Annotated in this window: 51 protein-coding genes and 1 tRNA gene (1 of these 52 running past the window's edge); 26 read left to right on the top strand and 26 right to left on the bottom strand. The window is 64.6% G+C overall.

The annotated features are described in order from the left end of the window. Positions 1–302 carry the 3' portion of an endonuclease domain-containing protein gene (locus VH326_RS14100; RefSeq protein WP_329632472.1) on the top strand. It extends 88 nt beyond the left edge of the window, so 302 of the gene's 390 nt are visible here — the last part of the coding sequence; its start codon lies beyond the left edge, outside the window; its stop codon occupies positions 300–302. Continuing rightward, complete coding sequence (locus tag VH326_RS14095) at positions 303–1409, top strand: ATP phosphoribosyltransferase regulatory subunit (RefSeq protein WP_329632471.1); 1107 nt, start codon at positions 303–305, stop codon at positions 1407–1409. It abuts the gene before it with no gap. On the opposite strand, the gene VH326_RS14090 is transcribed toward VH326_RS14095, so the two are convergent. Next, positions 1406–2059, bottom strand: coding sequence for a hypothetical protein (locus VH326_RS14090; RefSeq protein ID WP_329632470.1), 654 nt, complete (start codon positions 2057–2059; stop codon positions 1406–1408). The two genes, VH326_RS14095 and VH326_RS14090, sit on opposite strands and share 4 nt — an antisense overlap. A gap of 95 nt (positions 2060–2154) precedes the next feature. On the opposite strand from VH326_RS14090, the gene VH326_RS14085 reads away from it, so the two are divergent. Both VH326_RS14085 and VH326_RS14080 read left to right on the top strand, forming a co-directional pair. After that, the gene (locus tag VH326_RS14085) at positions 2155–3456 is read left to right on the top strand and encodes an adenylosuccinate synthase (protein WP_329632469.1); all 1302 of its coding nucleotides are present in this window, start codon (positions 2155–2157) and stop codon (positions 3454–3456) included. A gap of 14 nt (positions 3457–3470) precedes the next feature. After that, positions 3471–4070 carry a hypothetical protein gene (locus VH326_RS14080; RefSeq protein WP_329632468.1) on the top strand — a complete coding sequence of 200 codons (600 nt, stop codon included), beginning with the start codon at positions 3471–3473 and terminating at the stop codon, positions 4068–4070. A 47-nt stretch (positions 4071–4117) separates the two neighbouring features. Here the strand turns inward: VH326_RS14080 and aroC are convergent, their stop codons facing one another. The 9 genes from aroC to VH326_RS14035 form a co-directional block, all read right to left on the bottom strand. Continuing rightward, positions 4118–5185: a chorismate synthase gene (gene aroC, locus VH326_RS14075; protein ID WP_329632467.1), complete on the bottom strand. Its 1068-nt coding sequence runs from the start codon at positions 5183–5185 to the stop codon at positions 4118–4120. Beyond that, the gene (locus tag VH326_RS14070) at positions 5182–5586 is read right to left on the bottom strand and encodes an endonuclease domain-containing protein (protein WP_329632466.1); all 405 of its coding nucleotides are present in this window, start codon (positions 5584–5586) and stop codon (positions 5182–5184) included. Before VH326_RS14070 ends, aroC begins: the two co-directional genes overlap by 4 nt. 61 nt (positions 5587–5647) lie before the next feature. Next, a complete protein-coding gene (fabI, locus tag VH326_RS14065; RefSeq protein WP_329632465.1) occupies positions 5648–6475 on the bottom strand; it encodes an enoyl-ACP reductase FabI in 828 nt (275 codons plus the stop codon). Further along, the gene (locus tag VH326_RS14060; RefSeq protein WP_329632464.1) at positions 6472–7413 is read right to left on the bottom strand and encodes a YihY/virulence factor BrkB family protein; all 942 of its coding nucleotides are present in this window, start codon (positions 7411–7413) and stop codon (positions 6472–6474) included. The genes fabI and VH326_RS14060 overlap by 4 nt, the downstream gene beginning before the upstream one ends. A gap of 337 nt (positions 7414–7750) precedes the next feature. After that, a complete protein-coding gene (locus VH326_RS14055) occupies positions 7751–8695 on the bottom strand; it encodes a DnaJ C-terminal domain-containing protein (protein ID WP_329632463.1) in 945 nt (314 codons plus the stop codon). 44 nt (positions 8696–8739) lie between these two features. Next, positions 8740–9630: a transglutaminase family protein gene (locus tag VH326_RS14050; protein ID WP_329632462.1), complete on the bottom strand. Its 891-nt coding sequence runs from the start codon at positions 9628–9630 to the stop codon at positions 8740–8742. A 10-nt stretch (positions 9631–9640) separates the two neighbouring features. After that, positions 9641–12118 (bottom strand): circularly permuted type 2 ATP-grasp protein, encoded by a 2478-nt coding sequence (locus VH326_RS14045; protein ID WP_329632461.1) that lies wholly within the window; start codon positions 12116–12118, stop codon positions 9641–9643. Between the two features lie 195 nt (positions 12119–12313). Then, on the bottom strand, positions 12314–14821 hold the full coding sequence (gene ligD / locus VH326_RS14040) for a DNA ligase D (protein ID WP_329632460.1): 2508 nt from the start codon (positions 14819–14821) through the stop codon (positions 12314–12316). Between the two features lie 3 nt (positions 14822–14824). Further along, complete coding sequence (locus tag VH326_RS14035) at positions 14825–15715, bottom strand: Ku protein (RefSeq protein ID WP_329632459.1); 891 nt, start codon at positions 15713–15715, stop codon at positions 14825–14827. Positions 15716–15801: 86 nt separating this feature from the next. Between VH326_RS14035 and pdxH the strand changes: the two genes are divergently transcribed. From pdxH to VH326_RS14015, 4 genes are all read left to right on the top strand, one after another. Further along, the gene (gene pdxH / locus VH326_RS14030) at positions 15802–16383 is read left to right on the top strand and encodes a pyridoxamine 5'-phosphate oxidase (protein ID WP_329632458.1); all 582 of its coding nucleotides are present in this window, start codon (positions 15802–15804) and stop codon (positions 16381–16383) included. Next, entirely contained in the window at positions 16380–17327 is a 948-nt protein-coding gene (locus tag VH326_RS14025) for a cation diffusion facilitator family transporter (RefSeq protein ID WP_329632457.1), read from the top strand. The genes pdxH and VH326_RS14025 overlap by 4 nt, the downstream gene beginning before the upstream one ends. Continuing rightward, a complete protein-coding gene (locus VH326_RS14020; RefSeq protein WP_329632456.1) occupies positions 17324–18121 on the top strand; it encodes a PhzF family phenazine biosynthesis protein in 798 nt (265 codons plus the stop codon). The genes VH326_RS14025 and VH326_RS14020 overlap by 4 nt, the downstream gene beginning before the upstream one ends. A 90-nt stretch (positions 18122–18211) precedes the next feature. Then, on the top strand, positions 18212–18628 hold the full coding sequence (locus tag VH326_RS14015; protein WP_329632455.1) for a thioesterase family protein: 417 nt from the start codon (positions 18212–18214) through the stop codon (positions 18626–18628). A gap of 22 nt (positions 18629–18650) precedes the next feature. On the opposite strand, the gene mnmA is transcribed toward VH326_RS14015, so the two are convergent. Then, entirely contained in the window at positions 18651–19763 is a 1113-nt protein-coding gene (mnmA, locus tag VH326_RS14010) for a tRNA 2-thiouridine(34) synthase MnmA (protein WP_329632454.1), read from the bottom strand. A gap of 102 nt (positions 19764–19865) precedes the next feature. Between mnmA and VH326_RS14005 the strand changes: the two genes are divergently transcribed. The 3 genes from VH326_RS14005 to VH326_RS13995 all read left to right on the top strand — a co-directional run bounded on the left by VH326_RS14005 (position 19866) and on the right by VH326_RS13995 (position 20866). Further along, positions 19866–20123: a hypothetical protein gene (locus VH326_RS14005; RefSeq protein WP_329632453.1), complete on the top strand. Its 258-nt coding sequence runs from the start codon at positions 19866–19868 to the stop codon at positions 20121–20123. An 87-nt stretch (positions 20124–20210) separates the two neighbouring features. Continuing rightward, positions 20211–20510 carry a DUF1153 domain-containing protein gene (locus VH326_RS14000; protein ID WP_294047847.1) on the top strand — a complete coding sequence of 100 codons (300 nt, stop codon included), beginning with the start codon at positions 20211–20213 and terminating at the stop codon, positions 20508–20510. A 101-nt stretch (positions 20511–20611) separates the two neighbouring features. Beyond that, entirely contained in the window at positions 20612–20866 is a 255-nt protein-coding gene (locus VH326_RS13995; protein ID WP_329632452.1) for a GlsB/YeaQ/YmgE family stress response membrane protein, read from the top strand. 61 nt (positions 20867–20927) lie between these two features. Here the strand turns inward: VH326_RS13995 and VH326_RS13990 are convergent, their stop codons facing one another. Beyond that, the gene (locus VH326_RS13990) at positions 20928–21650 is read right to left on the bottom strand and encodes an SIMPL domain-containing protein (RefSeq protein ID WP_329632451.1); all 723 of its coding nucleotides are present in this window, start codon (positions 21648–21650) and stop codon (positions 20928–20930) included. A 261-nt stretch (positions 21651–21911) separates the two neighbouring features. Here VH326_RS13990 and VH326_RS13985 point away from each other — a divergent pair, with 261 nt between their 5' ends. The 3 genes from VH326_RS13985 (at position 21912) to VH326_RS13975 (ending at position 27592) form a co-directional block, all read left to right on the top strand. Further along, a complete protein-coding gene (locus VH326_RS13985) occupies positions 21912–23093 on the top strand; it encodes an efflux RND transporter periplasmic adaptor subunit (protein WP_329632544.1) in 1182 nt (393 codons plus the stop codon). 11 nt (positions 23094–23104) lie between these two features. Beyond that, the gene (locus VH326_RS13980) at positions 23105–26245 is read left to right on the top strand and encodes an efflux RND transporter permease subunit (protein ID WP_329632450.1); all 3141 of its coding nucleotides are present in this window, start codon (positions 23105–23107) and stop codon (positions 26243–26245) included. Between the two features lie 78 nt (positions 26246–26323). After that, a complete protein-coding gene (locus VH326_RS13975) occupies positions 26324–27592 on the top strand; it encodes a DUF445 domain-containing protein (protein ID WP_329632449.1) in 1269 nt (422 codons plus the stop codon). Here VH326_RS13975 and VH326_RS13970 read toward each other — a convergent pair. Further along, positions 27589–28305, bottom strand: coding sequence for an HAD-IB family hydrolase (locus VH326_RS13970; protein WP_329632448.1), 717 nt, complete (start codon positions 28303–28305; stop codon positions 27589–27591). The two genes, VH326_RS13975 and VH326_RS13970, sit on opposite strands and share 4 nt — an antisense overlap. A 12-nt stretch (positions 28306–28317) precedes the next feature. Here VH326_RS13970 and VH326_RS13965 point away from each other — a divergent pair, with 12 nt between their 5' ends. The 4 genes from VH326_RS13965 to VH326_RS13950 are packed head-to-tail and all read left to right on the top strand — an operon-like array spanning position 28318 to position 31810. Then, positions 28318–29418 (top strand): ABC transporter permease, encoded by a 1101-nt coding sequence (locus tag VH326_RS13965; protein ID WP_329632447.1) that lies wholly within the window; start codon positions 28318–28320, stop codon positions 29416–29418. Next, entirely contained in the window at positions 29415–30266 is an 852-nt protein-coding gene (locus VH326_RS13960; RefSeq protein ID WP_329632446.1) for an ABC transporter ATP-binding protein, read from the top strand. The genes VH326_RS13965 and VH326_RS13960 overlap by 4 nt, the downstream gene beginning before the upstream one ends. After that, a complete protein-coding gene (locus VH326_RS13955) occupies positions 30266–31216 on the top strand; it encodes an MlaD family protein (protein ID WP_329632445.1) in 951 nt (316 codons plus the stop codon). Before VH326_RS13960 ends, VH326_RS13955 begins: the two co-directional genes overlap by 1 nt. Next, positions 31217–31810 carry an ABC-type transport auxiliary lipoprotein family protein gene (locus tag VH326_RS13950; protein WP_329632444.1) on the top strand — a complete coding sequence of 198 codons (594 nt, stop codon included), beginning with the start codon at positions 31217–31219 and terminating at the stop codon, positions 31808–31810. Between the two features lie 2 nt (positions 31811–31812). Here VH326_RS13950 and VH326_RS13945 read toward each other — a convergent pair whose 3' ends face one another. Next, complete coding sequence (locus VH326_RS13945; RefSeq protein ID WP_329632443.1) at positions 31813–32703, bottom strand: peptidylprolyl isomerase; 891 nt, start codon at positions 32701–32703, stop codon at positions 31813–31815. A gap of 87 nt (positions 32704–32790) precedes the next feature. Between VH326_RS13945 and VH326_RS13940 the strand changes: the two genes are divergently transcribed. Next, positions 32791–32881 (top strand) — tRNA-Ser (locus VH326_RS13940). A gap of 440 nt (positions 32882–33321) precedes the next feature. Here VH326_RS13940 and VH326_RS13935 read toward each other — a convergent pair. Genes VH326_RS13935 through VH326_RS13900 form a run of 8 tightly spaced genes read right to left on the bottom strand, consistent with a single transcriptional unit; the run spans position 33322 to position 41872 of the window. Then, positions 33322–34665 carry a GH1 family beta-glucosidase gene (locus VH326_RS13935; protein ID WP_329632442.1) on the bottom strand — a complete coding sequence of 448 codons (1344 nt, stop codon included), beginning with the start codon at positions 34663–34665 and terminating at the stop codon, positions 33322–33324. After that, on the bottom strand, positions 34662–35435 hold the full coding sequence (locus VH326_RS13930) for a prolyl oligopeptidase family serine peptidase (protein WP_329632441.1): 774 nt from the start codon (positions 35433–35435) through the stop codon (positions 34662–34664). The genes VH326_RS13935 and VH326_RS13930 overlap by 4 nt, the downstream gene beginning before the upstream one ends. 11 nt (positions 35436–35446) lie before the next feature. Continuing rightward, on the bottom strand, positions 35447–36262 hold the full coding sequence (locus tag VH326_RS13925) for a carbohydrate ABC transporter permease (RefSeq protein ID WP_329632440.1): 816 nt from the start codon (positions 36260–36262) through the stop codon (positions 35447–35449). Then, a complete protein-coding gene (locus VH326_RS13920; protein WP_329632439.1) occupies positions 36259–37134 on the bottom strand; it encodes a sugar ABC transporter permease in 876 nt (291 codons plus the stop codon). Before VH326_RS13920 ends, VH326_RS13925 begins: the two co-directional genes overlap by 4 nt. Next, positions 37131–38381: a sugar ABC transporter substrate-binding protein gene (locus tag VH326_RS13915; protein WP_329632438.1), complete on the bottom strand. Its 1251-nt coding sequence runs from the start codon at positions 38379–38381 to the stop codon at positions 37131–37133. Before VH326_RS13915 ends, VH326_RS13920 begins: the two co-directional genes overlap by 4 nt. Further along, the gene (locus VH326_RS13910; RefSeq protein WP_329632437.1) at positions 38378–39772 is read right to left on the bottom strand and encodes a glucoamylase family protein; all 1395 of its coding nucleotides are present in this window, start codon (positions 39770–39772) and stop codon (positions 38378–38380) included. Before VH326_RS13910 ends, VH326_RS13915 begins: the two co-directional genes overlap by 4 nt. Continuing rightward, complete coding sequence (locus VH326_RS13905; RefSeq protein ID WP_329632436.1) at positions 39765–40769, bottom strand: LacI family DNA-binding transcriptional regulator; 1005 nt, start codon at positions 40767–40769, stop codon at positions 39765–39767. The genes VH326_RS13910 and VH326_RS13905 overlap by 8 nt, the downstream gene beginning before the upstream one ends. Continuing rightward, positions 40769–41872, bottom strand: coding sequence for a sn-glycerol-3-phosphate ABC transporter ATP-binding protein UgpC (locus tag VH326_RS13900; protein ID WP_329632435.1), 1104 nt, complete (start codon positions 41870–41872; stop codon positions 40769–40771). The genes VH326_RS13905 and VH326_RS13900 overlap by 1 nt, the downstream gene beginning before the upstream one ends. A gap of 128 nt (positions 41873–42000) precedes the next feature. On the opposite strand from VH326_RS13900, the gene VH326_RS13895 reads away from it, so the two are divergent. Then, entirely contained in the window at positions 42001–43524 is a 1524-nt protein-coding gene (locus tag VH326_RS13895) for a tryptophan halogenase family protein (RefSeq protein WP_329632434.1), read from the top strand. Positions 43525–43562: 38 nt separating this feature from the next. Here the strand turns inward: VH326_RS13895 and VH326_RS13890 are convergent, their stop codons facing one another. Next, positions 43563–46535, bottom strand: coding sequence for a TonB-dependent receptor (locus VH326_RS13890; protein WP_414714286.1), 2973 nt, complete (start codon positions 46533–46535; stop codon positions 43563–43565). A 516-nt stretch (positions 46536–47051) separates the two neighbouring features. Here VH326_RS13890 and VH326_RS13885 point away from each other — a divergent pair. The 5 genes from VH326_RS13885 to VH326_RS13865 all read left to right on the top strand — a co-directional run bounded on the left by VH326_RS13885 (position 47052) and on the right by VH326_RS13865 (position 54137). Then, on the top strand, positions 47052–49268 hold the full coding sequence (locus VH326_RS13885; RefSeq protein ID WP_329632433.1) for a glycoside hydrolase family 3 N-terminal domain-containing protein: 2217 nt from the start codon (positions 47052–47054) through the stop codon (positions 49266–49268). Between the two features lie 2 nt (positions 49269–49270). After that, positions 49271–51667 (top strand): glycoside hydrolase family 31 protein, encoded by a 2397-nt coding sequence (locus VH326_RS13880; RefSeq protein ID WP_329632432.1) that lies wholly within the window; start codon positions 49271–49273, stop codon positions 51665–51667. After that, on the top strand, positions 51664–52386 hold the full coding sequence (locus VH326_RS13875) for a DUF6445 family protein (RefSeq protein WP_329632431.1): 723 nt from the start codon (positions 51664–51666) through the stop codon (positions 52384–52386). Before VH326_RS13880 ends, VH326_RS13875 begins: the two co-directional genes overlap by 4 nt. 893 nt (positions 52387–53279) lie before the next feature. Further along, a complete protein-coding gene (locus VH326_RS13870) occupies positions 53280–53501 on the top strand; it encodes a hypothetical protein (RefSeq protein ID WP_329632430.1) in 222 nt (73 codons plus the stop codon). A gap of 129 nt (positions 53502–53630) precedes the next feature. Further along, complete coding sequence (locus tag VH326_RS13865; RefSeq protein ID WP_329632429.1) at positions 53631–54137, top strand: hypothetical protein; 507 nt, start codon at positions 53631–53633, stop codon at positions 54135–54137. A 490-nt stretch (positions 54138–54627) separates the two neighbouring features. Here VH326_RS13865 and VH326_RS13860 read toward each other — a convergent pair whose 3' ends face one another. The 3 genes from VH326_RS13860 to VH326_RS13850 form a co-directional block, all read right to left on the bottom strand. Next, on the bottom strand, positions 54628–55179 hold the full coding sequence (locus VH326_RS13860) for a hypothetical protein (protein ID WP_329632428.1): 552 nt from the start codon (positions 55177–55179) through the stop codon (positions 54628–54630). A 159-nt stretch (positions 55180–55338) separates the two neighbouring features. Beyond that, positions 55339–56253, bottom strand: a complete 915-nt coding sequence (locus tag VH326_RS13855; protein WP_329632427.1) for an IS1595 family transposase — start codon at positions 56251–56253, stop codon at positions 55339–55341. Between the two features lie 51 nt (positions 56254–56304). After that, entirely contained in the window at positions 56305–57474 is a 1170-nt protein-coding gene (locus tag VH326_RS13850; protein WP_329632426.1) for a hypothetical protein, read from the bottom strand. Here VH326_RS13850 and VH326_RS13845 point away from each other — a divergent pair. Continuing rightward, positions 57458–57671 (top strand): hypothetical protein (locus VH326_RS13845; protein ID WP_329632425.1); only part of this gene is annotated, 214 nt, incomplete at its 3' end. The genes VH326_RS13850 and VH326_RS13845 overlap by 17 nt on opposite strands.

The following is a 57671-nucleotide window of genomic DNA, read 5'->3' as shown; positions in this document are numbered from 1 at the left end:
TTCGGGCTAAACGGTTCGAGGGCGTCAAGTTTACGCAACAGGTTCTGATCGGCCCGTGCATCGTCGATTTCGCAGCGCGCGACCGTAAATTGGCAATCGAGCTCGACGGGGATAGTCACGGCCCACAAGAAAGCTATGACGCGCGGCGAACGGCTCTGATCGAACGCGAAGGATTCCGAGTGATCCGTTTCACCAACGCCGACGTGATGACGAACTTGGAGGGCGTGTTGCAGACGATCGCCGATACGCTCGCGGCACTGCCCCTCTCCCAACCCTCTCCCCGGAGGGGAGAGGGCTTTTAGATGACTCACGCCCTCCTCCCGTCCGGCTTCCACGACCGACTCCCGCCCGACGCCGATGCGGCGGCGCGGCTTGAGCGGCGAGTGCTCGATGAGGCGCATGGCCATGGCTATGAGCGAGTCGACCCGCCGCTCGCCGAGTTCGAGGACGCGCTGGCGCATCGGCTCAAATCGGCGCGCGCGCAGGATTCGGTGCGCTTCGTCGATCCGATCAGTCAGCGCAGCCTCGCGATCCGCCCCGACATCACCGCGCAGGTCGGGCGGATCGCGGCGACCCGGATGGGCCACCACCCGCGCCCGGTCCGGCTGTCCTATGCCGGGTCGGTGCTGCGGCTGCGCGCGAGCGAGTTGGAGCCCGAGCGCGAGCGGCGCCAGGCGGGATGCGAGCTGATCGGGCTCGATACGGTCGCGGCGGCGCAGGAGATCGTGACGGTCGCGGTCGAGGCGCTCGAAGCGGCGGGGGTGACCGGGATTTCGATCGACTTCACGCTGCCCGACCTCCTCGCTACGCTTGCCGCCGGGCCGTTGCCGCTCGAGGGCGCGTCGCTCGATGAGCTTGCCGGCCGGCTCGACGCCAAGGATGCCGGCGCGGTCACCGCGCTGGCGCCCGGCTATCTCCCGATGATCGAAGCGGCGGGGCCGTTCGATTCGGCGTACGACCGGTTGCGCCGGTTCGACGCCGGCGGCGCGCTGGCCAGCCGGCTCGATGGGCTGTCGAAGGTCGCCGAATGCGTGCGTGGCCGCGCACAGCTGACGCTCGACCCCACCGAGCGGCACGGCTTCGAATATCAGACATGGTTCGGTTTTTCGCTGTTCGCCGAAGAGTCACGCGGTGAGATCGGGCGCGGCGGCAGCTACACGATCGTCCATGAAGACGGCGCGGAAGAGGCCGCGATCGGCTTCACGCTCTATGTTGACGCGATCGTTGCAGCAGGTTCCGGCGCGAACGAGCGTCGACGCCTGTTCGTCCCGCTCGGGACCGACCCAGCGCTCACCGCGGAGCTACGCGGCCAAGGTTGGGTCACCGTCGCTGCGCTCGAGCCGGGCGACACGCCCGAAGCGCAATTGTGCACGCATATGCTGGCCGAGGGCAAACCGCGACCGCTTTAGTCGCTGTCTTTGTCCTTTGGCACGTCCGCCACCAAGGTCAGCGTGCCCAGCGGCGGGAGTTTAACCATGCGGCGCGCAAGCGCCAGCAAATCGTCGCGCGAATTGATCGCACAATATTTTGTGATGAGGATGTCGAGGTTCGGCGGATCGCGACGCATCGATTTGGGGCAGTCGCGTTGTAGCACGTCGAATTGCTTGATGATCCCCTTGGTCGGCGTGCGCGACAGCAGGACATAATCGCTGCCCGGCCGCGCACCGATTTGGGTCACCCACAATTCCTTGGTCCCTGCCTTACCGATCATGACGAAGAAGCCCGGCTGGGTTGGTGCCTTGGGCAGGTCGTCTCGCTGCTCACTCGACGAAAACATTGCCCAGCAATGAAACACGCCATAGTTGCGGACGAGTCGCCAGCCACTGTCATACTCGTCGTTGTCGGTGTCTCGATACCGCCAGATCCCGAACGCGACACGGCTCGTGCAGCCGATATCGCCGTTGCTGCTGTCGATATGCTGGGGCCACATCTCTTTGGTGCCGGAACCGAACAGCGGTAGATCGGCGTGGATCAGACTATCGGCGGGCTGGTCCGGCGCATCCTGGGCCACAACCGGCGACGGCAATCCGATCAGCAATGCCAGCACCCACAACCTCATCGGCTTGGCTCCAATCGAAACTCGGGGCAAAGCGTGGACGCCCCGGTCCGCCAAGTCTAGAGCGGCGGCGCTCGACAAGACTGGGACGCAAAATTTTGGCAAATGTAGCGGTGATCGGTGCCCAATGGGGTGACGAGGGCAAGGGCAAGATCGTCGATTGGCTTGCCGAGCGCGCCGATGTCGTGGTCCGGTTCCAGGGCGGGCACAATGCCGGGCATACGCTGGTCGTCGACGGTAAGACCTACAAGCTCGCTTTGCTGCCGTCTGGCGTGGTGCGCGGCACGCTGTCGGTCATCGGCAACGGCGTGGTGTTCGATCCCTGGCATTTCCGCGACGAGGTGACTCGGATCGCCGAGCAGGGCGTGCGGGTGACGCCGGAGGTGCTCCACGTCGCCGAGACCGCGCCGCTGATCCTGCCGCTCCACCGCGACCTCGATGCGTTGCGCGAGGATGCGCTGGAGGAGGGCAATTCGGGGCAGAAGATCGGCACCACGCGGCGCGGGATCGGCCCGGCGTATGAGGACAAGGTCGGGCGCCGCGCGATCCGGATCTGTGACCTGGCGCACCTCGACAGCCTCGCTCCGCAGATCGACCGGCTATGCGCGCATCACGACGCACTGCTCGCCGGGTTCGGCAAACCGCCAGTCGATCGCGAGGCGCTGATGGGCGAACTCAAGGACATCGCCGATTTCGTGCTGCCCTATGCGAAGCCGGTCTGGGTAACGCTCAACGCCGCGCGCGAAGCCGGCAAGCGGATCCTTTTCGAAGGCGCGCAGGGGGTGCTGCTCGACGTCGACCATGGCACCTATCCGTTCGTCACATCGTCGAACACGGTGGCGGGAACGGCGTCGGCGGGATCGGGATTGGGGCCGGGCCGCGTCGGGTTCGTGCTGGGGATCGCCAAGGCGTACACGACGCGAGTCGGATCGGGGCCGTTCCCGACCGAGCAGGACAACGAGGTCGGCGAGTATCTCGGCACGCGCGGGCGCGAGTTCGGCGTCAATACCGGGCGCAAGCGGCGCTGCGGCTGGTTCGACGCGGTGCTGGTGCGGCAATCGGCGGCGGTGAGCGGGATCACCGGGATCGCGCTGACCAAGCTCGATATTCTCGACGGGCTCGACGAGATCAAGATCTGCACCGGCTATCGGCTCGGCGACCAAAGCTACGATTACCTGCCCCCGCATCCGCAGGACCAAGCTGCGGTCGAGCCGGTCTACGAGACGGTGCCGGGCTGGTCCGAATCGACCGCAGGCGCGCGCAGCTGGGCCGAGCTCCCCGCGGCGGCGATCAAATACATTCGCCGCATCGAAGAGCTGATCCGCTGCCCCGTCGCGCTGGTGTCGACCAGTCCGGAACGGGCCGACACCATCCTGGTGCGCGACCCGTTCGCGGACTGATCCCTTAAGGGGTCGTGGTCGAGCCCGTCGAGCCCGCCGTTCCGGTGCCGCCGCTGGTGCCGGTCGTCGAACCATTCGTGGCCCCGGTACCGGTCGTGCTCCCCGTGCCGCTGGTGCCGGTACCGGTGGTGGTGGTCGTGGTGCCCGTGCCGAGCGAACCCGACGTGCCCATCGAGCCGCTGGTGCCGGTCGAGCCGGTGCCCATCGATCCGGTGGTGCCCGTGCCGAGAGAACCGTTCACCCCAGTTCCCAAAGAGCCGCTGGTTCCGGTACTCATGGTGTCTGTCGTCGAGCCGGTCGTGCCGGTCGATCCGGAGGTCCAGCCCCCGGACGATCCGCGCGTCGTCATGCTGCTCGTGCCGACGCCGCGACTACGGCTGGCACCCGTGGCCGAGCGCCGCGGCGTCGGCCGGGTCGAGCGAGGCGTGCGATGCGTGCTGCTGCTGCCGGTCCGGCTCGTCGAGCTGGCGGAGGTGCCGGTCCGGCCGTTGCTGGTCGAGGTGCCGGCGGTGGATCCACTGGTCTGCGCAAATGCCGACGACGCCATCAGCATCGCGGCGATTCCCGTCAAAACTTTACCCATGTTAATTTCTCCCGTACTTTCCATGACTTAGGTGCCAAGAACGGGATCAGCAGCAGAGAAGTTCCACTGCCAAAGCAATTATCCGCACTGCGCGCGGTGGAGCAGTTTCTGGTCGGCGAGCACCAGCGCCACCATCGCTTCAACGACCGGGGCACCGCGAATCCCGACGCAGGGATCGTGCCGGCCCTTGGTCGAAATCTCGGTCGCCTCGCCTTCGCGCGTGATCGTTTCGACCGGCGTCAGGATCGAGCTGGTCGGCTTGAACGCCACGCGCAGCCGCAGCGGCTGCCCGGTCGAGATCCCGCCCGCAATCCCGCCGGCATGGTTGGCGAGGAACGCCGGGCCTTGCTCGCTCGGGCGCATCGCGTCGGCATTGTCCTCGCCGCGCAACGCGGCCGCAGCGAAGCCGTCGCCGATCTCGACGCCCTTGACCGCGTTGATCGACATGCACGCGCCAGCCAGTTCGGCATCGAGCTTGGCGTAGAGCGGCGCGCCCCAACCCGCGGGCACGCCGGTCGCCTCGCACGCAATCACCGCGCCGAGCGACGATCCCGCCTTGCGCGCGGTGTCGATCGCCGCTTCCCAGCGCTCCGCCGCCTTTGGGTCTGGGCAGAAGAACGGGTTGTTCGCGATTTCGCCCGCGTCGAACCGGGCATAGTCGATCGCATCACCGCCGATCGCCTCGACCCAGGCGGTGATCGTCAGTTTGGGGATCACCAACCGTGCGACCGCGCCCGCTGCGACTCGGCTCGCGGTCTCGCGCGCCGACGATCGCCCGCCGCCGCGATAGTCGCGCAGACCATATTTGGCGTCGTACGCATAATCGGCATGACCGGGGCGATACGCCTGCGCGACCGCCGAATAATCCTTCGAGCGCTGGTCAACATTATCGATCATCAGCGAAATCGGTGTACCCGTGGTCCGCCCCTCGAATACCCCGGACAGGATGCGCACCTGATCAGGCTCCTGCCGTTGCGTCGTGAAGCGCGACTGCCCCGGCCGCCGCGCGTCGAGGAACGGCTGGATGTCGCTTTCATTCAGGCTAAGTCCCGGCGGGCATCCATCGACCACCGCCCCGATCGCCGGCCCGTGGCTTTCCCCCCAGGTGGTGAAGCGAAAGACGTGGCCGAAGCTGTTGTGGCTCAAATCCCCTCTCCCTCTAGGGGAGAGGGAGGGGCCCACTCGGCGCGGCCGAGTGGGAGGGTGAGGGACTGTTGAACGGTGAAGACAACGCCTTCCAAGTTTCGCATCACGTCATCGTTAGAAAAACGGACCATGCGAAACCCTTCGCTGCTCAGCCACGCCGTGCGTTGCTCGTCATAGTCCTGCTGATGCGCGTGGCTGTCGCCGTCAACCTCGATCGCAAGCCCGGCCTCAGCGCAGAAGAAGTCGACTAGGTAGCGCCCCAGCCATACCTGCTTGCGAAACTTGGCGCCCGCGACCTGTCGGTTGCGCAGAGCCGACCAGAGTCTCTTTTCCGGCCCAGTGGGATTGTGGCGCATCCCGCGCTGAAATTTTAGCGGCTCTTCGCCGGGCGGTCGCTTCATCCCCTCACCCTCCCACCGCCTTCGGCGGCGGGCCCCTCCCTCTCCCCTCAGGGAGAGGGTTCTACGCCAGTGCGATATCCGGGGCGTCCTCGGCTTTCATGCCGATGACGTTGTAGCCGGCATCGACATGATGCACCTCGCCGGTCACGCCGCTCGCGAGATCGCTGAGCAAATACAGACCCGCGCCCCCGACATCCTCGATCGTGACGTTGCGCTTGAGCGGCGAATTCAGCTCGTTCCACTTCAGGATCAGGCGGAAATCGCCGATCCCGCTCGCCGCCAGCGTCTTGATCGGGCCCGCAGAAATCGCGTTCACCCGGATATTGTCGCGACCGAGATCGACCGCGAGATATTGCACGCTGGTCTCGAGCGCCGCCTTGGCCAGCCCCATCACGTTGTAATGCGGGATGACTTTTTCCGCGCCGTAATAGCTGAGCGTCAACAGCGACCCGCCGCCCTTGCCCGTTTCGGGATCGAATGGCGCCATCATCGCCGCGGCACGCTGCGCGACGGCGACGAACGAATAGACGCTGATGTTCATCGTCATCAGGAAATTGTCGAGACTGGTGTCCATGAAGCGGCCGCGCAGTTCGTTCTTGTCCGAAAAGCCGATCGCATGGACGACGAAGTCGAGCGTCGGCCAGTCCTTGGCGAGATCGGCGAAGGTCCGGTCGAGGCTGGCCATGTCCGACACGTCGCAATCGAACAGCCGCGCGACGCCGAGCTGTTCGGCGAGCGGGCGGACTCGCTTCTCCATCGTCTCGCCCTGATAGCTGAAAGCCAGTTCGGCCCCCGCTTCGCTCAACTTCTTGGCAATTCCCCAGGCCAGGCTCTTGTCGTTGGCGAGCCCCATGATCAGCCCGCGTTTGCCCTGCATCAATCCGGTCACGTCGCGACGGCCTCCGTACTGGTTCCGCTTTCCCTTACGTCGTCGAGGGGCGTTTCGGCTAGTGCCGCGTTCAGATGGGCGCCGATCGAGATGCCGAACCCGATGATCCAGAAAAACAACAGCGTCACGATCACTCCGGCGAGGCTGCCATAGGTAAGGTCGTAGCCGCCGAACAAACCAAGCGTTGCCGGCAACAGCAAGGTGGCGACGATCCACCACACGGTCGTGAACAGCGCCCCCGGCCAGCGCGGGCATCCTTTCCCGCGATACCGGCCCGGCGTCACCGACAGGAACAGCATGTAGAGCGCGCCGTACATGATCAGTCCGGGCACCAGCCGCGACAGCCCGATCCATCCCGCGACTTCCTCCGCCCAGGGCAGCCAGTGGTAGATGAACTGTTCGACGATGGTCAGCACGCCCTGGATCAGGAACGCGAGCAATGCGAGCACGACCGAACCGATGATCACAAGCATCGACCCCAGCCGATAGCGCCAGAACGGCTTGTCGAGCGTCACACCATAGGCACGCCGGAACACGTCGCGGATCGTTTCCACGAAGCTTCCCACCGTCCACAAAGCGACCACCGCGCCGAGGATCAGCAGCGACCCCGTGCGCGCGGCGAGCACGTCGGAGATCGGCTTGCGCAGCAGTTCGCCGGCACTCGGCGGCAGCGTGTAGAGGAACGAATTGACCGCGCACACCGTCTCGCTGCGCTGTCCGAACACCGACGCGATCGCCGCCGCCAGGATGAAGAACGGGAACACCGTCATCAAAGCGAGATAGGCCAGGTTGCCGGCGTACATGAAACCGTTGGCGAAGATGCCGACGAACACGCGCTTGGTAACGATCCAGGCGCGCTCCCAAACCGGCTTGCCTCTGCGTTCGTGATAGCCGCGCTCGGCGCGGGCTTCGGGTGACAGCGGCGAGATGTGCGACATGGTTAGGGTCGAAATCCAGCTGGAGCGACGTCGTGATCGGCCGGAGAAGGCCGCTGGCTAGGAGCGCAGCGCAGACGCGTAGCCGGCGCTACGCGCAAGCAAGCGACGATGAGCCGGTCGCCCTGTCCCCCGGACAGGGCTGAAACTGCCGGGGGCAGTTTCACCTGCTCATCCAGCGGCCTTCTCCGGCCGACCGCTGAGCGGCGGGCCAAATTTGCGGTCATGCGGCGTCGCGCGTCGATCACGATGGTATGTCCATCGCTCTCTCCTTGCTCCTTGCCTGACCGCAAATTTGGCTCCGTCACGATGCCGCTCCAGCTGGATTTCGACCCTGTGCTCAGACGCCCAGATTGCCGCGCGGGTTCCTGTCCTTGTCTTTCCACCCCTCGACGAATTCGACCAGCGCGTCGTCGTTCACCGGCAAGTCGACCATCAACGTGACGAGTTGGTCGCCGCGCCCGCCGCCTTTCTTGTTGAAACCCTTGCCCTTGAGCCGCAGCACCTTGCCCGAACTCGATCCCTTGGGGATCGTCAGCATCACCGCCTTGTCGACGGTCGGCACGCGCACGCTGGCGCCGAGCACGGCTTCGGACAGGCTGATCGGCAGGTCAAGCCGGATGTCGTCGCCATCGCGGATGAAGAAGCGGTGCGGCTGGATTTCGATCGTGATGATCGCATCGCCCGCGCCGCCCGGCCCGGGCTGGCCCTTGCCGGTCAGGCGCATCTGCGTGCCGCTTTCGACACCCGCGGGGAGCTTCAGGTCGATCGTCTTGCCGTCGGCGAGCGTGATCCGTTGCGGCGCGAGCGTCGCCGCATCGACGAACGGCACGGTGAGGCGATACGCCGCGTTGGCGCCCTTGGGGCTCTGGCGCCGCCCGAACCCGCTTGCGAAACCGCCATTGCCGCCACGCCCGCGCCCGCCGAACAGGCCACCGAGCAGATCCTCGAAATCGGCTCCGCCGCTACCGCCGCCGAACTCGAACCCGCCGCCCGGCCCGGCGCGGAAACCGCCCTGCTGCGGCCCGCCGCCGCCGCCGAACCCGAACGGCATCGCCGGGTTGCCGTCGGCATCGATCTCACCGCGATCGAACTTGGCGCGCTTGTCCTTGTCGGTGAGCAGGTCGTACGCTTGAGTCACCTGGCTGAATCGCTCCGACGCCTTGGGATTGTCCTTGTTGCGGTCGGGGTGAAGCTCCTTCGCGAGCTTGCGATAGGCCTTCTTGATATCGGCCTCGCTCGCCCCGCGCGCGACGCCAAGCGTGGTATAGGGATCGGCTGCCATCTTGCGGTGCTATTTGGGGGAAGCGGTCGGTTTGCGCAATTGCTTCACCGCGCCGGTTCTTCGAACGGCGCCACATCGACGCTGACCGTCATCTTCTGCGCGCCCGATCCGAGCACGATGCCGTCGATCGGCGCGATTTCGGCATAGTCGCGGCCGATCGCCATCACAATATGGTCGCCGGCCATCCAGATGCCGTTGGTCGGATCGAGCCCGATCCAGCCGCGTGTCGGGCCGCACCACAGCAACACCCAGGCATGAGTCGCGTCGGCGCCGACCAGCCGTTCCTGCCCCGGTGGCGGGATGGTGCGGATATAGCCCGAGACATACGCCGCGGGCAGTCCCGCGGCGCGCAGGCCGGTGATCATGATCTGGGTGAGGTCCTGGCACACACCGCGGCGTTTCAGGAACGCTTCGCGCGGCGCGGTATCGACCAGCGTCGCGGCGGAGTCGAAGACGAAATCGCGCTGGATCCGGCGCGCGAGCGCGATCCCGGCTTCGAGCGCGCCGCGACCGGGTGCGAGGTCTTCCGCGCACCACGCCGCAATGTCGGGATCGAGCGGGATCAGCGGCGATGGGTAGAGGTACGCCGCCGGTCCGGCCGGGCCAATCTCGCGATCGGCGCGCGCCAGCGCGGCGACCTCGGCCAGCGTCGGGTCGTCGGGCGACGGCATCGGCACCGGCCGGTCGACCGTCACGCGCGACACGCTCTCGATCGTCAGCTCGCGCACCCGCTCGCGCACCACCAGCCGCTTCACATTGGCGAGCCCCGCCGCGGCGAGCGCAGGCCGAGTCTCTCCCGCCGGGGTGACGGTCAGCGCATAATGCTCGATCTGCTGGCCCGACCAATGGATCGGCTCGAGCCGCAAATTGCACCGCGCGAACCCCGCAGGCCGGCCATAGTCGAACCGCGTGACGTGCCGAATGTCGTAGATCACGCCCCCAACCTCACGCTAACGTAAGTCCGCCCGCGCGCAACGGTTCCGCGCCTTGCAGGAAATACCGCCGCGCGATCGCGTCCGACAGCCTGACCAGCTGCCGCTCGGCCTCGCCGAGCTGGTCGGCATCGAGAGTCGCCGCGCTGGTCGCCGCCAGCATCGCCTTGAGCGCCAATGCCTCGGCCTGCTGGTCCTCCGGCAGCCCGTCGTCGTGGAGCACCGGGAGCTGGTCGAGGTGCGCGGCGATGCAATCGACCTGATAGGCGAGGCTTCGCGGATTGCCCGGATCGAGCGCGACGAGATCGACCACCGGCACGCGAGCGACCCCGGTCAAATACCGCTGACGATAGCCGATCTGGCTGTCGGCGAGGTCGAGCAGGGTCGACAGATCGTCGCTCGTCGCGCCTGCCATCCCGAACGTCCGCACCAGCCGAGCAACGACGATCCCGCGCTCGATACGGCGGCCGAGGTCGTGGAAGCGCCAGGTCGCGGTGCGTCCCATATGCTCGGCGGCGAGCCCCGACAAGGCGGCGTAGCGGCGCTGGAGCGAGCCGCAGCGATCGAGCATCGATCCCTTCGCCGGATGCGGCGCGTCGAGCAGCCGGATGACGTCGGCCGAAAGCCGGTCGCGCGACACCGCCGCGATATTGCGCGCGAGGCGATTGATCGCCGGGATGTTGTGCCACCCCTCCTGCGCGTCGAGCGCGGTGCGCGCGAGCTGGACGAGGTCGGGGCGCTTGAGCCGTTCGGGATGCGCCGCCGCGCCGCCCGCGACGACCATCCCCGCCATCCGCCCAACCGTGTCGCGGTCGAGCCCCGCCCCGGTATCGGCATCGATCGAATTGCCGAGCATCACGCGCACCAGCGTCAGCAGCGCCTCGCCGCGTTCGAGATAGCGGCCGAGCCAATAGAAATTGTCGGCGACCCGGCTCGGCAGCGTGCCGGGGTTGCGGCGGATCTGAGTCGCGTCGGTGGCCGGCACAAGCGATTCGAGCGCGACTGGCTCGGCGCCGATCACCGCGACATCGGCCGACCACAGTCCGTCGCCCATCGCGGCGGCGCGGGCGTCGGAATGCTCGCCGATCCGCGCGAACCCGCCGGGCAATACGGTCCAGCCGCCATCGAGCCCGCGCGCCGCGAACACGCGCAACGTAAACGGGCGCGCGACCAATTCGCTGTCGGCGACCACCGGCATCGTCGACAGCCGCACCACCTCCTGCCCGACATAATCCTCCGGCCGCTTCGCCAGATCGGCGAGCAGCGCGGCGCGCGCCTCGCGCGACAGGTCGGCGCCCTGCACCGCGCCGTCGGGCAAGCCGAGCGGGTTGGCATCGAATGCCGGGGCGATCCGCATTTCGTCGAGCCGCGCCTCGACGATCGCACGCGCGGCGTCGTCGCCGCACCACCAGGTCGCGATGTTGGGCAGCTTGAGCGGCTCGCCGGTCAGCCGTTCGGCGAGCGCCGGCAGGAAGGCCTGCATCGCCCGGGATTCGAGCACACCCGCGCCCGGCGAGTTCGCGACCAGGACGTTATGCGCGGCCAGCGCGTCGATCAGCCCGGGGACGCCGATCTGCGAGTGCGAATCGAACGCCAGCGGATCGAGCAGCCGCGGGTCCGCGCGTTGCCACAGCGCATCGACTCGCTTCAGTCCGGCGATGGTGCGGATGTAGAGCCGGTCGTCGGCAACGGTCAGGTCGGCGCCCTCTACCAGCAGGAAACCAAGATAACGCGCGAGGTGCGCTTGCTCGGCATAGCTTGCGTTCCATCGGCCTGGTGTCAGCAGCCCGATGCGCGGCTCGGCGCGCTTGCATGCGGCGGTGAGGCCCTCGCGAAACGCCGCGAAGAACGGCGCATGGCGTTGGACGTTGAGCCGCTCCTGCAGGCCACCGAGGGTGCGCGACGTGGCGAGCCGGTTCTCGAGCGCATAGCCCGCGCCCGACGGGCCGCGGACATGGTCGGCGAGCACGCGCCAGCCGCCGTCGGGCCCGCGCGCCAGGTCGAACGCGACGAACTGCAATTGGTGGCCTCCGGGCAGCGCCAGCCCGACCATCGGACGCAGGAAGAACGGGCTGCCGGTGACGATGGCGGCGGGCAACGCGCGATCCGCGACCAGCTTCGCCTCCCCGTAGACATCGGTCAGCACCGCTTCGAGCAATTCCGCGCGCTGAGTCACGCCCGACGCAATCCCGCGCCATTCGTCCTCGCCGATCAGCAGCGGCAGCGGCGAGACCGGCCACGGCCGCTCGTCGCCGTCGCCGGCGATGCGGAAGCCCATCCCGATATCCTCGGCATGGCGCTGCACCCGGCGGCGGGCATGGCCGAGATCGTCGCCCGCGGCGACGGCGAGCTCTTCGAACGCCGCATCCCAAGCGGCGGGATCGCCCTGCGCGACGACATCGTCCGTACTCGCGCGCCCGCGATAATCCGCCAGCCAGCGCGCGCCGTGCGAAGCGGCGTCGAATAGATCATCGGTGACGCGACTGGCCATGATTACCCCTGTTGCCACCCGACCATAATAGCATCGGGGAGGCAACCGCGATTGCGCGCCCTCTCCCTCAACGCCTCCCGGCGAAAGCCGGTCCATCGGGAAATCGGTAGTAACGACGCGCAGCGCCTGGTTACGCTCGTTCTCCGACTGGACCCCGGCCTTCCGCCGGGGAGGCGTGAGGGGAGATTCGCCGTCCTACAAATCCGGAAGCACCTGCCGCGCAACGCCCCATCCCGCCAAACCCTTGCTCGACGCGCGTTCGAGCAATTCGTCCTGATCGCCGACATGCCACTTCGCCGGGGTGTCGATGTCCTCGAGCTCGGCCCAAGTCACCGGCGCGGACACCGGTGCGCTGGCGCGCGCCCGCGCTGTGTACGGCATGACCGCAGTCGCCCCACGCTGATTGCGCAGCCAGTCGAGGAAGATCTTGCCGACGCGCTTGGCCTTCGACATCGTCGCGGTGAAGCGGTCCGGCTCGGCCTGCGCGAGCGCGCGGCAGAAGCGATCGGCGAAATCCTTGACCACCGGCCAATCGGCCTGCGGCGTCAGCGGGACGACGACGTGAACGCCCTTCCCGCCCGACAGCATGGCGAAGCTGACGAGGCCGATTTCGGCGAGGTGCCGCTTGAGGTCGAACGCGGCTTTCTTGACCGCCTCGAACCCGAGGCCCTCATCAGGGTCGAGGTCGAACACCAGCCGGTCGGGCTTCTCGATATCGGCGACCGACGAGCCCCAGCCGTGGAATTCGATCGTCCCCATCTGGACGCAGGTCAGCAGACCGTCGGCATCGTCGACGTAGAGATAGGGTTGCTCCGACCCGTCCTTCTCGCGAACCATCACATGCTTGACGTGATCGCCGAACGATCCGGCGTCGTGCTTCTGGAAAAAGCAATGCTTGCCGCGCCCCTGCGGGCACCGCACCAGGCTGATCGGGCGGTTGGCGATCCATTGCAGCGCGACCGGCGCCATCGCGTCGTAAAAGGCGGCGAGATCGCCCTTGGTAACGGTCGATTCGGGGAAGATCAGCCGGTCGGGATGCGTGACCTTGATGCTCGATGACGCCTGTCCTGGCGCCGCCTTGGCTTTTTCCACGACCACTTCGCCCGCCTCCTTGTCGCCGCGCAGCCCGAGGAAGCTTGGGTGGCGGAGCACACCGTCGGGGGTCACTTCGGTAAAGGCAATCTCGCCGACCAGCTTCGGCGTGACCCAATGCGCCCCGCGGGTGGCGGCGCGCGGCGCCTCGACCGTCGGCGTCTTGCGCGCCAAGGCATCGAGCTTGGCGCGAAGATCGTTCATCGTCGCAACGTTGAAGCCGGTCCCGACCTTGCCCGCATACCGCAGCTTACCGTCCTCATTCACGCCGAGCAGCAGCGCGCGGAAGCCGCGCGACTTATCGCTCTCGGTCCAGCCGACGATGACGAATTCCTGGCGTTTGAGGCATTTGACCTTGAGCCAGCTTTGCGTCCGCTTGCCGCGATAGGGCGCATCGGCGCGCTTGCAGACGATCCCCTCATAGCCTTCGCGGCACATCGTATCGAACAGCTTCTCGCCCTCGCCGACGATATGCTCGGCGAATTGCAAGCGTTGGTCAACGCCTTCGATCACCGGGCGCAGCTGCTCCTTGCGCTGAATGTTGGGGAGCTTATCGAGCTTCTCACCATCGAGTTCGAGCAAGTCGAATGCGAACAGCGTCATCGGCCCGCCGTTGGCGATCGCATCCTGCAACGTCGAAAAATCCGGGCGCCCCTCCTTGAACGCGACGACCTCGCCGTCGATCAGCGCCGATCTGACCGGGAGCGTCGCGGCGGCCTCGGCGATGCCCGGGAACTTGTCGGTCCAATCCAGCCCCTTGCGCGTATAGACCTTGGCCTTGCCGCCCGCGACCGCGACCAGCACGCGGTAGCCGTCATATTTGACCTCGTGGATCCAGCCGGTGCCGGTGGGCACGCTGTCGACGAGCGTGCACAGTTGCGGTTCATGAAACGCGGGCATCTTGGCGTCGCCCCGGCGAAGGCCGGGGCCGCTACGTTGCTTGGGTTGCGCTTTGACTTCCAGCGGCCCCGGCTTCCGCCGGGGCGACGAGCGTTCAGCGCGCAACGCCATCCAGCTCGCCAGCTCCTTCGCCTTCTTCGCGGTCGCGATCTCGGCCATCGTCCGTCCGGTCTTGACGCTGGTCACCGCGCCTTCGACGAGATCGTCCGAGCCGCCGGCATAATCGTCCTCCAGCTTTCGCAGCAGCCAGTTGACGTGCTTCTCCTTGCCGCGCGGGCGCAGGCGGATCAGCAGCCATTCGCCCTTCATCCGCTCGCCGTGGAGGATGAAATGGAGGTGGCCTTTCTCGAGGTCCTTGGCCGATTTGCCGGGGATCGGTTCCCACCAGCCGTCGTCCCACAGCATCACCGTGCCGCCGCCATATTCGCCCTGCGGGATCGTCCCCTCGAAATCCGAATAGGAAAGCGGATGATCCTCGGTCTGAACCGCAAGGCGCTTGTCGTCGGGGTTGAGGCTGGGGCCGCGAGTCACCGCCCAGCTTTTCATCACGCCATCGACCTCGAGCCGCAAATCCCAGTGCAGCCTGGTCGCGTCGTGCTTCTGCACCATGAAGCGGTTGCCGTGGCCGGGACCGAGCTCGCCGCGCGGTTCCGCGGTTACGGCAAAATCGCGCTTGGCGTTGTACGTGGCGAGTGGGTCGCGCTCGGCCATCGATCAGGCTCGCTTCTTCGCCGCGGCGCGCGCCGGCGCTTTCTTTTGCGAGGTCTTCTTGGTCGTCGTCGTGCTTTCCTTCTGCGCGGGCCGAGCGGCGGGCCGTTCGATCGATTTCTTGAGCGCGGCCATCAGGTCGACCACGTTCGATCCCGAACGGCCGGGCCCTTCGTCGTCCTTGTCCTCGATGATCTTGCGGTTCGACTTCTGCTTGGCCTTGCGCGCGATCAAATCCTTGAGCGCATCGACATAACGATCGTGGAATTCCTGCGGATCGAAGCTCGCGGTCTTCTTGTCGATCAAGGTGGTGGCGAGGTCGAGCAGATCCTCGTCGGGCTTGCTGTCGGGGATGTCGCGGAAATAGCCCTGCGCCTTGTTGACCTCGTCGGCGTAGCGCAAAGTCTCGAGCACCATGCCGCGCCCGCACGGCTTCAGGCTGACGACATATTCGCGCCCGCGCATCGCGAGCTGGCCCAGGCCCACCTTCTTCGAGCGCCGCAGCGCCTCGCGCAGCACGATGAACGCTTCCTCGGCGAGGTCGTCGGCAGGCACGACGAAATATGGCCGCTCGAAATAGAGCACGTCGATCTCGCTCGCATCGACGAATTGGGTCAGCTCCAGCGTCTTCTTCGATTCGAGCTTGACCGCGTCGATCTCGTCCTGGTCGAGCAGGACGTATTCGCCCTTTTCATACTCGAATCCCTTGACGATCTCGTCGGTATCGATCGGCCCGATGCCGGGCACGACCTTCTCGTATTTGACACGCTTGCCCGACGGCTCGTGGATCTGGTGGAACGCCACCGACGCGCCCGATTTGGTCGCGGTATAGATCTCCACGGGAATCGAGACCAACGCCAACCGTATCTGTCCCTGCCAATAGGCGCGCGCGGCCATCGCTTACTCCGTCGTTGCGAAACCGATTCAATTCCCGAGCGGGAGAGTCGTTCCCCTTGGCCGTGCGGTGCGTTAAGGGGCCGCGCATGGCCGACGATCCCCTCGCCCTGTTCGATGCCTGGTTGGCCGAAGCGAAAGCGGGCGAGCCGAACGATCCGAATGCGATGGCGCTGGCGACCGCGGACGCAAGCGGGCGGCCGTCGGTGCGCATGGTGCTGCTCAAGGGGCATGGACCCGATGGGTTCGTGTTCTACACCAACCGCGAGAGCCGCAAGGCCGGCGAGATCGCGGCCAACCCGCGCGCAGCATTGCTGTTCCATTGGAAGTCGCTGCGCCGCCAAGTGCGGATCGAGGGCGCGCTCACTCTGGCCAGCGTGGCCGAATCGGACGTCTATTTTGCTTCGCGCAGCCGCGACTCACAGCTCGGCGCCTGGGCCTCGGACCAGTCGCGCCCGCTCGCCGACCGCGCGACGTTCGAAGCACGTTTCGCCGAGGTGCAAGGCAAGTTCGACGGGCAGGACGTGCCGCGCCCGCCGCATTGGGGCGGCTATCGCCTGACCCCCCACCATATCGAGTTCTGGCAGGAGCGCGCGCACCGCCTGCACGAGCGCCGCGTGTTCGATCGTGCTAGCGAGCGTGGCTGGACCGAGAGGTTGCTCTACCCATGACCGCCGACGAACGCCGCAGGGTCATTCCGTTCGCGATCCGCGCCGCGCTCGCCAGCGTCGGCGTCGCGACCGCGTTGCTGTTGCTCAAGGGCTATGCCGCCTGGGCAACCGGCTCGGTGGCGATGCTCGGCAGCGTCGCCGATACCGGGCTCGACCTGCTCGCCAGCCTCGTCACCCTTTATGGCGTCCGGCTTGCCGCCGAGCCCGCCGATCACGACCACCGCTTCGGCCATGGCAAGGCCGAAGCGCTCGCGGCTTTGTTCCAGGTCGCGCTGATCGCGGTCTCAGCGGTCGGGATTGCGTGGCGCGCGGTGCTGCGCTTCAACGACAGCGCTCCGACGAGTGAGGCCGGTTTCGGGATCGGTGTGTCGGTGCTCGCGATCATCGCCACCTTCGCACTGCTCGGTTACCAGCGCAGCGTCATCCGCAAGACCGGGTCGGTCGCGATCATGGCCGACAACGTCCACTACCAGGCCGATCTGTTCGTCAATCTCGCGGTGATCGTGGCGATCGCGCTCGACCAATATATGGGCGCGCGCGGCGCTGACCCGGTGTTCGGCATCCTGATCGCCGCTTGGCTCGCCTGGGGTGCGTTCAAGGCGTCCTCAAACGCGATCGACCAGTTGATGGACAAGGAATGGCCCGAGGAGCAGCGCAAGCGTTTCCTCGATATCGCGGCGCGGCATCCCGAGTTGAAGGGCATCCACGATTTCCGCACGCGCCGGTCGGGCAGCCACGATTTCGCGCAGTTCCACATGTACGTCGCCCCAGAAATGACGGTGAAGGAGGCGCACGACGTGGTCGAAGCGGTCGAGAACGACCTTCGCAAGAGCTTTCCCAAGGTCGAGGTGCTGATCCACCTCGATCCCGAGGGACATATCGACACCGACAATCCGCTGGTCGAGGCGGATGTGACGCCGCACTGGTTCGGGAAGCGCTTATGAGATTGCCGTTTTCGCAGATCGACGCGTTCGCGTCGCGCGCGTTCGAGGGCAACCCGGCGGCGGTGATGCCGCTCGCGGCGTGGCTCGACGACGCGGTGCTGCAGAACATCGCCGCCGAGAACAACCTGTCGGAGACCGCGTTCATCGTCGCCAGCGCGGACGACGAGGCCGATTTCGACCTGCGCTGGTTCACCCCGGCGGCGGAAGTGGTGCTGTGCGGGCACGCGACGCTCGCGAGCGGGCATTTCGTGTTGTCGTCGGAGCCGGCGCGCGACCGCGTGCGGTTTCGGACGCGCAAGGCCGGGATGCTCGAAGTGGCGCGCGCCGGTGCGGGGTACGAGCTCGCGCTGCCGGCCTGGGAGCCCGCGCCCAAGCCTCTGCCGGAGATCGTCGCCGCGCTCGGCTTGAATGACGCAGTCGAGACGCTGTGGCACCCGAATCGCTACGGGCTAGTCGTGGTCGAGACCGCTGAACAGATCCGCGCGCTCGATCCCGATTTCCGCGCGCTCGCCCGCGAAGGCGACGTGCTGACGATCGTCACTGCGCCTGGCGAGGACAGCGACATCATCAGCCGCGTGTTCGCGTGCGGCGCAGGGATCGACGAAGATCCGGTGACCGGATCGGCGCATGCCGTAATGGTGCCCTATTGGGCGAAGCGGCTGGGGCGCGACAGCTTCACGGCCTACCAGGCGAGCAAGCGCGGCGGGCGGCTGACGTGCCGGCTCGCGGGCGACCGTGTCGTGCTCGGCGGAAGCTGCGTGACCGTGCTCGAAGGCACCTTCCTGCTCGATTGACGGAAAATATTTTCGCGCTCGCGCTTTCCGTAGCGTCGGCTAGGCTAGGGAAAACTAGCGAAAATCCGCGCCCTCGCCTATATTCGGGCAGTGACCGACTACGCCCTCCCGCACGATTTTCGCGTGCCCATTCATGCTGCCGACATCGACTTCATGGGGCACGTCAACAATGCGTTGTATCTCAAATGGGTGCAGGACGCGGTGCTGAGCCATTGGCGCAAGATCGCGCCGGCCGACGCGGTCGCGAGCCTGCTCTGGGTCGCGCTCAAGCATGAGATCACGTATCGCAAGCCGACGTTCCTCGACGACGAGGTGATCGCGACCGTGTTGCTCGAAAAGGTGCAGGGCGCCCGCGCTTTCTATCAGACCGTGATCAAGCGCGGCGAGGATGTGCTGGCAGAGGTCAAGTCGAGCTGGTGCTGCGTCGATGCCGAAACGTTGCGGCCTGCACGACTCGCCTCAAGTGTGATCGAGAAGTTTTTCCCGAAGACCGACCAAACCGCCTAACAACCGTTGGCGAAGGCGGCGACTAAGCCGCCAGCGCAGACTCCGCCGCGAGCGTGTCCTCGATCCACCCCCCGCCAAGCACGCGGTCGCCTGCGTAGAGCACCGCCGCCTGCCCCGGCGCGACGCCATATTCGGGCAGGTCGAACGTCACGCGGTCACCGTCGAGGTGCGCGGGCACCGGCTTGGCGAGGCTGCGGACCTTGGCGGTGATCGGCCCCACATAGCTTCCGCCGATCCAGTTGATGTCGCTCAATCGCGCCGCCGCGACGCCGAGCGCTGCGCGCGGGCCGACGATCACCCGCCTGCTCGCCGGGTCGAGCCGGACGACGTAGAGCGGCTCCGGGCTGCCGCCGATCTCCAGCCCGCGACGCTGGCCGATGGTGAAATGGATCAGCCCCTTATGCTCGCCGAGCTTGCGGCCAGCGAGGTCGACTATGTCGCCGCCAGTTCCCGCCTCCGGCCGCAGCTTCTTCACGAGCCGCGCATAGTCGCCATCGGGGACGAAGCAGATATCCTGGCTGTCGGGCTTGGCGGCGACGCCCAACCCCAGTTCTGCCGCGAGTTCGCGAACGCGTGCCTTGGGCATCCCGCCCAGGGGAAAGCGCAGGAACTCCAGCTGATCCTGCGTCGTCGCGAACAGGAAATAGCTCTGGTCACGCGCCGGATCGGCGGCGCGGTGCAATTCCGCTCCTGCCGGCCCCTCGACTCGGCGCACATAATGCCCCGTCGCGAGACAATCGGCGCCGAGATCGCGCGCGAGCCTGAACAGGTCGGTGAACTTGGGTCCCATGTTGCAGCGGACGCAGGGGATCGGCGTTCGCCCCGCCACGTAATCGTCGGCGAACTGGTCGATCACGCTTTCGCGAAACGCGCTTTCGTGGTCGTGGACATAGTGCGCGATGCCGAGCCGATCGCACACCGCGAGGGCGTCGCGGATGTCGCGGCCGGCGCAGCACGACCCGGCGCGCCCGGTCGCCTCGCCGTGGTCGTAGAGCTGCAGCGTGATCCCGATCGTCTCCGCGCCGGTTCGCGCCGCGAGTGCCGCAACCACCGACGAATCGACCCCGCCCGACATCGCGACGACGATGCGCTTGCCCGACAGATCGGGCCCCAGCTGGAAATCGGCTTCGGTCATGGCGCGTCCCCCATAGGGACGTCGAAACATATTTCCTAGGTAACCGGGCGTTAGGCCCCGTCCGCTACACCGTCTTTCTGTTTGAACAATGACGAGTGATGCGTGGACCTGAGCTACCTCCGATTCGAGCACGACGCGTCGGTCGCGACGATTCCGCCCGACCTCGCCGTGCTGCTGGTCGGAATCGCCGCTCGGCAAGCGGCGTCGCCGACCGCGATGGTCCAGGCGCGCTTCGCCCCGACGGTGCTCGCCGATCTGCCGTTTCGTCCGCGCTCGGGTTCGTTCGACTCGCGCCAGGCGGTTCGGATCGCGCGATGGCGGCACATGACCGAGCCAGGGGTGAACAGCGCGTTTACCTAGCAGCTTCAAAGGATGTTCAAGTCCGGCCGGTAATGGCCGTTATTGATAGAGATTAATGGGGTCCCCCCGACCCAATCGAGGTAGCGAATGATCGAGAACCAGAAAATAAGGCCAGCAAAGGTGATCGGTCCGCTCGGCGAGCCGCTCACGCTCGATACGTTGCCGCCGCCCGAAACGACGCGATGGGTGGTTCGCCGCAAGGCCGAGGTGGTCGCCGCGGTCAATGGCGGCCTGTTGTCGGTCGATGAAGTGTGCGCTCGCTACAGCCTGACGGTCGAGGAATTCGCCGGCTGGCAGCGCGCGATCGATCGGTCGGGGATGCCGGGGCTGCGCGTCACGCGCATCCAGCACTACAAGAGCCTCTACGAGCGCCAGCAAAAGTATTGAGCTTCGCAGCGACGAAACGGTAGCGGAACAAAACCGCCGATTCGAGAGTCATCCCCTCCGATAGTCCGACAATCGTGCGGACGCGATAACGGAGGGTCACAATGCTTGAAGCCATCATCATCTGGTTGGTCATCGGCGGTCTTGCCGGCTGGCTGGCCAGCCTCGTCGTGCGCGGCACCGGCTCTGGTGTCCTCATCAACATCGTCGTCGGCATCGTCGGCGCGGTGATTGCCAACCTGATCTTCGGCGCCGGAATCAACGAAGCGATAACGGCGATGACGTTCGTCTATTCGGTGATCGGCGCGATCATCCTGCTGGTGATCCTCAACCTGATCCAGCGCGGCCGCGTCCGCTAGGCAAGCCGTCAGAGTCCAAAGAAGGGGCCGCACCCGGTGTGGGAGTGGCCCCTTTTTCGCGTCACTTGAGCAGGAAGCGCACCGAAACCGTGACGGTGACGTCGGTTTCGCCCGGGGCGATCATGGTGTCGGCCTTCGCTAATCTTGCCGATTGCATTGCATACATCGGCATCGGCGGCGGCGGGGCGTTCTCGCCGGCCTCGCTGATGGTCATGATCCTTGCGACGCTGAGCCCTGCGGCCCGCGCGTAGAGTTCCGCCCGCGCCCGCGCCTGCTTGACGGCATCGACCCGAGCTTCGTCGAGCGCAGCATCGGGCTGCTCGAGCGACAGGTTCGGTCCGTCGATCTGATTCGCCCCCTGCCCGACCAATATGTCGAGGATCGCACCCGATCGCGCGATGTCGCGAAACCGGATCGAGACGCTGTTCGACGCCTGATAGCCGGTGATCACCGGCGGCTTGTTGTCTTCGTAGCGATATTGTGGCTGGAGCGAGACGTTCGCGGTCGCGACGTCGCGCGGCGCCACGCCTGCGGTCTTCAGCGCCGCCAGCACGCGAGTCATACGCGCCGCACTGTCCGCGAGCGCCTGCGCCGCCGTCGCGCCTTGAGTCACCACTCCCGCGCGGATTGTCGCGACGTCGGGCACCCGCGTGGTCTTGCCGGTCGCAACGACGTCGAGCACCGTGCCGTCCGGGATGGTCGCCGGAACGATGGCGACTTGCGCCGCCGCCGGCACGGTTGCGAGTGATGCCAGGATCAGGGCGGCTGCCAGGGTTGGACGCATATCGATCTCCTCGGGCGGTCATTCCGCCTTGCATGAATGGTACGCGTCACGCTTACCCGTGATGAACGAACGCGCCAACGATCCGTTACGGAGCCGTTATTTGCACTCTAACGGCGCGCGCGGTTGCGATTCAGGCCCGAAACGGGCAAAGCGCGCGCGGGGCGGTGCCGAGCCTCTTGAGCTCGGTGCTTTATTTCTGTAATACAGTTCGAACCGGGGGCCTGGAGCCTCCACAATGACGGGCGTGGGGACGTGGCTGAGATGAATTACGAGTCGGGCGACATGTACGCGATCACCGACGACAGCGAGCGCAAGCGCTCGCGGCGCTGGCTGATCATCGGGGCCGCCGTGGTGGTCGTGCTGATCCTCGCGTTCGTCCTGATGCGTCCGCACAAGCCCGCCGCGCCGGCGGGTGCCGGCCCCACCGCGCCGCAGGGCGACCAGCTGCCGGTGGTTTCCGTCGGCGTCCCCGGCAACAACGCGGTCGCGCGCCAGGTCGCCGCGACCGGATCGCTCGCGGCGCGAGTCGAGATGCCGGTCGGCGTCGCCGGCGAAGGCGGGCGCGTAACCGCGGTGCTGGTCCAGCCCGGCCAATGGGTCGGCGCGGGCCAGGTTCTGGCGACGGTCGATCGCTCGGTCCAGACGCAGACCGCGGCGTCGCTCGCGGCGCAGATCCGCGTCGCACAGGCCGATGCGACGCTGGCGCAATCCGAACTGGACCGCGCAATGAAGCTCGTTTCGGGCGGGTATATCTCGAAAGCCGACATTGAGACCAAGACCGCGACTCGCGATGCGGCGAACGCGCGCGTTCGCGTGGCCGAAGCGACGCTGGCGCAACAGCGCGCGGCGAACGGCAGGCTCGATATCCGCGCGCCTGCGGCCGGGCTGGTGCTGAGCCGCTCGGTCGAACCAGGCCAGATCGTCAGCGCCGGGTCGGGCGTGCTGTTCCGCATCGCGAAGGGCGGCGAGCTCGAATTGAAGGCCGATGTGGCCGAAAGCGATCTGCCGGGCATCTTCGTGGGCGCCGTCGCGACGGTCGTCCCGGTCGGAGGCACCGCCAGCTATACCGGGCATGTGTGGCAGTTGCCGGCGGTGATCGATCCGCAGACCCGCCGCGGCACGGTGCGTATCGCGCTGCCGTTCGACCGCTCGCTGCGTCCCGGCGGGTTCGCCTCGGCGACGATCCAGATCGGTGCCAATACCGCGCCGGTGCTGCCCAACGCCGCGATCCAGACCGACGCGCAGGGCAATTACGTCTATGTCGTCGACAAGAACGACAAGGTGCAGCCGGTTCGAGTGACGACCGGTGAAGTCACCGACGCCGGCGTGGCGATCGTCAGCGGCCTCGCCGGCAACGAGCGAGTCGTGCTCCAGGCCGGCGCGTTCCTGAGCCCCGGGCAGAAGATCAAGCCGGTGCTCAAGCCGATGACCGCGACCAAGTAAGGACCAAGTCCATGGGCTTCCGCAACATTTCCGCCTGGTCGATCCGAAATCCGGTCCCCAGCCTCGTGCTGTTCTTCATGCTGTCGATCGCGGGGCTGTTCGCGTTCTTCACCATGCAGGTCAACCAGGACCCGGACATCGATTTTCCGTTGGTGTTCGTGGTCGTCTCGCAACCCGGCGCGGCGCCGACCGAGCTCGAGAACCAAGTCACGCAAAAGATCGAGACTGCCGTGCGCAGCCTGTCGGGGGTCGACGAGATCGATTCGACCGTCACCGAAGGCAATTCGCAGACCGCGGTCCAGCTCCAGATCGGCACCAACACCGACCGCGCGATCGAGGATATCCGCAGCGCGATCCAGCAAGTGCGCAGCTCGCTGCCCGACGGCATCCTCGAACCGCAAGTGATCCGGATCGACACCAGCGGCAACGACCTGGCGAGCTATGCGGCGATCTCGACCGCGATGACGGTCAAGAATCTCAGCTGGTACATCGACGACACCGTCACCAAGGAGTTGCTGTCGGTCCCCGGCCTATCCACCGTCAATCGCAACGGCGGCGTCGACCGGGAGATTCGAGTCAAGCTCGACCCCGCGCGAATGCAGTCGCTCGGGCTGACCGCGGCGCAGGTCAACGCGCAGCTGCGCCAAGTCAACCTCAACGCCGCCGGCGGCCGCGCGGAGATCGCCGGCTCCGAACAGACCGTGCGCGTGCTCGGCAACGCCAAGGATGCGTATAATCTCGGGCAGATGCAGATTTCGATCGGCAGCGGCCGAATGGTGCGACTGACCGACATCGCGACCGTTGTCGATGACGCTGCCGAGGCGCGATCGGCATCGCAGCTCAACGGCGCTCAGGTCATCACGTTCGACTTCCAGCGCGCCAAGTCGGCATCGGACATCAGCGTCTTCCACGGCGCCGAAAAGAAGCTCGCCGACCTCGAGAAGCGCAACCCGAACGTCAAGTTCAAGCTGATCTTCAACCAGACCGAATATGCCGAGAAGCAGTACCATTCGGCGCTCGAGGCGATGGGCGAAGGCGCTTTGCTCGCCGTCGTGGTCGTGTTCCTGTTCCTGCGCGACTGGCGGGCGACCGCGATTTCCGCGCTCGCCATTCCGCTCTCGGCGATCCCGACCTTCTGGGTGATGCAGCTGATGGGCTTCACGCTTAACCAGATGACATTGCTCGCACTCAGTTTGGTGGCGGGCGTGCTGGTCGACGACGCGATCGTCGAGATCGAGAACATCGTCCGGCACATGCGCATGGGCAAGACCGCGTACCAGGCAGCGATCGACGCCGCCGACGAGATCGGCATTGCGGTGCTCGCCACCACCATGTCGATCGTCGCGGTGTTCTTCCCGGTCGCGCTGATGCCCGGCGTTGCCGGCCAGTTCTTCAAGAATTTCGGCCTCACCGTCGTCGTCTCGGTGCTGATGAGCCTTGCCGTCGCTCGCCTGATCACGCCGATGATCGCCGCCTATTTCCTGCGGGCGAAGGGGCACGCCAAGCATGGCGAAGGCCGGATGATGGACTGGTACATGAACACGCTGCGCTGGACGCTGCGGCATCGCTGGTCCGCCATCGTCGGCGGCGCGTGCGCACTGGTGCTCACGATCTTCTTCTTTATGATCCTGCCGCAATCGTTCCAGCCTGATCAGGACCAGGACGATACGACCGCCAACATCGAGATGGTGCCCGGCACCACACTCGCCGAGACCCAGACGGTCGCGGACCAAGTCTATAACTTGCTCAAAGCGCAGCCGCAGGTAGCGGACGTCTATACCCGCACGTTCGTCGGCAATGCTCGCGTCACCGCGATCTTCAAGAAGGACAAGGACATCACCAGTGTCCAGTTCGAGCGCCGGCTGGCGCCGCAGCTGGCGCAAATCACCGATGCGCGCGTGTCGTTCCGCTCGCAACAAGGCTGGGGGTCGAGCGGGCGCGATATCACCATCGTCCTCGGCGGCGCCGATCCGGCCAAGCTCAATGACCAAGCGCAGAAGATCGTTGCCGATCTCCAGAAGCTCAAGGTCGTCACCGCCCCGCGCGTGCAGGGCGATCTGCAACAGCCCGAGCTGATCATCCGCCCGCGCTTCGATGTCGCCGCCGATCTCGGCGTCACCACCGCCGCTTTGTCGAGCACGATCCGCCTCGCGACGCTGGGCGATATCGACCAGAACAAGGCGAAGTTCTCGCTGAGCGATCGCCAGGTGCCGATCACCGTGGCGCTCGAGCAATCCTCGCGCTCGCGAATGTCGACGATCGAGAACCTGCCGGTGCCGACCGCAAATGGCGGATCGGTGCCGCTGTCGACCGTCGCCGATATCGGGTTCGGCGCGAGCCCGAACAAGATCGCGCGAGTCCAGCTCCAGCGCCAGGTGACGATCGGCGCCGACCTCGGGATCAACCCCAAGACCGGCAAGCCGTTGGTATCGGGCGAAGCGTGGAAGCAGATCAGCCAGATCCCCTCGCTCAAGAACCTCCCCGCCGGAATCAGTCAGCTGACGCTTGGCCAGCAGAAGTGGCAGGGCGAGATGATCAAGAACTTCTTCATCGCGCTCGCGTCGGGCATCTTCCTCGTGTTCGCGGTGCTGGTGCTGCTCTACCGCCGCATTCTGCCGCCGTTCGTCAACATGGGCTCGCTGCTGCTCGCGCCGTTGGGTGGCTTGATCGCGTTGTGGATCGCCGGCCAGCCGATTTCGATGCCGGTCTATATCGGGCTGCTGATGCTGTTCGGGATCGTCGCCAAGAACTCGATCCTGCTGATCGACTTCGCGCTCGAGGAAATGGGCAAGGGCGTACCGAGCATGGAGGCGATCGAGGATTCGGGTCACAAGCGCGCGCAGCCGATCGTGATGACCACGGTGGCGATGGTCGCCGGCATGGTGCCGACCGCGCTGTCGCTGTCGGGGGACGCGTCGTGGCGCGCGCCGATGGGCACCGTCGTGATCGGCGGGCTGATCCTGTCGACCGTGCTGACGCTGCTCATCGTGCCGGCAAGCTTCAGTCTCGCGATCGGAATCGAGGCATGGCTCGGGCCGAAGCTGACCCGCCGCCTGCTGACCTATCGCCCCGGCGACGAAAACCGCCCGGTAATCGACCAGCCCGGGCCGCGCACGCCGATCGGTTACGGTGGAGCGCAGCCGGCGGAATGATAACGGGCAAGCCCCTCCCCTTCTGGGGAGGAGCTTTATGAACTTGAACCTTCCTCGGTTTGAGCGATTGTCCTTTCAATGACGCTGCCGCGCGCGCTTCTCAACGGCTCGGCCGCCATCCCGCCTGCGCTCACGCGGATGCGGATCGTCGCGACCGCGTTGCTGCTCGCGATGGCAGCGCTCTACCTCTTCGCGCGATCGCTCGATGCAGGCCACCCGGCCTGGGGGTTCGTCCGCGCCTTCGCCGAGGCGGCGATGGTCGGCGGGCTCGCCGACTGGTTCGCGGTCACTGCGCTGTTCCGCCACCCGCTCGGCCTGCCGATACCGCACACCGCGATCGTGCCGCGCAACAAGGACAGGATCGGGGACACGCTCGCGCAATTCCTGCGCGACAATTTCCTGATCCCCACCGTGGTCGCCCGGCGGATGCGGCGAGTCGACGTTGCCGCCGCAGCCGGGCGCTGGCTGGCCGATCCCAAGGGAGCGACCGAGGGTCGGTTGCGCCGCGGTGCGTCGCGGCTCGCGGCCGACATGCTCGAATCGCTCGATCAGGAGCGATTGGGTGGGATGGTGCGCGCGACGCTCGCGCAGCGGCTGCGCGCGCTGGAGATCTCGCCCTTGCTCGGCAACGCGCTGAACGCGGCGATCGCCGAGAACCGCCACGTCCCGCTGCTCGACGGGATCGTAAAATGGGCGGCCAAGCTGCTCGAGGCCAACGAGCCGGTGATCCGCGCGATGGTCCACGAGCGCGCGGGATCGCTGATGCGCTGGACCGGGCTCGACGAGACGCTGGCGAACAAGATCATCGCCGGACTCGACGGACTGATCCGCGACATGGCGTCGGAGCCCAACCACCCGTTGCGTGCCAAGGCAGACGAGGGGCTCGCGCAGCTCGCGCACGACCTCCAGCACGACGATGCGATGCGGGCGCGGGTCGAGGGATTCAAGGCCGAGCTGCTCGACAATCCAGCGCTCGCGGATTGGTGGCAGGGCATTTGGGAGCACATGCGCGCGGCGATGCTCAAGATCGCGCGCGATCCCAATTCGATGATGGCGGGGCGCTTTGGCGAAGCGCTGCGTCAGCTCGGCACGACGCTTCAGGACGATCCCGAACTGGCGCGCACGATCAACCGCTTCGTCCGCCGCGCCGCGGTCGGCGCCGCCGCCGATTATGGCGACGCGATCGTGCGGCTGGTGTCCGAGACGGTGCGCGGTTGGGATGCTCGGACGATCACGCGACGGCTGGAAAACGCAGTCGGCCGCGATCTCCAATATATCCGCATCAACGGCACGCTGGTCGGCGGCCTCGTCGGGCTTGCGATCCACGCGCTCGACGTGGCGTTCTAGCGCCAGTCGAGGATCGGCCAGCCCTTTGCCAGCGCCATGTCGCGCAACTGGACGTGCGGGTTGACCGCGAACGCCTCGTCCGCCCAGTCGAGCGTCGGCGCGTCGGAGACATGGTCCGAATAGAAGCGGACATGCGCGTCGGCGCGCGCGATCCCCTCCCCCGCCATCCAGGCCTCGATCATCCTCAGCTTGGCGTCGGCGTAGCAATTCTCGCCCGCGATTCGCGCGATCAGCCGGTCGCCGTCCACCGTCGACGGCGTGGCGATCACATCCGCGATGCCAAGCGCCGCCGCGATCGGACGGACGTAGAAATCGTACGAAGCGGTCGCGAGCACGACTCGATATCCGGCAGCCTGATCCGCCGCGATTCGCGCCCGGGCGTCGACGCGAACCTTCTTGGCAGCGACCCGCTTGCCGAACCGCTCGGCCGCCGTGGCGACGGTCGCCAGCTTCGCGCGGCGGCCCACCACAAGCGCCTGCGTCATTTCCTTGAGCCGGGCACGGTCGATCCGCTTGGCGAGGTACAATCCTGCTGGCCCCAACGTCGCGATCAGCGGAAGCACGTCCCACCACCGACGCCGCGCATAGGTCGCCAGGAACGGCGTCCAGGTCGCACCCTTGGTGATCGTCTTGTCCATGTCGTAGATTGCCAGGCGGTGCATTGCGTGCGTCATGACGCGCATGTTGTTGCCGATCCAGCCAATATCTTTCATGGTTGCCGACGAATGAGCGATCCTGCGACCTTCACCGAGACCGATGGCGGCAAGACGCTGCGTTTTGCGGGCAGGCTGTCGCTGGCCAATCTCGGCGACTTGCCAGACCGGCTCGCCGCGCATGACGGCGCGGTCGAACGGCTCGATCTGGCGGGGATCGACCGGCTCGACACGATCGGCGCTTGGACGATCCACCGCTATGCGCAGAAGACCGGCGCTGCGGTCGAGGGGCTGAGCGCCGACCAGCGGCATCTGTTCGAGCAAGTCCAGCAGGCGGACCAGCCGGTCAGCATCCGCGGCGAGCGCGTCCCCGCTTTTCGCCGAGTGTTGGGTGAGATCGGCGACGCCACGATTCAGGCCGGCAAGACGCTGTACGGGCTGCTCGGCTTTCTCGGCGCGACGACGCTCGCGTTCGGCAGCATCATCAAGAACCGCCGCTTCCGCTTCAACGCGACCGTCCAGCGCTTCGAAGTGGTGGGTGTCACCGCGCTCGGCATCATCGGGCTGATGAGCTTCCTGATCGGCCTGGTCATCGCCCAACAAGGCGCGGTCCAGCTCCGCCAGTTCGGCGCCGAGGTCTATACGATCAATCTGGTCGGTCGTTTGAGCCTGCGCGAGCTCGGCGTGTTGATGACCGCGATCATGGTGGCCGGCCGCTCGGGCTCGTCGTTCGCGGCGCAGATCGGCACAATGAAGCTGACCGAGGAAATCGATGCGATGCGCACGATCGGGGTGTCGCCGATGGAAGCTTTGGTGGTGCCGCGCGTGATGGCGACGGTGATCATGATGCCGCTGCTCGGTTTCTATTCGGCGCTGATCGCGATCATCGGCGGCGGGTTGCTGTGCTGGGCGTCGCTCGATATCCCGTTCATCACCTATGTCCAGCGGATCCGCGAGGTGGTGCCGATCACCGACGTCTATATCGGGCTGATCAAGGCGCCCGTATTCGGCGGGATTGTCGCGATGGCGGGGTGTTTCCAGGGAATGCAGGTCGAAGCCGACGCCGAGCAGGTTGGTCTGCGTACCACCGCTGCGGTGGTCCAGGGAATTTTCCTGGTGATCGTGCTCGACGCGTTCTTCGCAGTGTTCTTTTCCTGGATCGGCTGGCCATGAGCGACACCGCCATCCCGGCTCCCGCTTCCGCGCAGGCCAAGGGCCGCGACGTCGTCATTCGCGTGCGCGGGCTCAAGAACCGCTTCGGCGATCAGGTGGTGCACGACGATCTGGACCTCGACGTCTATCGCGGCGAAATTCTTGGCGTGGTCGGCGGATCGGGCACCGGCAAGTCGGTGCTGATGCGATCGATCATCGGGCTGCAGACGCCCGATGCCGGCGAAGTCACCGTTTTCGGCGAGCCGACGATCGGCCGCGAGGAGACCGAGGCGACCAACATCCGCAAGCGCTGGGGCGTGCTGTTCCAGGGCGGCGCGCTGTTCTCGACCTTGACTGTCGCCGAGAATGTCGAGGTGCCGATCAAGGAATTCTACCCCGATCTCGACGCCGTGCTGCTCGACGAGATCGCGTCGTACAAGGTGGTGATGACCGGCCTTCCCGCCGACGCCGGCCCCAAATACCCCGCGGAACTGTCGGGCGGCATGAAGAAACGCGCCGGGCTCGCCCGGGCGCTCGCGCTCGACCCCGAATTGCTGTTCCTCGATGAGCCGACCGCCGGGCTCGACCCGATCGGTGCTGCGGCATTCGACGAACTGACTCGATCGCTCCAGCGGACGATGGGGCTGACCGTGTTCCTGATCACCCACGATCTCGACTCGCTCTACGCGATCTGCGACCGCGTCGCGGTGCTGGCCGATGGAAAAGTGATCGCGGTCGGTACCATCGACCAGTTGATCGCGTTGGACCATCCGTGGATCGAAGAATATTTCAAGGGACCGCGGGGGCGCGCCGCGATCGCGACGCAGGAAGCGCAAGACGACGTGCCGCAACAAGCAGGGGCTAAGTGATGGAAACGCGTTCCAACCATGTGCTCGTCGGCGGGGTCGTGCTGATCCTGCTCGCGGTGCTGGCGCTGTTCATGGTGTGGATCTCGCGCTTCGGCTCCGAGAACAAGCGCGAGTACGACATCTATTTCAAGCAATCGGTCGATGGCTTGGCAAAGGGCTCCGCGGTCAATTTCTCCGGCGTGCCGATCGGCCAGGTCAAGGACATCGCGCTCGACGCCAAGTCCCCCGAATTCGTCCGCGTGCGCGTGTCGGTCGAGGACAAGACGCCGGTGCTGCTCGGCACCACGGCGGCGGTCCAGGGCAGCTTTACCGGTCCCTCGACCGTCCAGCTCGACGGCGCGCAGACCGGCAAGCCGCTGATCGATTGCTCGAACAGCGCGTGCCCGCTGGGGGTGCCGCTGATCCCGGCCAAAGCGGGAGGGCTGGGCGCCTTGCTGTCGAACGCGCCGCAACTGCTCGAGCGGCTGACGACGCTGACCGAAAAGCTCACCGGGCTGTTGAGCGACCGCAACCAAGTGTCGATCGCAGGCATCCTCGACAATACCAACAAATTGTCCAAGGCGCTGGCGGATCGTGGGCCGGAAATCGCCGCGACGCTGGCGGAGACTCGGATCGCGATCCAGAAAGCGGGCGTCGCGTCGCAGCAGATTGGCGATCTCGCCGCGACCACCAACGGCGTGCTGTCGAACGACATCAAGCCCACCATCGCCAATCTCAACAAGACGATCGGATCGGCGCAACGCGCGATGCAGACGCTCGACGCGACGCTGGGCGATGCGCGGCCGGGACTGCAGGCCTTTTCGAAACAGACCATCCCCGAGGTTGGTCAATTGGTCCACGACCTGCGCGAAATGGCCGCGTCGCTGTCGTCGGTCGCCGAAAAGATCGATCGCGGCGGCGCCGGGTCGATCGTCGGCAGCCCCAAGCTCCCCGACTACAAGGGCAAGTAAATGACGCGCATCCGCACTCTCGCTCCGCTCCTCGTCCTGGCGCTGCCGCTCGCCGGCTGTCTGAGTTTCGGCGGCAAACCGCCCAAGGCATTGCTGACGCTGACACCGACCACGACGTTGCCGGTCGGCGCCTCGCAGAATTCGGCGAGCGCCAAGACGATCACGATCATCGTGCCGGCGGTGCCGCAGAGCCTGGCGGTCGCGCGGATCCCGGTGACGACCGGGGACTCGGTCGCCTATGTCACCAACGCCGCCTGGGTCGAGGCGCCGCAGCGGCTGTTCGCGCGGCTGATGTCCGACACGATCGCGGCCAAGACCGGCCGCGTCGTGCTGTCGACCGCGCAATCGTTCAGCGACCCCGGCGCGCGACTGTCGGGCGATCTGCGCAATTTCGGGATCGACGGGTCGACCCATGAGGCGGTGGTGACCTTTGATGGCGCGCTGATCCGCGGCGCCGACTCGAGCAAGGTCGAGAAGAAGCGCTTTGAGGCGCGCATGCCGATCTCGCCGATCGATTATACGACGGTCGGCCCGGCACTCAACCAAGCCGCCAACCAGGTAGCCGGCGAAGTCGCCGACTGGATCGGCGGCTAAAGTTATTTCTTTGGCCGCACCGGCACGGGCACGTTGCAAATGTCGGCCCCGCCTGCGGGCACGGTGAAGAAAGGCGGCTCGCGGTTCTCACGCGCGTGGAGATAGCGCGCGAAGGCTGGCGAGGTCGGCGCGAGATATTCGAAATGCGGTCGGTCGCCGGCCGGCAGCGCGCTCGCCAGCCGCGCGCTGACGATCGGCGTCGGCTTCTGCGCATCGCCGTAGAAGCCGAGCTTGCCCGTGCCGCGCTCGAGCGACGACAAAGCGTCGATCCCCTCGATCACCCGTCCCACCAACGCGATGTTGCGATCGAGCGCGCGCGGCGCGTGTCCGATCACCGCATAGAGTTCCGCGCTGCTTCCGACCGATGGCGCCAGGTCGCGCCCGACGCCGACCATGCCGTAGCAATGCGTCAACCAGCTCGATTTGCCGTCCGACGCGATCGGCCAGCCGCTCGCATCGAACCCCGCGATGCTGGCGAAACTGTCGGGCCGGGTCAGCCGAACGCTCGGCACGCCTGCCGTGCGAATATATTCGGCCGGCCCATCGTCGGCGACACCGGCGGGCAACTTCTTCTTCTCGGTCACGTCGCCCCACTGCGCGACGTAATTGTCCTGCACGCGATAGACGCTGGTCGAGTCCCACCAGCGCGCGTTGACGAGGACCCGCATCCGCTCGACGTGCCGCGGCGCGAACGCCGGCGCGAGCTGCACGATGACGCGGCGCCCATTGGCGAGCGTGAAGATCAATATGTCGTCGTCGGGGATCGTCCGCCACGCCGAGGCGGGTGCAGCCGCGACGATATCGCTGGGCGACAGCGGCGGTTTGGGGGCGGGCTGTGCTGGGGTGGCAGCTTGCGCGAATAACGCGGCGGCGAGCGGCAATAGGATCGGCATGGAAACGAAGCTGCCACAAGGCGGCCCGTCGGGGCAAGCGCTTGCGCCGCGCCGCGCCGCCGCCTAGGGCCAGGGCTCCCGGCATGCGGAGCGGTGGCCGAGTGGTCGAAGGCGCTCGCCTGGAAAGTGAGTATACGTCAAAAGCGTATCGAGGGTTCGAATCCCTCCCGCTCCGCCAAGCACCCCCAGAACTAGTCTCTTGATCAGGGGCCGCGCTCCAAGCGCCCGGCCTTGCGGCCCTATTCGTCCGCAAACCATTGGGCGGTCCTCTCTCGGCCGCGAACTGCGCGGCAGTGCGCGCGCGATTGCGGGCGGGTCTCTTCCGGTTTCATGGTCGGGTGAGTTTCCCTGTTATTCGCCATAACAGGGAAAAATCTAAAATTTCCGCTCAAAACAGGCCAATCGAGACCGATTTAGGCAGTTGCCGCGCCATTTAACGCGGCGAAATCCGCAAGTTAGCCGCCGCTAAAAGCCGTTTCCCTGTTAATTCGCCGAACAGGGAATTTAATTCTCGTAACAGGGAAGCGATTCGGCATAACAGGGATCGATCGACCGCGCGATTTCAGAACGCATATTGCGCGAAGGCTCTCCCTGACCTCGAACTTCTTCGCGAGCCGATCAGCTCAAGTTTGCTCCGTTCATAGCTATCACCTCCCTGTATAATTTAGCCGAGTCCTTCAGCGTGCGCTCCTGTGTCGCGAAATCGACGTGGATGATTCCGAACCTTTTGGAAAAGCCGAGCGACCACTCAAGGTTGTCGAGCAGCGACCACAGCATGTAGCCCTTGACCCGCGCGCCCTGCTGGATCGCCTGGCCGACTGCCGCGATGTGCTGCTTCAGGTACGACACGCGCAATGGGTCCTCGACCCGTCCCTGTTCGGCCATGGGCGGGTCATAGAACGCCGCGCCATTTTCGGTCACATAGAGCGCCGGATCGCCATACTGGTCCTTCACCCATAACAGGACGTCGACCAGCCCCTGTGGGTACACTTCCCAGTCCGTGGTGGTGTAGGTCGCGCTCGGCTGGCGGACCATGCCGGCGCGCACCGGGAAGCTGTCGTCGGCCTTGGCAACGTTGCGCGTATAGTAATTGACCCCGACGAAATCGATCGGCTGCTTGGCCAGTGCCATGTCCTCAGCCGGCCAGTCCGTCCATGCCTCGCCGAATATCTCGGCGAGTTCGGGCGGGTTGCTGCCGAGCACGGCAGGATCGAGATATTGGCGGTTCATGTAGGCGGTTGCGCGCGCGGTCGCGGCTTGGTCCTCCCGCGCGCCGGAGGCGGCGTATTTGGGCTCGAGGTTCACCACCAGCCCGATCTCGTGTTTCCCGACGTCTCGATACGCTTTCACCGCGGCGCCATGCGCGCGCATCAGGTTTCGGCTGGCGATCGGCGCTTCGAATACGTTCTTGTGACCGGGGGCGAGCGCGCCGTGGAGGTAGCCGCCATCGGTGATCACCCATGGCTCGTTGAGTGTCACCCATTTCTTCACGCGCCCGTCGAGCCGATCGAACATCACGCGGCCGTAGTCGGCGAACCATTCCGCGCTGTCGTGGTTGAGCCAGCCGCCGCGATCGTCGAGCGCCGCCGGCAAGTCCCAGTGATAGAGCGTGCAGAGCGGCTCGATGCCGTGCTCCAGCAGCGTGTCGACCAACCGCTCGTAGAAATCGAGCCCCGCAGCGTTCACGCGGCCGGTTCCCTCGGGCAACACGCGGCCCCACGCAGCCGAGAAGCGATACGCCTTCAGCCCCAGTTCCTTCATCAACGCCACGTCCTGCGGCATCCGGTGGTAATGGTCGCAGGCGACGTCGCCGGTGTCGCCCTTCGCCGCCATCAGCCGCGGGTCGTGGCTGAAGCGTTGCCAGATCGACGCGCCCGCACCGTCGGCAAGCGGCGAACCTTCGATCTGATAGGCGGCGGTGGCGCATCCCCACAGGAAATCGTCGGGAAACGGATTGGTCATCGGTTAACGGGCCTTTTCTTCGCTGAAATATTGGGTTCGAGATCGCCCGGTGCTGGCGTCGCGCGACGCTGCTCGAGCAGCCAGCGCCACATCGCCGGGTCATCGTAAGCCGGCTCCCACGATCCGTGGCTCATTTGCGGATAGATGGTCATTTTGGGCCGCACGCTTCCTTTGCACGCGTCCACCGCCTTGACGATCGCAAACCCCGCCTGCGGATCGACGACATCGTCCTGGTCGCCGTGAAACGCCCAGATCGGCGTGTCCTTGAGCACGCAAGGGTCGGCACTGGCATCCTCCGACCGCGCTGCGACGGGCACGATCGCGGCGAATAGATCCGGGCGCTTCAATGCCCATGCCCAGGTGCCGTAGCCGCCAAGGCTGAGGCCCGTCAGGTAGATGCGGCTGGAATCGACGCGATATTTGCGGCGCAGATCGACCAGCAACAAGTCGAGCCGCTCGGGGTCCCAACGGTTACCCTCGGCCAACTCGAGCTGCGGCGAAACGAGGATGAACGGCGACCCCGAATGTTGTGCGATGGCCTTGGGCGGCCCGTTTTTCTTGACCAGTTCGATATCGGTACCGCGTTCGCCCGAGCCATGCAGGAACACCAACAGCGGCCATTTCTGCGTGGGCGCCGCAGCATAACCTTTCGGCAAGAAAATCAGGTAGGGATAGCCGCCCGCAGCCGGTGCCAGCTGCGCGGTCTGGACGCCTTCCGGAGGCGTTGGCGCCTTGGTCGCGGCGAGGCTTGCGGCTGCTGCAATGGCCATCAAAAACCTCTTCATCCCTTGACGCTCCCGGCCATCAGTCCGGCGATGTAATAGCGTTGCAGCACCAGGAAGAGCAGCAGCACGGGCACCAGCGTCACTACGCTCCCCGCCATCATCAACTCGACATCCTGGACATGCTCGCGGCTCAAATTGGCGAGCGCGACGGGCAGCGTGTATTTGCGGCTGTCGTTGAGGATGATCAGCGGCCACAGGAAGTCCGACCAGGCACCCAGGAAGCTGAAGGTCGCCAGCGTCGCCAGGATCGGCTTGAGGGTTGGCAGCACGATCGAGCGAAAGATGCGGACCTCGCTGGCGCCATCGATCCGCGCCGCCTCGATCATCTCGTCGGGGATCGACAGCGCATACTGACGGACCAGGAAGATGCCGAACACGCTGGCGATCGACGGGATCAGCACCCCGGCAAAGCTGTTGATGACGCCGAGCATCTTGCAGATCAGAAATAGCGGGATCATCGCCACCTGCGCGGGGATGACGAGCGCTGTCAGCAGCAGCCGGAACAGCCGGTCGCGACCGCGAAAGCGCAGCTTGGCGAACGCATAGCCGGCCGCGACGTTGAAGGTCAGCGACAGGATCGTCGCCAGCGTTCCCAGCACAAAGCTATTGACCAGGTACCGTGCCATGTCGGTGCTTGCGAACAACGTCACGAAATTAGCGAAGGTCGCGTGGTGTGGCAGCAGTGGCGGCGGAAAAGACGATGCTTCGCCCGGGTTCATCAGGCTGACCGATACCATCCATGCGAGCGGCGCCACCGCGAACAGGGCGATCGCCCATAACGCGACGTTGACCGAGATGCCGCCGCGCCTCATCGAGTCCACCGGTCGGACACGCGCAGCTGGAGCAACGTCAGCGCAAACATGATCGCGAACAGCACGAACGCGATCGCGCTGGCGAACCCCAAATTCCACCACTTGAAGCCCTGGTCGTACATGAAATAGAGGATCGACACCGTGCTCTCGACGGGGCCCCCTTGCGTCATCACGTAGGGCTCGGCGAACAGCTGAAAATAGCCCGCCATCGTCAGGATCGAGACGACCAGCAGCACCGGGGCCAGCCCGGGCAGCGTGACGTGGCGCAGCCGCTGGAATGCGTTGGCGCCATCGATCCGCGCGGCCTCATGCAACTCCTCGGGAATGGTCTGGAGGCCCGCCAGGATGATGATCATGTTGTATCCGAAATTTTTCCACACCGCGAACAGCACGATCGCCGGCATCGACCAATGCGGGTCGCCGAGCCAATCGATCGGCCCGATCCCGATCCCGCCCAGTGCCCAATTGACCAGACCATATTTGGTGTGAAGCAGATAGCGCCAGATCACCGCCACCGCGACCAAAGTGGTAACGACCGGCGCGAAATAGACCGTGCGCAGCAACCCCTTGAAGCGCGCCAGCTTGCTATCGAGCAGCAAGGCGGCGGCGAGCGACATCGCAATCGACAACGGCACGCCAAGCACGACGAACCAGGCGGTGTTTCCGAGCGCCTTCCAGAATAATGGCGTCCTCAGCAGCTGGATATAATTGTCGAGCCCGACGAACCGCAGATTGCCCAAGTCGGCGACCGCATAGATATCGAAGTCGGTGAAGCTCAGGATCAGCGCCGCGATCACCGGCACGAAGAAAAACAATCCGAGCGCGACCAACGCCGGCGCGACGAATCCCCAGGCGGCGCGCTCCCGGCTCATTGGTGCCTCCGCGCCAGCATCCAGCGGCGCTTGGCGAGAATCTCGTCGGCACGAGCGTCGAGCGCGGCGGCAGCTTGATCCACGGTTAGCTCGCCATGGGCCGCTTTCTCTCCGATCGTCTTGATCTCGGTGCCGATCCGCTCCCATTCGGGGACCTTGGGCGTTGCGCGCAGCCGCTGCATCTGGTCGCCGAACGCCCGCGCGTAGGGGTCATTGGCGAGTGCCTTGGTGCGCCACACGCTGATCCGCGGCGGCAAGTCGCCGGTCAGCGCGTGAAACCGGACTTGGATGTCGGGGCGCGACAGGAACGCCACGAGCCGCCATGCCGCGTCCTTGTGCGTCGACGATTTGAACAACACCAGGCTCGATCCGCCTGCATTGGATAGGCCGGGGCCATCGGGGCCGGGCATCGGCGCGGTCATCCATTCGCTTTGATGCGCGGCGGGCAAGCGGCGCTGGAACTCGCCGATTTGCCACGGTCCGGTGATGTAGAAGCTGAAAAAGCCGCGATCGAACTCGTCCCAGACATTGGCAATGTCGGTCGATGCGGCGACCGGCGCCAGCCCGTCGCGCATCGTGGCGAGATAGAAATCGAGCGCGCGCTTGAAGCCGGGGCTCCGGAAATTGCCCCGCGCGCCCGCCCTCACCATCGGATTGGGTGATTGCAGCGCGAGGATTTCCAGGGGCTCATATTCGTTCAACGGAAAGTAAGCAGCGTATTTGCCCGGCCCGACCACCTTCTTGATCGCCACCATCTGCGCGCGCCATTCGGCCCAGTCGCGTGGCGGGTGGTCATAGCCTACGCGCTTCAGAATATCGCGGCGGTAGAACAGCAATCGCGTGTCGACATACCATGGCACGCCATAAAGCCGGCCATCGACCAGGTTCGAATCCCACACGCCGGGGAAATAGTCTCCGCGCGGTATCGCCGAGGTCGCGGCGACGCGCGAATCGAGCGGCTCGAGCGCGCCCAACGCGGCGAACTCAGGCACCCAGCTGTTCCCCAATTGCGCCATGTCGGGCATCGCGTCGCCGACAAAGCCGGTAAGCAGTTTCTCGTGCGCGGCGCTGAAAGGCAGCTGCTGGATGCGGACGGTGATGCCGGGATTTTCAGCCTCGAACTCTGGGACGAGTCGGCCGACCACCTCGCCCTCACGCCCCATCGCCCAGACGTCGAGCACCACGCCCGAAGAGGCCGTGCCGCACCCGCCGAGCAGGAGAGCCAGAAGCGCCACCAGCCACTTCATGCCAGCCACCCGCCGGTGAACCCCGCACGCAGCAGCCCGCGACGGATCGCCGGATGGCGGCGTATGTAACGCCACACCAACCCGGTGCGGTGGTTTTCGATCATCGCGATGATCGGCCCCTGGTCGATGCCGAGATAATCGCCGTCGACCCACCCGGCGACGGCGGTAACGCGGCCATTCTGTACCGCCATGCCGCGCGCGGTGAAGCTGGGGTTGAACGAATCCAGAAATCCGTAGTCGCGATAGATCGCGCTGCCGTAGCGATCGTGCAACGCATAAGCGGCGCGGGTCGCGATCTCGGGCGCGAACGGCAGCGAGGCGATCGCCGCGGTCGGCGCAATGGTGCCGTCATCGAGACCATCGGGCTGGCCGACCGGTCCGCGCGCGGCGTAACCGTGGAACTGGCGCCCGGCGATCACGGTATCGGCCGGTCCGTCGCACGCGGTCATTCCCCAGATGTTGGGGCCATAGCCCTTCCACCCGCCGGGATTGGCGATCGCATAGTCTCGTTGGGCGACCGTCGCGCGGCGGCTGTTCTCGAAATAATCGAATCCCGCGGCACGCATCGTGGCGTCGCGCGGCCCGCGCAGATCGACCCAGCACTGCGTGTATTGGTGCCCGAACTGCGGCGCGAAGGCGAGGAAGCGCCCAGCGTTCGAATCGCGCCAGAAGCTGGGGTAGGTCGACGCCCAGCCGTCATAGGCGTCGCGGCCAAGCGAGAGTTCGGGCGCACCGAGCGCAAGGATGTAGAGGATCAGCCCCTCAGTATAGCCCGACCATGGCAGCTCGATGAAACCGCTCTCCGGGTGCCAACCCATCGAAACGCGTTTCCCGGCATCCTGCTGCTGAAACCAGCGCCAGTCGCACCGCGCATAGATACGGCGGGCGAGGTCACGAATCTCGGCTTCCTCAGGTTGGTCGAAATACATCTCCGCGAACAGGATGCCGCCGAGCAGCAGCGTGGTGTCGATCGTCGACAGCTCTGTGTCGCGGAAACGCAGGCCGGTCTGCATGTCGAGGAAATGGTAGAAGAAGCCCTTGTGCCCGCTGACCCCGGTCGGCTGCGAGCCCTGCGGCGCGTTCCAGAAGAAACGCAACGTCGCCAGCACGCGTTCGCGTGCCTGAGCACGGCTGATCCAGCCATGCTCGACCCCGATCGGATAGGCGGTCAGCGCGAAACCGGTAGCGGCAATGCTGGAGAAACTGTTCGTCGGCCAGCGATCGGGCATCAGCCCGTTGGCCGGGTTCGCGCGTTCCCAGAAGAAGCGAAACGCTCGCTGTTGAATGTCGCCGATCAGGTCCAACGGTGCCTGCGTCCGGGCCAAGCCGACGATGGGCATAGCGACGCCGAGGGCTCCGGCGCCGAGCAGCATGCGGCGGCGGTCAAACACGACGGCTCGATGCTCGTACGACGAGTTGTGGAGTCAACATTTCGGTGGTCGGCGCGGCGTCTTCGTGCTCGGTCAACGCAACCAACCGTTCAAGCGCGCGCTCCCCCAGCTCGGCAAGATTGAGCGCCATCGTCGACAAGGCGGGCGTGACATATTGCGCGATCGGCACGCCGTCGAAACCAATGATCGCGACTTGATCGGGGGCACGCACGCCGGCTTCGGCAAACGTCGCCATACACGCCACCGCCATCATGTCGTTGGCTGCGAACACACCGTCGATGGCGGGCTGCTCGGTCAAGATGCGTTGCGCCGCAGCGATGCCCGCTTCCTCGCTGAAGTCGCCGTCGATGACGATTCCGGCCTCGCGGCCGAGCGACGTCGCCATAGTTTCTTCGAACCCCGCGCGGCGAGCGTCGGCGTCGGCGTTACCGCGCGGACCGCCGATATGCGCGATGCGGCGACAGCCCTGCTCGATCAAGTGCGCTACTGCTTCACGCGCGCCCGCCAGATTGTCGATCGCGATTGTTGGATGTATGCCGTCGGCGGCGGCGTTCATCACCACCGCGGGCGGCCCATGCGACAGGCTGCGTCCCAATATCGCGGCGTCGATTTGCGGCGACATCACCAGCAGCCCGTCGACGCGGCCGCGCATCGCCCGGATCGCGACCTCGGTCTGGTCCGCGCTGCCATGCATATTGGAAAGCAGTATCTGCAAACCGCGCCGGTGAGCGGCGTAGTCGATGCCGCGGATGATCTCCGAAAAGAACTCGCCGAACAAATCGGGCAGCACCACCCCAATCGTGTGCGATCGCCCGCGCGACAAGCTGCGCGCGCCGAGGTGTGGAACATAGTCAAGCGCGCGCGCTGCATCGAGGACGCGCTCACGGGTCGCCGCGGTCACGCTGGTGTGATTGTTGAGCGCGCGACTCGCCGAGGCGACCGACACCGCCGCGCGTCGCGCAACGTCGCGGATCGTGATGGTGGCGGCGCCCGTCATCACGCGGCGATCCGAGGCGGCGTCGCAGCCACGCGCCCCACCGCCCGGCCCCCGTCGTCGAACAACAGCAGTCTTTCGCGCGGAAGGCTCAGCTTCAGGGTCTCCCCCGCGGGACGCTCCGCAAGCGACGCGACCAAGGGATCGGGCAGGCCCGCAACCGCAAGATGAACATGATGCGCCGAGCCGATAGATTCGACCATGCGAATCTCACCGCACACCTGGTTGGTGGCACCGTCCAATTGGACATGTTCGGGCCGGATGCCGAGCGTCACCGCCGCACCAGGCGCGAGGGTGGTATCGATCGCCGTCGTCACCATTTGCCCGCCAGGCAATCGCACGGCCACGCCGCCCGGCGCCCGTTCGGCGATCACCGCCGGCAACAGATTCATCGTCGGGGCGCCGATGAACCCGGCGACGAACAAGGTGTCGGGCGCGGCATAGAGTTGTTCTGGCGTTCCGACCTGTTCGATCACGCCGCAGTTGAGCACGACGATACGGTCGGCGAGCGTCATGGCCTCGACCTGATCGTGCGTGACGTAGATCATCGTCGTGGCCAGCGCCCTATGCAGGCTCGCGAACTCATAGCGCATGCGTACCCGCAGCGCGGCGTCGAGATTCGATAGCGGCTCGTCGAACAGGAAGACCTTGGGTTGGCGCACGATCGCACGGCCGATCGCGACGCGCTGCCGCTGGCCGCCAGACAATTCGCGGGGGCGCCGGTCGAGCAAGGGCGTGATGTCGAGCGTCTGCGCGGCCGCATCGACCGCAGCGGCGATCTCCGCCTTCGAGCGCCCGGCGAGCCTGAGCGCAAATCCCATATTATCGCGGACGCTCATGTGCGGATAGAGCGCGTAGGACTGGAACACCATCGCAATGCCGCGATCCGAAGGCGGCATGTCGTCGACTGCGCGACCGTCGATCTCGATCGATCCCGAACTCAACGTCTCGAGCCCCGCGATGCTGCGCAACAAGGTCGATTTGCCGCAGCCGGACGGACCGACGAATACAACGAACTCGCCGGCGGCGACGTCGAGGTCGATGCCCTTGAGCACCTCGACCGGTCCAAACGCCTTGACTGCCTTTCTCAGCCGGACCGTCGCCATCATTCTCTCCCGCCGCCGCTTGCCGGTCGCCAGCCGATCTAACGGCCTTGTAACCGTTTACGCAAGCGTGGTTCGCGCGCTAGGATGCCCTTTGGAAGCGTCCGACAGAGGCGCCGCCAGGAGATGGAATGAACACCGCCGAGCCAGCACCGATCAAGAGCGTCACTATCGTCGGCGGCGGGACCGCGGGATGGATGACCGCGGCGCTGCTGTCGCAAGTCTTCAGCAGTTATCGCATTCGCCTGATCGAGTCCGAGGAGATCGGCATTATCGGCGTCGGTGAGGCGACGATCCCGTCGATCCGCAATTACAATGACATGGCGGGGATCGATCAGGTCGAAATGATCCGCGCTACCCAGGGAACGTTCAAGCTCGGCATCGACTTCGTCAATTGGCGCAACGGCAATGACCGGTATTTCCACGGCTTCGGACGCATCGGCCACGATTTCATGTGGCTGCACCCGCATCAGTTATGGATGATGGCGCGGCAAGCGGGCCGGGCGCAACATTTCGACAATTATGCGCTTAATTGCGTCGCGGGCATGCAGAACAAATTCAGCTACCCCGATCCCGCCAACCCCGCATCGCCTCTCGGCGGGCTGGATTACGCGTATAATTTCGATGCCTCGGTATTCGCCAAATATCTGCGCGTGCGGTCCGAAGCGAATGGCGTCGCCCGGATCGAAGGCAAGATCGTCGATGTGAAGCTCGACAGCGAGAGCGGCAATGTCGATCATGTCGTGATGGAGGACGGCAGAACGGTCGACGGCGACCTGTTCGTCGATTGCTCGGGCATGCGCGCGCTGCTGATCGGTCAGGCGCTCGGCATCGGCTACGAAGATTGGAACCACTGGCTCCTCAACGACCGCGCACTCGCGGTGCCGTGCGAGCGGACCGAGCCGCTCACGCCCTATACCCGTGTGTCGGCGCGCAAGCATGGTTGGCAGTGGCGGATCCCTCTCCAGCACCGCACCGGCAACGGTCACGTCTATTCGAGCAGCCACCTCTCGGACGATGAGGCGGCATCGGTGCTGCTCGCAAATCTCGATGCCAAGCCGCTGGGCGAGCCGCGTTCGGTGCGGTTTCGTCCCGGCAAGCGGCGCAAGGCATGGGAGAAGAACGTCGTCGCGATCGGGCTGTCGTCCGGGTTTCTCGAGCCGCTCGAATCGACCAGCATCCACCTCATTCAGACCGGTATCACAAAACTGCTGGGCCTCTTCCCTCGCCTAGGATTCGCCGCCGCCGATGTCGCCGAATATAACCGCCAACACGATTTCGAATTCGCGGACGTGCGCGATTTCATTGTGGCCCATTATAAAGTGACCGACCGCGAAGACACGCCCTACTGGGCCTATCTCAAGAACATGGCGATCCCGGACAGCTTGGCGGAACGGCTTGACCTGTTCGCGTCATCGGGCCGATTCTACAAGCGCGCGGCAGCAGAGCTGTTTCGCGTCGAAAGCTGGGTGCAGGTATTGTTGGGGCAGGGATTCGCGATGGGGCACGATCCCAACGCGGCGATCGTGCCGCGTGATGTGCGGACGTCGTACCTTGCGGATATCGAGGAAGTGAATGCCGATGCCGCAGCGCGGATGCCAGATCACGCCGCCTTCATCGACCGTTATTGCAAGGCGCCGGCGCTCACCGCCTGACAGGGGCGGGCGGCAGTTGCCGCCCTCCCCCGTAAGTCTCAGAACTTGAACCGGGCGCCGACCTTGAAGCTGCGTCCCTGACTCGCCACCGACCCGACATCGGGCGCCAGCGTCGGACCGGGACCGCCGATATTCTGGAAACCGCCGCCCCACATTGAGTAGTTGCGATTGACGAAATCGAAGGCGTTGAGCGCCTGCAGGTAGACCGTCAGTTCGCTATGCCACGGCAGCTTGATCGTCTTCGTGATGTTGAAGTCGACATTCTTGTAGCCGATCCCCTTGGGCCGATAGATGCCGAAATTGGTAAGGTAGCACCCGCCGCCTCCAGGTGCGGTAGCCGGTACGTTGCAGATGACGCCGCCATAGGATGGCCCCGAAGACAGAGTGACGAACGTGGTCGCCCGGAAACCGAACGGCAGCTTGACCGTGCCGGTACCGACGAAACGCCACCTTTCCAGACCACTGGAGTTTCCCCAGCCCTGTTCCCCGATCGTCGGCGCATCGAAGTTGAACGGATCGCCGATCGATGCTCCGTTCCTCGTGTCGTTCGACCGCGAGCTCGAAAGGGTCAGCGTCGTGCTGAAGCCCCAGCCGGAGGCATCGGTGTAGGGCTTGTCGGCTTGCAGGTACAACGCGGCATAGTTCGCCTTGCCGTCGCTGTTGCCGATAAAGATGCTGCCGTACCGCGTCCCATTATAGATCAACGGCGCCTGGTTGATGGCCCCCGAACCAAAGAAAATGCCGTCGTCATAAACGTTTCCGTTGAAGGCGTAGATCGGGGCGCCGCCCGGGTTGTACGTTCCATCCGGAAGCCGATTGCCGACGACCTCCTGATAGATGTTGTGCGACTTGATGTACGAGAAGGTGATCGACGTGTTGACCCTGCCGAACCGCTTCCTGACCGAGGCGTCGAATTCGTCGGAATAGGGCACCTTGGTGTGGTTGTTGAGCAGGTGCACCTCGCCGCCCTGCATCGCCGCCAGCGCGCGCAATTGATCGACGTTGGTCGGGATCGTCGCGACGCAGCCGACGGTACCCAGAGTACAATTGGGCGGCGTGTTGATGGTGACGACCGATTCATACCGGTCCTTGATCGTCTCAAGCGCCGAATCGATGAACAGCGAGCGGTCGTAATAGCGCCCCCCGCCGATAGTGAAGACGAGATCGCGGTCGCCTTTAACGTCGTATGAAATGCCGAGCCGCGGCTGGAATTCGCCCAGGAACGCCTTTCGGTTGCTCCCGGTCGAAATGTAATCATTGGGGTTGAGCCCCCCCGCCGCCTGCCAGCCCGGATAGGCTCTGATGGCAGCGGCGATATTCGCGGGCGTTACGAAATTCTCGTTCAAAGCATTGGATTCGTAGTCCCAACGCAGGCCGGCGCTGATCTGCCAATGTTCGTCCGGCTTCCAGTCGTCCTGAATGAACGCGCCAATCTCGGTGTTCTTGGCCGTGACCGGCTGGACCGCCGCGGTGTTGATCGTCGCTGCGTAAGGTGTCGCCCCGCTAAGGCCGGTGAACGTATTGGCGTCGTAGAAAAACGTCCCGTTGCCGTTGTTATCCTCAAGACGCTGCAACTTCGTGAAATTGAGCTTGAAGCCGAGCTTGACCGTGTGTGCGCCGCCAAAGAACGTCACATTGTCCTTGAACAGCGTTTGATACTGATGGTCATCCTGCGCGAAATTGGTGCCGCCCAGCGCCAGCACTCTGGCATTGCCGACGTTCGGGCAGATATACGTCCCGACCCCGACCCCGCCTGGTGTGAACACGGAGCATCCGCCGGGCAATGTTGGTTGCGCGGCGGTGAACGTTACCTGCGGCGTATAGGTAACGACAAAAGACGGCCCGGCGACGTTGGGAATGGACCCGTTAGCCGCCGCATCGCGCGCGAAGACGAATTCGTTGAGCCAATTGGAGCCGCGATGGTTCCAGGTAAGCTGGTACCGGTTCTCGTTGTTGCGATTCCTCGTCGAGGCGTCGGTCGTCGTGAGGCCGCCGTTGATCTGGAGGTTGGATTCGTTGCGAATGAAGGCGCTGAGATTGATCGTATCCTGCGACGTCGCGAAATAGGTCAGCTTGCCGAAATACAGCTTCTCGTTGAAGGTTGCCGGGAAGCTACCGTTATATTGCGACCTCGCGGTTTGGGCATAGGTTGCCGCCGCGGCAGGAAGCGTTAAAGTGCCCGGATACACATTGATGTCATTGGCCCCAAAGGTCTTTTTCGTGCCCTCGAAATCAAGGAAGAATGTCAGCTTGTCCTTGATGATGGGGCCACCGAGATCGCCGCCATAATATTTGGTGTCGAAGTTGGGTTTGGGCCTGTAGGGCGCCGTCGAATTATTGATTTTGCCCGGCCGATCGTAATAGTTCCGGCTGATAAATGCCTTGGGCTGCCATTCACCGAAGATTTCGCCGCTAAAGCGGTTGCCGCCAGTTTTCGTAACCGACGAGATGACGGCTGAACCGGCTTGCTCGAACTCGGCTTTGAAATTCTGCGTCTGAACGTCGAACTGGTCGACGGCCGACGCTGGGAACGGGTTACCCGAGGAAAGATTCTGGCCCAGCGTGCCGCCGTGGTTCACCAAATTCTTGATGCTGATGCCGTCGATGAAGGTATTGGTGTTGTCCGAATTGATGCCTCCCGCTTGCACCTGACGCGCTCTACCGCCGAGCGTCGGAGGCGAGACGGTGACCCCGGGCGCGAGCGCGGCGAAGTTCAGGAAGTTGCGGTCGCCGTTCGGCAGGTTCTCGAGCTGGAACCGCGAGACGTTGGTGACGATCGCTGGCGTCCGGACGTCGCGTGCGCGCGAGCTCGTGATGACGATGTCTTTCGCGCTTTCCGCCGCGAGCAGATCGGCCGTTACCGTTTGGCCCAACGGCACGACGACGATGACGGATTGCTCACCCGATGCGACGCGGTACGTGCTCGGGGGCAGCCCGACCAGGATGTAATTGCCATTGGCGTCGACCTTGGCGGTATCCTGGTGACCAGTGTTCTGATCCGTCAGGGTCACGGTCGCTCCGGCGGCGGCGCCATCGACGTGACCCTGAATGGTCGAAGTGGTCTGCGCACTTGCTGGAGAGGCCAACGCCATTCCCAGCGCTATCGTTGAAATGCCGATAGCGACACCGATTCGCCGCGACGCGAAAACTTTCATGCGCCTCATCTCCCTTGTAACCGGTTACATCATCCGGCGTTTTTCGTTGAGCCGAATGTGCTCCTGTTGTTTGCCCAGCGTCAAGCGGATGCGACATCTCGGGCGATGGAACGCCATGGCCGTTGCCAATATGACACGGTCGCCTCCAGGGCGACGTGCGCATGGCCGATGCTGCGTCAGCCTGTTCGGGTCCATTCTATTGCGCGGCAATGAAACCGATTACATGCTGCATCCGTCGGACGGACCAACTGCGGCTGATCGCCCGATGCCAACTTCCTCGCCAGCGCAACGAGGGCTAGGTCGAACGCAGGAGATATGATGACTTCGCACCCCTCCCGCCGCGATCTGCTGAAAGGAGGATCCGCGCTCGCCATGGTCTCGGCTACGCTTCCCGCACTAGCCAAAGCGGTGCCCGCGACCGATCCGTTCATCGATCGGCTGATCAGAACGATGAGTGTCCAGGAAAAGGCCGGGCAGCTGTCGATCTACTCGGATCCGGCACGCACAGACGGCCCAGGCGTCAATCCGGGACTGGTCGCGCAGAGCATGGACGAATTGAAGTCGCGGATCGCGCGCGGCGAGATGACTGGCTTGTTCAACGGGATTGGCACGGTCGCCGGGCGCGAGCTGCAGAAGGTCGCGATCGAGCAGAGCCCGCACAAGATCCCGCTGATTTTCGCGGGGGATGTCATCCACGGTATGAAGACGGCATTCCCGGTCCCGCTTGGCGAGGCGGCGAGCTTTGATCCAAGTCTTGCCCAGCGCACGGCGCGTGCCGCCGCAGTGGAGGCATCGGCGAAAGGCATCATGTGGACCTTCGCGCCGATGGTCGACATCGCGCGCGACGAGCGCTGGGGCCGTGTGGTCGAAGGATCGGGCGAGGACACCTGGCTTGGCGTCCAGTTCGCAGCAGCGCGGGTGCGCGGATTTCAGGGCGGAAGCCTCAAGGACGAGACCTCGATGCTCGCCTGCCCCAAGCATTTCGCGGCCTACGGCGCCGTGCAAGGCGGGATGGAATACAATACCGCCGACATCGCTGATATGACGCTCCGCGAGGTTCACCTGCCGCCGTTCAAGGCGGCGTTCGACGCCGGCGCGCTCAGCACCATGTCGAGCTTCAACGATATCGCCGGCGTGCCCTCGACCGGCAACCATTACCTACTGACCGACATCTTGCGCGGCGAGTGGGGGTTCAAGGGGCTGGTGGTCAGCGACTATACTTCCGAAGAGGAACTGATCCTGCATGGCTACGCCGCCGACGGCCCCGATGCTGTGGTCAAGGCACTCACCGCTGGATGCGACATCTCGATGCAGTCGCGGCTGTACTGGAAGCATCTGCCCGACCTGGTAAAATCGGGGCGCGTTCCGATTGCGGTGGTCGATACCGCGGTGCGCCGTGTGCTCCGGGTCAAGCAAGCCCTGGGATTGTTCGACAACCCGTACCGCTCGCTCGATCCGACGCGCGAGGCGCGCGACATGCGCCGCCCCGAGGCGATTGCACTCGCACGCGAGGCGGGACGCAAATCGATGGTCCTGCTGAAGAACGACGGCGGACTGCTGCCGCTCGCCAAGAAAGGCAGGATCGCGCTGATCGGCCCCGCGGTATCGCAAAAGAGCGACTATCCCGGCCCTTGGGCGAGCTTCCCCGACATCGAAAGCTGCGTGACGGTCGAGCAGGGTTTCCGCGCTGCGTTGGGTAACAACGCCAAGCTCGGCGTCACGCGCGGATCGGATTATGAAGCGCCGATCGACGGCGAGATCGACCGTGCGGTGAAGCTGGCTAGGGACGCCGATGTCATCGTGCTGATGCTCGGCGAAAGCGCGGGCATGTCGGGCGAGGCGCAGGCGCGCACCGATATCGGCATTCCCGCGCCGCAGATGGCGCTGGCCGAAGCTGTGGCGGCAACCGGCAAGCCGATCGTCGTGCTGCTCCGCCACGGCCGCGCGCTGGCGCTGTCCGGCGCGGTGCGCAACGCATCGGCGATCGTCGCGACCTGGTTCCTGGGATCGGAGACCGGGAATTCGGTCGCCGACGTGGTGTTCGGCGATTACGCGCCGCAGGGCCGCCTGCCGGTCAGCTTCCCGCAGGTGTCGGGACAGGAGCCGTTTTACTACAATCACCGCCGCACCGGCCGGCCCCAGTTGACCGCGGACGGGAATTACAAGGCGCGCTATCGCGAGGTGACCGACGAACCGCTCTATGCATTTGGATACGGCCTCACCTATTCGAGCGTGTCCTATTCGGCGACTGCAGTTAGTGCCGGGACGATCCCGATGTCGGGAAGCGTGACCGTCACCGCCACCGTCACCAATACCGGCCAGCGTCGCTGCCACGAGGTCGCGCAGCTGTACGTCAACGACAAGGTCGCGAGCCTCACCCAGCCCGTCCGCAGCCTGAAGGGCATCAAGCATCTCGACCTCGATCCCGGCCGGTCGGCGACGGTGAGCTTCACGCTGAGCCGCGACGATCTGGGCTTCGTCCACCCCGATAAGAGACGCTATCCTGAGCCGGGCGCATTCGACGTGTGGATCGCGCCGTCCGCGGTCGGCGGCACACCGGCGACCTTCGTGTTGGGAGCGGGAGCTTGACGATGCGCTGGTTGCTGGCGCTCGGTGCAATTGCCGCGCTGGTGCCGTCACTCGCCGCAGCAAAAACGGTCGAGCGCTACGCCGCGACCGCGAACGGCGTGACGATCGAGATCAGCGCGCCGCGCGCCGACATTGTCCGCGTTCGCGCGGGTCAAGGTGTGCTGCCCGAGGATGCGTCCTGGGCAGTGCTGCCCTTGGTGCGCGGCGCTCGCGTGTCGCTCGATCTGAGCGAGACCGAAAACACCGCGACGCTTCGCACCACCAATCTGGTCGTCGCTCTCGACAAGCGCACCTTGGCCATCACCATCACCGATGAGAACGGCAAGACGATCCTGGCCGACGCGCCGAACAAGTCGCTCGCGTTCGAGAATGGCGGTTTTCGCGTTCGCAAGGCGATGTCCAATGACGAGCATTTCTTCGGACTGGGCGACAAGACCGGCCCGCTCGATCGACGTGGGGGCGCCTTTACCCTCTGGAACACCGATGCGTTTGGCTATTCGCCCGCGACCGACCCGCTCTACAAATCGATTCCGTTCGTCATCGGGCTCAATGAATCCGGCGGCACCTATGGCCTGTTCATGGACAACACGTGGCGTGGTTTCATGGACCTCGGCAAGTCCGAGCGCGCCGCCTTCTCGTTCGGGGCCGAGGGCGGCGGGGTCGACTATTACGTGATGACCGGCGCCACGCCGAAGGACATCGTCCAGGATTACGCGTACCTGACCGGCCCGGCGCCGCTGACCCCGCTCTGGGCACTCGGGTTCCAGCAGTCGCACTGGAGCTACATGACGCAGGCCGAGGCGCAAGGCATCGCGGACCGCCTGCGCGCCGACAAGATCCCCGCCGACATGCTGTGGCTCGACATCGATTACCAGGACAGGAATAGGCCGTTCACCGTCGACAAGAAGGCGTATCCCGATTTGCCGGGGCTCGTCGCCAGGCTCGACGCGATGAAGATGAAGCTGGTCGTCATCACCGACCTCCACATCGCCGACGCGCGCAACCAGGGTTACGCGCCCTACGACAGCGGGATAGCGGCGGACGTGTTCATGAAGAACCCCGACGGCACCCCGTTCGTCGGCCCGGTCTGGCCCGGCCCGTCGCTGTTCCCCGATTTCACCCAGGCGCGCGTACGTGAATGGTGGGGACGCAACTACGCCGGGTTCGTCAAGATGGGCGTCGCGGGTTTCTGGAACGACATGAACGAACCGGCAGTGTTCAACCCGCCCACTAAGACCGTGCCGATCGATGTGGTCAACACGATCGACTCGCCCGGCTTCGTCACGCGCAAGACGACGCAGGCCGAGACGCACAACGTCACCGGCATGCTCAACGCCTGCGCGACGTATGAGGGCGTGAAAAAGCTCGCGGCCGATCGCCGCCCGTTCGTGATGACTCGCGCCTCCTATGCGGGCGGCCAGCGCTGCTCGGCGACCTGGACCGGCGACAATAGTTCGAGCTGGGCGCATCTGTCGCTGTCGACGACGCAGCTAGTCAGCCTCGGCCTGTCGGGCTTTTCCTATGCTGGTGACGATATCGGCGGGTTCGCGGGCGCCGCGCCGTCCCCCGAACTGCTGACGCGCTGGATCGAGGTCGGCGCGTTCAACCCGATCATGCGCGACCATTACCAGAAGGATAAACCCGCGCAGGAAGTGTGGGTCCATGGGCCCCAGCAGGAGGCCATCCGGCGGCGCTATATCGAGGAGCGGTATCGGTTGATGCCGTACATCTACGCGCTGGCGGATGAGAACAGCCGCACCGGGCTGCCGCTGATGCGCCCGGTGGTGCTCGAATATCCGGCGGTAGTGAAGGGCGGCGATCGCGTCGGCGGCACCGAGGACCAGTTCCTGCTCGGCCGCGATCTGCTGATCGCGCCGCCGACGACGTGGGAATCGTCGCAGCCCTATGACATCGGCCTGCCAGGGACCGGATGGTACGATTATTGGACGGGCGAGCGCATCGCGGCGCCGCGGCTCAAGGAAACGCCACGGCTCGACCGCTTGCCGGTGTTCGTTCGCCCCGGCGCGATCATCCCCAGGCAGCCGCTGGTGCAGTCGACCGGCGAGACGCCCAAAGGAGCGATCGAGATCAACGTCTATCCCGGCCCCGATTGCGCGGGGACGCTCTACCTCGATGACGGGGTGAGTTTTGCGTACCAGCGCGGCGGGTTCCTGCGCCAGTCGATCAGCTGCGACACCGGCTCGCTGACCTTCGCCCGGCGTATGGGCGCCTACAAACCGTGGTGGACCGGGTTCGATGTCGTCATTCATGGCTGGACGGGGCCGACGCCGGACATCTCCCTGAACTCGAAGCCTATCCCCGTCCGCATCGAAAGTGGTGCGCTGCATTTTGCCCTGCCCGACCTGCCTGAAGGCGGCAGCATCGTTATGCGGCAATGAAACCAACGCTCCGCCATGTCGGGGTCGCCCAAACGCCGGTCGTGGCGGTTGACGAGTTCACCGGCGCGGTCGAGGAGGGTGTCGAGCTTGCTGCAAGTTTGGCACCGTTCCCACCCAGCGCGGGCAACTACTATCCCGGCCTGCGTCGGCCTATCTTAGCCCAAACCCCCGCGTTCGCTTATATCGAACAGCTGCTAGAACAGGCCGCTCCGTTGATCGGCGGCGCGTTCGACGCTGAGCGATTTGATTTGCTCGAGGCGAGTTTTTCGATGGTCACGACGCCCGCCGCCACGCTCGCGCCGCCTCAGCGTGCGCCGCATTTCGATTCGACCGACCCCGATCATCTAGCGGTCATGCTTTATTTGCGCGACACGCCGGGGACGGCATTCTTTCGTCAAAATGCTACCGGAATCGAAGTCGTTAATTCCGGGAACGTTGACGCCTTTGTGGCTGCTGCAAAGCGAACCGCACCGGCCATGCGCGACTACATATCCGGATCCGGACCGCACTATCGGGAGCTGGGACGAGTCGAGGGCTACCGTGATCGGCTTACCATCTATCCCGGAGCGCTCTTGCATTCGGGACTTATCTCAGCGGGCGAGCCGCTCAGCGATGACCCCCGGATCGGGCGACTTACAGCCAATATTTTTATTCGCATCTTTCGGTCCTCTGAAAGGTATGTCCGGCCTGATACACCGCTGATTTCCCGAAGGGCATAGCGCTACAGAATGCCCAAACGTCATATTTTGTTCTCGCAAATTTCGCTTGTTTTCAAGCAAACCTGCATTTCGCCGCTAGAAAACGTTTAAGTCTGACTAAACTCTGGTTAGTCCGACAGTGCCTTCAGTAACGCCGTCGCCGCTCGCTTCAGTGTGACATTGAGCGCGGTGGGGGCGCGAGCGCTATTCTTGGGCGGCAGACGCTCGCTAGCTAGGCGGAAGTCCTTGCTGCTGCCAATATACCTTTCTTTTCACCAGGGATCGACTTTTCCACGCGAAATTTAGTCTGGCGCTACACTTGGACTGCGGACTAGGAGAGGCACGCAGCATTTGCTGTTCTTTGGGGGGCGGTGTTCGATGGGAAGTGAGGAGTGCCCGGCTGATCACAGGATCGGTGCCATTCCTGCGCCGCTCGAGAGGGAATTATGATCGCTCGACAACGCTCCAGATCTCTTTGAAGATGCTCTAGTTGAAGGTATCGTCCTGTTGCGCGGGTGGCGGGGATCCTGCGGGATTGTTGGATCCCAGCACCGCGCAGCCAAGACTGCGGACCCAGGACGAGCTCGCCGCTGCCTTCCAGGGCTATATCGAGCGCATTCGTGAGCTCGATCGCTTTTCCATCTTCGCCGAAATTATGCAGCCGGTGCTAGAGGAAACGTCCTTTGCTCAATACTCTGGAATACCGCTGGCCGGCGACGAGGACGAATTCACCCGCGATCTGGTCCGCGAAGCTCAGCTGGACGGCCTGCTTTCGTCTGATCCCAGTCAGGCATTTCTCAATCTGTCCAGCGGGCACAAGATCGTCCTGCATCAACTAGCGGGCCTGACGGCGATGCTACAGCCGCACGGCCTAGTGCTGATCGACGAGCCTGAAAAGCGAAGGAGGAGGAGTAATGCTCACCCTCCGATATCCCGCCGCCGATATCGGCGATCCGTTCGCCTTGCTGTCTACAGCGCTCGGGACCCCGCTGCCGGTTGGCATGGAGCGCGACCTCCGCCGCCTCTATCGGCGGTACTGGTTGAAAGCAGGCGCCGCGTGCAGAATGAAGAAGAGCACCGCCTTCCGCGCCGTTTACGGAAAAAACGATCAAGACGGCATACAAGACGACCTATGAGGGCAAGTCCTTGCATTGGGTTCGTGCCAAGCTCCTGGCGGCTGCGAAGAACCGCTGTCCTAGCTGTGGCGGACCGAATCCACCCAGCTCGACCACCATCTGCCCCAAAAGCCATTCACAGAGTTCGCGATGTTCCCGCTGAACCTGGTTCCGATCTGCGGACCCTGTAACAAACGGAAGTCGGCGAGCAGTGAAACCGACATCAACAAGGCCTTCATTCATCCGTACCTAGACACAATTCCGGCGGTCACATTCTACCAGTCGAATGTCATCCGATCGAATGGTACTTATAACGTCACCTTTCAGTTCCTGCCGGGTGCGATCAGCGACGCAGTGCTCGCGAAGCGGATGGCCTATCAACTCAAGCGGATTAAGCTCAACGATAGGCTCTCGTCAGAGGTGACAGAGGTGCTCAACGAATTCGCCCTCACCCTCGCGTTGTTCGAACTCGAGTTCGGTCCTGTCGAGGGCTCCTTGGACATCGGGTTGCCAGAAGAACCATTTCTTCCGGCCAGCCAACAAGAGATTCCAGCTTGCGGTGCCGAACATGTCGCGGTGTGCGGCGACCGTAAGTCCGGCAGGCCCCAGGATAACCCATTCATAGACTGGCGTGTTTATCCTGCGATAAATGTCTAGGAGGCATCGCGTGGCCGGATCCAGGCTATGCAGATCGTCCGCAGCGGCCGTCAGCGTAGGACCAAAAAAATCGCGCGCGTCCCGACCGGTCAGCGCCCAATGGACGGTGGCACCAATCGATGTGTCCATAGGATTGGAATCGGCCGACCACCATGCGGCACAGACTTTGCTGATCGGCATTTTACGCAGCAGCCCCGCCGACCGGTCCGTCACAGAAACTTCGTGATTGCCTAACGTGGCGACGAACCTCCGGAGTGCCCATCCCCTCGCTTCGCCGATCGGCATAATAGAAGGTCTAGACAAAGCTGCGGTCATGCCCAGATTGATCACTCTGACCGGGACGCGGCGCCCGTTGCGACGAGCCAGCCCGTGAATGCGAGCACTTCCATATCTTCCACGGACGCATTTTCCGGAATTCCGATCTCTAATCGTCCCTCCGCCAGGATTCTTCGGGCGCCATCCTATCTGGACCCATACGAGAAGGTTGAGCTTATTTTCCGGGCGATGACTTTGGCTGCGGGTTGACGCGCCGATTCACGTAGTTGTGAAGGCCCATGTTGAACGACGCCGCGACGTGCTCAAACCGTTGTTTCGCGTTTAACTCTTCCCATGTTCGCATTTGCCAGTCCGGGTCAGTTTTCAGGGTGACGGGCGCGATCTTCCCGTCGATTCTAGGGTCTGCGCAACGAAGCTGCATTGCGCGTTTCGAAATCTCAGGGTCATCGAACGAACTTATTCGAATGTTGTGGGCAAACTTGTTTCTTATCGAGGCGAGCAGCTTTAGATTGTGATGGTCGGTCTCGGCTATGATGTTGAGAGCCCTCGCTATGTCATTCTTGGCTGCCAATGGCCCAAGTGCCCCATCCGGCCCGAACAGCTTCTCGCGCAGCTTAGTCGTCAATCCAGGCATCGCATAACCGATCGCCCGGCTCAGGTATTTTTCGATGTAGGAAACGTGTAGGATTGCGCTCGTACGGTCGTCGGCGCCGTCGACAATGAACGTCACCAATGCGTGGAAATCGTCAAAATGCTCCCCGAACATGAAGCCCCCGACCAAGTGGCAAAACGTGTAGACGCAGCGCTACTGCGCGCCCTCGCGACGCCCCCTCAGCCGCATAAAGCTAGCAAGGGAAAGCGAGTCGAGTCTCATTCAAAGTAACGTTTGCGGCGCTCGCCAAACTCGCGCGGCGTCACCCAGTATTTAGGCCGCGAGCGAAGTAGGCTGTCGATAAGTCAATCGCTTGCCGCGCGCGCCGATCATCGCAAGCTCGGTGCGCTCCGCATCGCTTACCTTGCGAGTGTTGTAGCGGAAATCGAACTCGGCGCAGTAGCGATGCAGGTGCGCTTCGCTCATGTGATGATAGGTGCCGATCACGCCCCGCTTGAAGATGGAGAAGAAGTTTTCCGCCGTGTTGCTGTGGCGGAAACCGCCGAGCGACACATACTCTTTGGCACTGTGATTGACGACCGAATGACCGGCAAACTCGCGACCGACGCGGGTGTAAACCGGGGCTTCGTCCGTCATCAGGTGCGACGCGCGATCGATGTTGGTGACGATCAAGCCGCGAAGCTCCTTGCCGGTGACATTGGCGACGTGGAACGAACGGGCGTGGCCGTCACGTTCGACCAGCGCCACAACAGCCTTCTTAGGGGCTGGCGAGCGGGTGGCGCGATTGCGGGCCTTGCCGCCGACGTAGGTTTCATCGGCCTCTACAACGGTGTTCTTTCCGCCCATGGGGCCTTCCGGCTCCATGTTCATCGCTTCGCGGATGCGATGCGCCATGAACCATGCCGACTTGTAGGTGATGCCGAGCGAGCGGTGCAGTTGATGGGCGCTAATGCCCTTCTTCGATCCGGCCATAAGACGGAAGCCAAGGAGCCACTTATTCAGACCGATCTTGCTGTCCTCGAAGATGGTGCCGACGGTGACGGTGAAGGGCTTGCGGCAAGCGTTGCACATGACGACGCCGGGACGGGTGCTCTTGCCCGCCAGACGCTTCACGCGTTCCGTCTCGCCGCACTTGGGGCAAACCGGACCGGTTGGCCAATGTAGCACCTCAAGGTGCTCGCGTGCCTTGTTCGCGTCGCTGTAAATGGGGTTCGTGAGGTCAAACATCGCAAAAGTCCTAAGCCGTTGATCCGGCTATCCACCTTTGCGGGTGTTACGTCAAGTATATAATTGCCGATGGCGTCCTCGCGAAAAGAGCATTTCTCCGGCTCCGAGTCGATACGTACGCGGCACGAACGGCGGGATAAGCTTGAGTCTGCTTTTCCGTCGCAAATCCGTTAAGATCGACGATCGCTGCGTGGGGGGATATCGGAGATGGGGATTCGACAGATATCGAAGGCGCGCCATCATCGATAGCGACGATATAGTTTCACCGACCAAGACATGTTCTTTTCCCCGCCGGTCGATTTCACTACGATGCGCGGAAAGCTCGCGTTCGGTAAGTACGCCTTCGCCAACTTCGTCGATTACCAGCGCGACGGTCGTCGAGACGTCGTGATTGATCCCGATGTGAAAGTCAGTCGACGGCAGGACGAAAGCGTCACCCGGGCGCAGCGCGTAACTCTCACCGGCGGCTTCGATGGTCTCGATGTCATAGATGTTCCGGACCCGGCCGAACTGCCGTTCGACCTCGTCTCTCGGCCACACGCGGAACTCCTTCGGGTTGGGACCGAGATTGAATAGAACGGTGCGATGACTGGCATCATCAATATGCGCGCCGAACGGAGTCGCGCCATAGGCACCAATGAACAGTGTCAGATCGAGTGTGAAAAATCCTTTGTGCGTTTCTGCAAGTCGGCAGGCTTCTCTTGCCAAACGTTCCTGCGCCGGGTTCGACCATTGGAGTCCGCCGTTGACGATCAATCCCGGCCGCAGACCGAAAGTGGCCGAGTTCGGCGACATTAACGCAGCAATCGTTGATGAGATTTTCGTCGGGGACAGATCCTCATCCAAGAACCGCTCGGCCACTCGATAGTCCTCACGGCCGTCTATATACCCGCGGAAATAATTGAGCTTGGTCGATCCCGGCGTTGCCCGAACACCTTCCAAAATTGAACTGACGACGTCAAAGCTGACCGGCTGATAGGATGCGGGGCGGCAATGGTAGATATTCGGCACGCGTTGAAGCGGCCTAACCGCATACGCAGTCAGCGGCGCTTTAGGTCTGACAATTTCCTTGAGGCTGACAACACCTTCGCACGCGAGAATCGATCGCCGACGAAATAATTCTAAACTTTCGGCATTTCGTTCGGACAAGCCTGTCAGAGGCGGGCGCGGGCCCGTCTCCTGCATCGCAGGGGACGTGACGGAAATGGTCGAAATTTTCACGGGAGCAGGCGCGGGGCTGGAGCGCGGATCGGCCAATGTGCTGGGCGCGGCGGGGCTGCTCGGGTCGGGGTCGATCGGGCGATCGGGCGAGCAGGCCTTGCTCAACGCCGCGACCGGCAACCTGGTGATCCAGCAGCAAGACGAGATGCTGGTCGGTCAGGGCCCCGACGATGCCATCGTGCGGACCTATAACAGCC

It is taken from the genome of Sphingomonas sp., assembly GCF_036269755.1.
Lineage (GTDB): Bacteria > Pseudomonadota > Alphaproteobacteria > Sphingomonadales > Sphingomonadaceae > Sphingomonas.
The sequence above is the reverse complement of the archived record's forward strand: the minus strand, read 5'-3'. Positions and strand labels throughout refer to the sequence as shown.

Coding starts and splice junctions, on each gene's coding strand:
- VH326_RS14095 (WP_329632471.1), top strand. CDS start 303: ATGACTCACGCCCTCCTCCCGTCCGGCTTCCACGACCGACTCCCGCCC.
- VH326_RS14090 (WP_329632470.1), bottom strand. CDS start 2,059: ATGAGGTTGTGGGTGCTGGCATTGCTGATCGGATTGCCGTCGCCGGTT.
- VH326_RS14070 (WP_329632466.1), bottom strand. CDS start 5,586: ATGAAGCGACCGCCCGGCGAAGAGCCGCTAAAATTTCAGCGCGGGATG.
- VH326_RS14060 (WP_329632464.1), bottom strand. CDS start 7,413: ATGTCGCACATCTCGCCGCTGTCACCCGAAGCCCGCGCCGAGCGCGGC.
- VH326_RS14055 (WP_329632463.1), bottom strand. CDS start 8,695: ATGGCAGCCGATCCCTATACCACGCTTGGCGTCGCGCGCGGGGCGAGC.
- VH326_RS14045 (WP_329632461.1), bottom strand. CDS start 12,118: ATGGCCAGTCGCGTCACCGATGATCTATTCGACGCCGCTTCGCACGGC.
- ligD (WP_329632460.1), bottom strand. CDS start 14,821: ATGGCCGAGCGCGACCCACTCGCCACGTACAACGCCAAGCGCGATTTT.
- VH326_RS14035 (WP_329632459.1), bottom strand. CDS start 15,715: ATGGCCGCGCGCGCCTATTGGCAGGGACAGATACGGTTGGCGTTGGTC.
- pdxH (WP_329632458.1), top strand. CDS start 15,802: ATGGCCGACGATCCCCTCGCCCTGTTCGATGCCTGGTTGGCCGAAGCG.
- VH326_RS14025 (WP_329632457.1), top strand. CDS start 16,380: ATGACCGCCGACGAACGCCGCAGGGTCATTCCGTTCGCGATCCGCGCC.
- VH326_RS14020 (WP_329632456.1), top strand. CDS start 17,324: ATGAGATTGCCGTTTTCGCAGATCGACGCGTTCGCGTCGCGCGCGTTC.
- mnmA (WP_329632454.1), bottom strand. CDS start 19,763: ATGACCGAAGCCGATTTCCAGCTGGGGCCCGATCTGTCGGGCAAGCGC.
- VH326_RS14000 (WP_294047847.1), top strand. CDS start 20,211: ATGATCGAGAACCAGAAAATAAGGCCAGCAAAGGTGATCGGTCCGCTC.
- VH326_RS13995 (WP_329632452.1), top strand. CDS start 20,612: ATGCTTGAAGCCATCATCATCTGGTTGGTCATCGGCGGTCTTGCCGGC.
- VH326_RS13990 (WP_329632451.1), bottom strand. CDS start 21,650: ATGCGTCCAACCCTGGCAGCCGCCCTGATCCTGGCATCACTCGCAACC.
- VH326_RS13985 (WP_329632544.1), top strand. CDS start 21,912: ATGAATTACGAGTCGGGCGACATGTACGCGATCACCGACGACAGCGAG.
- VH326_RS13980 (WP_329632450.1), top strand. CDS start 23,105: ATGGGCTTCCGCAACATTTCCGCCTGGTCGATCCGAAATCCGGTCCCC.
- VH326_RS13975 (WP_329632449.1), top strand. CDS start 26,324: ATGACGCTGCCGCGCGCGCTTCTCAACGGCTCGGCCGCCATCCCGCCT.
- VH326_RS13970 (WP_329632448.1), bottom strand. CDS start 28,305: ATGAAAGATATTGGCTGGATCGGCAACAACATGCGCGTCATGACGCAC.
- VH326_RS13965 (WP_329632447.1), top strand. CDS start 28,318: ATGAGCGATCCTGCGACCTTCACCGAGACCGATGGCGGCAAGACGCTG.
- VH326_RS13960 (WP_329632446.1), top strand. CDS start 29,415: ATGAGCGACACCGCCATCCCGGCTCCCGCTTCCGCGCAGGCCAAGGGC.
- VH326_RS13955 (WP_329632445.1), top strand. CDS start 30,266: ATGGAAACGCGTTCCAACCATGTGCTCGTCGGCGGGGTCGTGCTGATC.
- VH326_RS13950 (WP_329632444.1), top strand. CDS start 31,217: ATGACGCGCATCCGCACTCTCGCTCCGCTCCTCGTCCTGGCGCTGCCG.
- VH326_RS13945 (WP_329632443.1), bottom strand. CDS start 32,703: ATGCCGATCCTATTGCCGCTCGCCGCCGCGTTATTCGCGCAAGCTGCC.
- VH326_RS13935 (WP_329632442.1), bottom strand. CDS start 34,665: ATGACCAATCCGTTTCCCGACGATTTCCTGTGGGGATGCGCCACCGCC.
- VH326_RS13930 (WP_329632441.1), bottom strand. CDS start 35,435: ATGGCCATTGCAGCAGCCGCAAGCCTCGCCGCGACCAAGGCGCCAACG.
- VH326_RS13925 (WP_329632440.1), bottom strand. CDS start 36,262: ATGAGGCGCGGCGGCATCTCGGTCAACGTCGCGTTATGGGCGATCGCC.
- VH326_RS13920 (WP_329632439.1), bottom strand. CDS start 37,134: ATGAGCCGGGAGCGCGCCGCCTGGGGATTCGTCGCGCCGGCGTTGGTC.
- VH326_RS13915 (WP_329632438.1), bottom strand. CDS start 38,381: ATGAAGTGGCTGGTGGCGCTTCTGGCTCTCCTGCTCGGCGGGTGCGGC.
- VH326_RS13905 (WP_329632436.1), bottom strand. CDS start 40,769: ATGACGGGCGCCGCCACCATCACGATCCGCGACGTTGCGCGACGCGCG.
- VH326_RS13900 (WP_329632435.1), bottom strand. CDS start 41,872: ATGGCGACGGTCCGGCTGAGAAAGGCAGTCAAGGCGTTTGGACCGGTC.
- VH326_RS13895 (WP_329632434.1), top strand. CDS start 42,001: ATGAACACCGCCGAGCCAGCACCGATCAAGAGCGTCACTATCGTCGGC.
- VH326_RS13885 (WP_329632433.1), top strand. CDS start 47,052: ATGGTCTCGGCTACGCTTCCCGCACTAGCCAAAGCGGTGCCCGCGACC.
- VH326_RS13880 (WP_329632432.1), top strand. CDS start 49,271: ATGCGCTGGTTGCTGGCGCTCGGTGCAATTGCCGCGCTGGTGCCGTCA.
- VH326_RS13875 (WP_329632431.1), top strand. CDS start 51,664: ATGAAACCAACGCTCCGCCATGTCGGGGTCGCCCAAACGCCGGTCGTG.
- VH326_RS13870 (WP_329632430.1), top strand. CDS start 53,280: ATGCTCACCCTCCGATATCCCGCCGCCGATATCGGCGATCCGTTCGCC.
- VH326_RS13865 (WP_329632429.1), top strand. CDS start 53,631: ATGTTCCCGCTGAACCTGGTTCCGATCTGCGGACCCTGTAACAAACGG.
- VH326_RS13860 (WP_329632428.1), bottom strand. CDS start 55,179: ATGTTCGGGGAGCATTTTGACGATTTCCACGCATTGGTGACGTTCATT.
- VH326_RS13855 (WP_329632427.1), bottom strand. CDS start 56,253: ATGTTTGACCTCACGAACCCCATTTACAGCGACGCGAACAAGGCACGC.